This window comes from Streptomyces hyderabadensis (assembly GCF_020404845.1).
GTDB lineage: Bacteria > Actinomycetota > Actinomycetes > Streptomycetales > Streptomycetaceae > Streptomyces > Streptomyces hyderabadensis.
In genome coordinates this window covers 1-56,938 of record NZ_JAIOJZ010000048.1, presented here as the reverse complement: position 1 = coordinate 56,938, position 56,938 = coordinate 1, and the positions used below count along the sequence as shown (strand labels likewise).

51 protein-coding genes (1 of these 51 cut by a window edge) are annotated in these 56,938 nt (G+C 73.4%); 13 read left to right on the top strand and 38 right to left on the bottom strand.

The window, feature by feature from the left end; translation table 11 throughout:
- Positions 1–97, bottom strand: partial view of a MarR family winged helix-turn-helix transcriptional regulator gene (locus K7854_RS29225; protein WP_226029554.1) — the 5' end (the start) only. 350 nt of this gene lie to the left of the window's left edge; only the first 97 of its 447 coding nucleotides appear in the window; its start codon is at positions 95–97; its stop codon lies beyond the left edge, outside the window.
- Between the two features lie 101 nt (positions 98–198).
- Between K7854_RS29225 and K7854_RS29220 the strand changes: the two genes are divergently transcribed.
- Entirely contained in the window at positions 199–573 is a 375-nt protein-coding gene (locus K7854_RS29220; RefSeq protein ID WP_226029553.1) for a cupin domain-containing protein, read from the top strand.
- Between the two features lie 12 nt (positions 574–585).
- On the opposite strand, the gene K7854_RS29215 is transcribed toward K7854_RS29220, so the two are convergent.
- On the bottom strand, positions 586–1,554 hold the full coding sequence (locus K7854_RS29215) for a DNA polymerase Y family protein (RefSeq protein ID WP_226029552.1): 969 nt from the start codon (positions 1,552–1,554) through the stop codon (positions 586–588).
- Entirely contained in the window at positions 1,551–5,090 is a 3,540-nt protein-coding gene (locus K7854_RS29210; protein ID WP_226029551.1) for a DNA polymerase III subunit alpha, read from the bottom strand. The genes K7854_RS29215 and K7854_RS29210 overlap by 4 nt, the downstream gene beginning before the upstream one ends.
- A gap of 172 nt (positions 5,091–5,262) precedes the next feature.
- Between K7854_RS29210 and K7854_RS29205 the strand changes: the two genes are divergently transcribed.
- Entirely contained in the window at positions 5,263–6,351 is a 1,089-nt protein-coding gene (locus K7854_RS29205; protein WP_226029550.1) for a DUF3533 domain-containing protein, read from the top strand.
- 125 nt (positions 6,352–6,476) lie between these two features.
- On the opposite strand, the gene K7854_RS29200 is transcribed toward K7854_RS29205, so the two are convergent.
- The 3 genes from K7854_RS29200 to K7854_RS29190 all read right to left on the bottom strand — a co-directional run bounded on the left by K7854_RS29200 (position 6,477) and on the right by K7854_RS29190 (position 10,303).
- Positions 6,477–7,559, bottom strand: coding sequence for a S1 family peptidase (locus K7854_RS29200; protein ID WP_226029549.1), 1,083 nt, complete (start codon positions 7,557–7,559; stop codon positions 6,477–6,479).
- Between the two features lie 315 nt (positions 7,560–7,874).
- Complete coding sequence (locus tag K7854_RS29195) at positions 7,875–8,777, bottom strand: S1 family peptidase (protein ID WP_226029548.1); 903 nt, start codon at positions 8,775–8,777, stop codon at positions 7,875–7,877.
- A gap of 326 nt (positions 8,778–9,103) precedes the next feature.
- On the bottom strand, positions 9,104–10,303 hold the full coding sequence (locus tag K7854_RS29190) for a DUF5685 family protein (protein WP_226029547.1): 1,200 nt from the start codon (positions 10,301–10,303) through the stop codon (positions 9,104–9,106).
- Between the two features lie 289 nt (positions 10,304–10,592).
- On the opposite strand from K7854_RS29190, the gene K7854_RS29185 reads away from it, so the two are divergent.
- Positions 10,593–11,030: a cell division protein SepF gene (locus tag K7854_RS29185; RefSeq protein ID WP_061445547.1), complete on the top strand. Its 438-nt coding sequence runs from the start codon at positions 10,593–10,595 to the stop codon at positions 11,028–11,030.
- 40 nt (positions 11,031–11,070) lie between these two features.
- Here the strand turns inward: K7854_RS29185 and K7854_RS29180 are convergent, their stop codons facing one another.
- A complete protein-coding gene (locus K7854_RS29180) occupies positions 11,071–12,264 on the bottom strand; it encodes an acyl-CoA dehydrogenase family protein (RefSeq protein ID WP_226029546.1) in 1,194 nt (397 codons plus the stop codon).
- 270 nt (positions 12,265–12,534) lie between these two features.
- Positions 12,535–14,139: an MFS transporter gene (locus K7854_RS29175; protein ID WP_226029545.1), complete on the bottom strand. Its 1,605-nt coding sequence runs from the start codon at positions 14,137–14,139 to the stop codon at positions 12,535–12,537.
- Positions 14,140–14,397: 258 nt separating this feature from the next.
- Between K7854_RS29175 and K7854_RS29170 the strand changes: the two genes are divergently transcribed.
- Together K7854_RS29170 and K7854_RS29165 are read left to right on the top strand one after the other, a co-directional pair.
- Positions 14,398–15,579, top strand: a complete 1,182-nt coding sequence (locus K7854_RS29170; RefSeq protein WP_226029544.1) for a mannosyltransferase family protein — start codon at positions 14,398–14,400, stop codon at positions 15,577–15,579.
- A 239-nt stretch (positions 15,580–15,818) separates the two neighbouring features.
- Positions 15,819–16,835, top strand: a complete 1,017-nt coding sequence (locus K7854_RS29165) for a phosphatase PAP2 family protein (RefSeq protein ID WP_226029543.1) — start codon at positions 15,819–15,821, stop codon at positions 16,833–16,835.
- Positions 16,836–16,865: 30 nt separating this feature from the next.
- Here the strand turns inward: K7854_RS29165 and K7854_RS29160 are convergent, their stop codons facing one another.
- Together K7854_RS29160 and K7854_RS29155 are read right to left on the bottom strand one after the other, a co-directional pair.
- Positions 16,866–17,081 (bottom strand): I78 family peptidase inhibitor, encoded by a 216-nt coding sequence (locus K7854_RS29160; RefSeq protein WP_003977071.1) that lies wholly within the window; start codon positions 17,079–17,081, stop codon positions 16,866–16,868.
- Between the two features lie 333 nt (positions 17,082–17,414).
- Positions 17,415–18,257, bottom strand: coding sequence for a hypothetical protein (locus K7854_RS29155; protein ID WP_226029542.1), 843 nt, complete (start codon positions 18,255–18,257; stop codon positions 17,415–17,417).
- A 411-nt stretch (positions 18,258–18,668) separates the two neighbouring features.
- Here K7854_RS29155 and K7854_RS29150 point away from each other — a divergent pair, with 411 nt between their 5' ends.
- Positions 18,669–19,466 (top strand): DUF8842 C-terminal domain-containing protein, encoded by a 798-nt coding sequence (locus K7854_RS29150; RefSeq protein ID WP_226029541.1) that lies wholly within the window; start codon positions 18,669–18,671, stop codon positions 19,464–19,466.
- Between the two features lie 73 nt (positions 19,467–19,539).
- Positions 19,540–19,833 (top strand): hypothetical protein, encoded by a 294-nt coding sequence (locus K7854_RS29145; RefSeq protein ID WP_030868139.1) that lies wholly within the window; start codon positions 19,540–19,542, stop codon positions 19,831–19,833.
- Positions 19,834–19,902: 69 nt separating this feature from the next.
- Here K7854_RS29145 and der read toward each other — a convergent pair whose 3' ends face one another.
- The 5 genes from der to aroH form a co-directional block, all read right to left on the bottom strand.
- Complete coding sequence (gene der / locus K7854_RS29140; RefSeq protein ID WP_226029540.1) at positions 19,903–21,381, bottom strand: ribosome biogenesis GTPase Der; 1,479 nt, start codon at positions 21,379–21,381, stop codon at positions 19,903–19,905.
- Positions 21,382–21,455: 74 nt separating this feature from the next.
- Positions 21,456–22,118: a lysophospholipid acyltransferase family protein gene (locus tag K7854_RS29135; RefSeq protein WP_226029539.1), complete on the bottom strand. Its 663-nt coding sequence runs from the start codon at positions 22,116–22,118 to the stop codon at positions 21,456–21,458.
- Positions 22,115–22,810, bottom strand: a complete 696-nt coding sequence (cmk, locus tag K7854_RS29130; protein ID WP_226029538.1) for a (d)CMP kinase — start codon at positions 22,808–22,810, stop codon at positions 22,115–22,117. The genes K7854_RS29135 and cmk overlap by 4 nt, the downstream gene beginning before the upstream one ends.
- 131 nt (positions 22,811–22,941) lie before the next feature.
- Positions 22,942–24,027, bottom strand: a complete 1,086-nt coding sequence (locus K7854_RS29125) for a prephenate dehydrogenase (RefSeq protein WP_226029537.1) — start codon at positions 24,025–24,027, stop codon at positions 22,942–22,944.
- Positions 24,024–24,386: a chorismate mutase gene (gene aroH, locus K7854_RS29120; protein WP_226029536.1), complete on the bottom strand. Its 363-nt coding sequence runs from the start codon at positions 24,384–24,386 to the stop codon at positions 24,024–24,026. The genes K7854_RS29125 and aroH overlap by 4 nt, the downstream gene beginning before the upstream one ends.
- Positions 24,387–24,550: 164 nt before the next feature.
- Here aroH and K7854_RS29115 point away from each other — a divergent pair, with 164 nt between their 5' ends.
- Together K7854_RS29115 and K7854_RS29110 are read left to right on the top strand one after the other, a co-directional pair.
- Positions 24,551–24,946: a Rieske (2Fe-2S) protein gene (locus tag K7854_RS29115; RefSeq protein WP_226029535.1), complete on the top strand. Its 396-nt coding sequence runs from the start codon at positions 24,551–24,553 to the stop codon at positions 24,944–24,946.
- 22 nt (positions 24,947–24,968) lie between these two features.
- Positions 24,969–25,727, top strand: a complete 759-nt coding sequence (locus K7854_RS29110; protein WP_226029534.1) for a nucleotidyltransferase domain-containing protein — start codon at positions 24,969–24,971, stop codon at positions 25,725–25,727.
- Here the strand turns inward: K7854_RS29110 and K7854_RS29105 are convergent.
- From K7854_RS29105 to pyrG, 12 genes are all read right to left on the bottom strand, one after another.
- Entirely contained in the window at positions 25,653–26,405 is a 753-nt protein-coding gene (locus tag K7854_RS29105; RefSeq protein WP_226029533.1) for a nucleotidyltransferase domain-containing protein, read from the bottom strand. The genes K7854_RS29110 and K7854_RS29105 overlap by 75 nt on opposite strands.
- A 4-nt stretch (positions 26,406–26,409) precedes the next feature.
- On the bottom strand, positions 26,410–27,432 hold the full coding sequence (locus K7854_RS29100; RefSeq protein WP_226029532.1) for an ADP-ribosylglycohydrolase family protein: 1,023 nt from the start codon (positions 27,430–27,432) through the stop codon (positions 26,410–26,412).
- Positions 27,429–28,148, bottom strand: coding sequence for an NUDIX hydrolase (locus K7854_RS37725; RefSeq protein WP_226029531.1), 720 nt, complete (start codon positions 28,146–28,148; stop codon positions 27,429–27,431). The genes K7854_RS29100 and K7854_RS37725 overlap by 4 nt, the downstream gene beginning before the upstream one ends.
- 87 nt (positions 28,149–28,235) lie before the next feature.
- Positions 28,236–29,351: a pseudouridine synthase gene (locus K7854_RS29090; RefSeq protein WP_226029530.1), complete on the bottom strand. Its 1,116-nt coding sequence runs from the start codon at positions 29,349–29,351 to the stop codon at positions 28,236–28,238.
- Complete coding sequence (gene scpB / locus K7854_RS29085) at positions 29,351–29,923, bottom strand: SMC-Scp complex subunit ScpB (RefSeq protein ID WP_264087881.1); 573 nt, start codon at positions 29,921–29,923, stop codon at positions 29,351–29,353. The genes K7854_RS29090 and scpB overlap by 1 nt, the downstream gene beginning before the upstream one ends.
- An 80-nt stretch (positions 29,924–30,003) precedes the next feature.
- Positions 30,004–31,179 (bottom strand): segregation and condensation protein A, encoded by a 1,176-nt coding sequence (locus K7854_RS29080; protein ID WP_308112575.1) that lies wholly within the window; start codon positions 31,177–31,179, stop codon positions 30,004–30,006.
- Positions 31,180–31,485: 306 nt separating this feature from the next.
- Entirely contained in the window at positions 31,486–32,007 is a 522-nt protein-coding gene (locus tag K7854_RS29075) for a hypothetical protein (RefSeq protein ID WP_226029527.1), read from the bottom strand.
- 41 nt (positions 32,008–32,048) lie between these two features.
- Positions 32,049–33,179: a ParA family protein gene (locus K7854_RS29070; protein WP_078606569.1), complete on the bottom strand. Its 1,131-nt coding sequence runs from the start codon at positions 33,177–33,179 to the stop codon at positions 32,049–32,051.
- Between the two features lie 387 nt (positions 33,180–33,566).
- Positions 33,567–34,682 (bottom strand): alanine dehydrogenase, encoded by a 1,116-nt coding sequence (gene ald / locus K7854_RS29065; protein WP_226029565.1) that lies wholly within the window; start codon positions 34,680–34,682, stop codon positions 33,567–33,569.
- 142 nt (positions 34,683–34,824) lie between these two features.
- Entirely contained in the window at positions 34,825–36,852 is a 2,028-nt protein-coding gene (locus K7854_RS29060; RefSeq protein ID WP_226029526.1) for a tetratricopeptide repeat protein, read from the bottom strand.
- A 161-nt stretch (positions 36,853–37,013) separates the two neighbouring features.
- Positions 37,014–37,649 (bottom strand): NUDIX domain-containing protein, encoded by a 636-nt coding sequence (locus tag K7854_RS29055; protein WP_226029525.1) that lies wholly within the window; start codon positions 37,647–37,649, stop codon positions 37,014–37,016.
- A gap of 86 nt (positions 37,650–37,735) precedes the next feature.
- Positions 37,736–39,385 (bottom strand): CTP synthase, encoded by a 1,650-nt coding sequence (gene pyrG, locus K7854_RS29050; RefSeq protein ID WP_226029524.1) that lies wholly within the window; start codon positions 39,383–39,385, stop codon positions 37,736–37,738.
- Between the two features lie 584 nt (positions 39,386–39,969).
- On the opposite strand from pyrG, the gene K7854_RS29045 reads away from it, so the two are divergent.
- A complete protein-coding gene (locus K7854_RS29045; RefSeq protein ID WP_226029564.1) occupies positions 39,970–41,772 on the top strand; it encodes a glycoside hydrolase family 15 protein in 1,803 nt (600 codons plus the stop codon).
- Between the two features lie 99 nt (positions 41,773–41,871).
- Here the strand turns inward: K7854_RS29045 and K7854_RS29040 are convergent, their stop codons facing one another.
- Positions 41,872–42,825, bottom strand: a complete 954-nt coding sequence (locus K7854_RS29040) for an LLM class F420-dependent oxidoreductase (protein ID WP_226029523.1) — start codon at positions 42,823–42,825, stop codon at positions 41,872–41,874.
- A gap of 89 nt (positions 42,826–42,914) precedes the next feature.
- Between K7854_RS29040 and K7854_RS29035 the strand changes: the two genes are divergently transcribed.
- Positions 42,915–44,561 (top strand): PucR family transcriptional regulator, encoded by a 1,647-nt coding sequence (locus K7854_RS29035; protein ID WP_226029522.1) that lies wholly within the window; start codon positions 42,915–42,917, stop codon positions 44,559–44,561.
- 38 nt (positions 44,562–44,599) lie between these two features.
- On the opposite strand, the gene K7854_RS29030 is transcribed toward K7854_RS29035, so the two are convergent.
- The 5 genes from K7854_RS29030 to K7854_RS29010 all read right to left on the bottom strand — a co-directional run bounded on the left by K7854_RS29030 (position 44,600) and on the right by K7854_RS29010 (position 49,941).
- Positions 44,600–45,748, bottom strand: coding sequence for a glycosyltransferase family 4 protein (locus K7854_RS29030; protein ID WP_226029521.1), 1,149 nt, complete (start codon positions 45,746–45,748; stop codon positions 44,600–44,602).
- Between the two features lie 279 nt (positions 45,749–46,027).
- Positions 46,028–47,746, bottom strand: coding sequence for a DNA repair protein RecN (gene recN, locus K7854_RS29025; protein WP_226029563.1), 1,719 nt, complete (start codon positions 47,744–47,746; stop codon positions 46,028–46,030).
- Positions 47,747–47,913: 167 nt separating this feature from the next.
- A complete protein-coding gene (locus tag K7854_RS29020) occupies positions 47,914–48,819 on the bottom strand; it encodes an NAD kinase (RefSeq protein ID WP_127895512.1) in 906 nt (301 codons plus the stop codon).
- Positions 48,816–49,631, bottom strand: coding sequence for a hemolysin (locus tag K7854_RS29015; protein WP_226029520.1), 816 nt, complete (start codon positions 49,629–49,631; stop codon positions 48,816–48,818). Before K7854_RS29015 ends, K7854_RS29020 begins: the two co-directional genes overlap by 4 nt.
- 7 nt (positions 49,632–49,638) lie before the next feature.
- Positions 49,639–49,941 carry a hypothetical protein gene (locus K7854_RS29010; RefSeq protein ID WP_226029519.1) on the bottom strand — a complete coding sequence of 101 codons (303 nt, stop codon included), beginning with the start codon at positions 49,939–49,941 and terminating at the stop codon, positions 49,639–49,641.
- A gap of 42 nt (positions 49,942–49,983) precedes the next feature.
- Here K7854_RS29010 and K7854_RS29005 point away from each other — a divergent pair, with 42 nt between their 5' ends.
- A complete protein-coding gene (locus K7854_RS29005; protein ID WP_226029518.1) occupies positions 49,984–50,331 on the top strand; it encodes an SCP2 sterol-binding domain-containing protein in 348 nt (115 codons plus the stop codon).
- Here the strand turns inward: K7854_RS29005 and K7854_RS29000 are convergent.
- The 4 genes from K7854_RS29000 to K7854_RS28985 all read right to left on the bottom strand — a co-directional run bounded on the left by K7854_RS29000 (position 50,315) and on the right by K7854_RS28985 (position 54,489).
- Positions 50,315–51,196 carry an ABC transporter ATP-binding protein gene (locus tag K7854_RS29000; protein ID WP_226029517.1) on the bottom strand — a complete coding sequence of 294 codons (882 nt, stop codon included), beginning with the start codon at positions 51,194–51,196 and terminating at the stop codon, positions 50,315–50,317. The two genes, K7854_RS29005 and K7854_RS29000, sit on opposite strands and share 17 nt — an antisense overlap.
- Complete coding sequence (locus K7854_RS28995; protein ID WP_226029562.1) at positions 51,193–52,230, bottom strand: FecCD family ABC transporter permease; 1,038 nt, start codon at positions 52,228–52,230, stop codon at positions 51,193–51,195. Before K7854_RS28995 ends, K7854_RS29000 begins: the two co-directional genes overlap by 4 nt.
- A gap of 68 nt (positions 52,231–52,298) precedes the next feature.
- The gene (locus K7854_RS28990) at positions 52,299–53,345 is read right to left on the bottom strand and encodes a FecCD family ABC transporter permease (RefSeq protein ID WP_226029516.1); all 1,047 of its coding nucleotides are present in this window, start codon (positions 53,343–53,345) and stop codon (positions 52,299–52,301) included.
- Positions 53,346–53,457: 112 nt separating this feature from the next.
- Complete coding sequence (locus K7854_RS28985; RefSeq protein WP_226029515.1) at positions 53,458–54,489, bottom strand: HAD hydrolase-like protein; 1,032 nt, start codon at positions 54,487–54,489, stop codon at positions 53,458–53,460.
- Between the two features lie 72 nt (positions 54,490–54,561).
- Here K7854_RS28985 and K7854_RS28980 point away from each other — a divergent pair, with 72 nt between their 5' ends.
- Complete coding sequence (locus K7854_RS28980; protein ID WP_226029514.1) at positions 54,562–55,854, top strand: DUF1015 domain-containing protein; 1,293 nt, start codon at positions 54,562–54,564, stop codon at positions 55,852–55,854.
- A 75-nt stretch (positions 55,855–55,929) separates the two neighbouring features.
- Here K7854_RS28980 and K7854_RS28975 read toward each other — a convergent pair whose 3' ends face one another.
- Positions 55,930–56,670, bottom strand: coding sequence for a tetratricopeptide repeat protein (locus K7854_RS28975; RefSeq protein WP_226029561.1), 741 nt, complete (start codon positions 56,668–56,670; stop codon positions 55,930–55,932).
- Between the last annotated feature and the right edge of the window lie 268 nt (positions 56,671–56,938).

Here is a 56,938-nt window from a genome sequence, read left to right as displayed (position 1 = left end):
AGCCGCGGGCGACGACACCCTCGTGGATGCGTTGCGTGAGCCCGCCGGCCGCGGCGAGCAGGGCGGCGGTGAGGGCCATGGCGTCGGAGTTCTGCACGGGGGCATTGAAGCACCCTTGACACATTGGTCAAGCAGCTTGACCATAAGGGGCGCAGAGGTAGTCAAGCTACTTGACCATAAGTCCCAGAGGAGCCCGTCATGCCCGTCGTCCGCTCGTCCGAAGGCACCACCCACGAGATCCACGGCACCCGCTTCGTCTCGTACGCGAGCCCCCGCACCGGCGGCAAGGAGCTGTGCGCCTGGCGGGGCGAGATCCCGGCGGGGACGAAGGCGCCCGCGCACACGGTCAGCCGGGAGGAGATCTTCCACCTGCTCACCGGCGAGCTGCTGATCACCCTCGACGGCCGCACCGAGCGCGTCACCGCGGGGGACACGGTGATCATCAACGCCGGCGCCGTCTTCGCCGTCGAGAACCCCGCCGGCCGGACCGCGACCTCCTGGGTCACCACCTCCGTCGGCCTGACGGCGGAGCTGGCCGACGGCACCCGGATCACTCCCCCGTGGGCCAACTGACCCGCGGGGGCCTCACGCCGCCAACGACCCCGGCATCACCGCCTTCGGCCCGAACTTCGCCCGCGCGCGGTCCGCGACCTCCTCGATCCGGCGGACCTTCTCGTCCACGGGGTCGAAGGTGAGCTGGTGGGAGGCCTGTTCGGCGGGGGCCAGGCCCTCGGCGCGCAGGGCGATCGAGCGGACCCGGGCGCGCTGGAGGCCGAGCGCCTCGTACAGGTCGTAGGCGGTCCGGGTCAGGGCCGCCGAGTGCGCGGTCGGCTCCTTCAGGGTGCGGCTGCGGGTGGTGGCCGACCGGTCGGCGTAGCGCACGGTGAGGGTCAGGGTGCGGCAGACCTTGTGCACGGCGCGCAGCCGGGCGCCCAGTTCCCCGGCGGCCGAGAGCAGGGCGCGGCGGTGGCGGCCGGGGTCGAGTTCGTCGCGGTCGAAGGAGCGGTCGGCGGCCAGCGAGCGGGAGACTCCGTTGGGCACGACCCGGCCGCGGTCGACGCCGTTCGCCTTCTCGTGCAGCTCCCGGCCGGACCTCGCGCCGACCAGGCGCTGGAGCGTGGACAGCGGCGCGGCGGCGACCCGGCCGAGGGTGTCGAGGCCGTACTCGCACAGGGTGCGGGCGGTCGCGGTGCCGACGCCGGGCAGCGCGGCGACGGGCTTGCCCGCGAGGAAGTCCCGCTCCTCGCCGCCGGGGACCGCGCGGGTCAGTCCGGGCCGGGCGTCGCGCAGCGCCATGCGGGCCAGCATCGGGCCGGGCCCGGCGCCGATCACGCAGTCCACGCCGTACAGCGCGAGGGCGCGGACCCGGATCACCGAGGCCAGTTCCACGGCGTCGCGCCCGAAGTACCGCTCGGCGCCGCGCAGGTCGGCCAGCGCGCCGTCCGGCGGCAGCGCCTCGACGACCGGCGTGAACTCCTCCAGGAGCCCGAGCAGTTCGGGCAGGGCCGCCTCGTACATCGGCGGCAGCTGGAAACGTACGCAGAGAATCGTCATCCCGCACTCCCCGGACTCTGGTGCCACAACTTCCTTCCGACCGCGGGCCCTTCGCCCGCGGGGCGCAGATCGGCCCAGGGGTGCATCTCGTACCCGGTGGACATGCGGATCCTCCGCTGCTCCACCGGGTCCTGGGCCGCGGAGCCGGCCGGCGCGGGCTGCCCGTCCGAACCGGCGAGGCGGCGGCGCGCCGGGCCGCCCTCGGGATCGTCGCCCCCCTGGCCTCCGCCCGTTCCGGCCAGCCGGGCGGCGACGCCCTCCAGCCCTTCCTCCCGGCGCACTTCCAGCAGGTCGGCGAGGTTCCACGCCGCCGAGCCGACCACGCTGAGGCTGCGCGGGCCGCGCCGCTGCACCACCCCGCGCACCAGCAGCAGCCAGGAGTGGAAGACGGTGTGCGCGCAGGCGTCGTGGGAGTCGTCGAAGAAGGCGAGGTCGACCAGTCCGGAGCCGTCGTCCAGGGTGGAGAAGATGACCCGGCGCCCGGAGCGGATCGGCGGGGTCTGGGTGGCCGCCTTGGCGCCCGCGACCAGCACCGTCTCCCCGTGCCGTGCCTCGCGCAGCCGCTTGGCCGACACCACGCCCAGCTCGCGCAGGAAGGTGCGGTGGTCGTCCATCAGGTTGCGCGAGGCGTCCATGGAGAGCACGCCCAGTTCGGCGCTGAGCCTCTCCGCCGAGGTGAGGTCGGGCAGTCCGGCGGAGGCGGTCTTGCGGCCGCCGGCGAGCGGGAGCTGGTCGCCGCGTCCGCCCCGGGCGCCGCGGTGCAGTTCGGTCAGGTGCAGTTGCAGGTCGCGGCGGTTGGCGCCGAACGCGTCCAGCGCGCCGACCTGGGCGAGCCGTCCGGCCAGCGGCCTGCTGGGACGGGCCCGTTCCCAGAAGTCGAGCAGGGAGGCGTAGGGCTGCCCTGCGGCGGTCCGCTCCGCCTCGGCCTCGCTGATGCCGTGCACGTCGGAGAGGGCGAGACGCAGGCCCCACACCTTCTTCCGGCGGGACGACGAATCAGACACCAGTTCGATCCGGTGTGCGACCCCCGACTTGTTCACGTCCAAGGGCAGGATCGGCACCCCGCGCCGCCGCGCGTCCGCCAGCAGCAGCCGCTTGGGGTACATGCCGGGGTCGTGGGTGAGCAGGCCGGCGTAGAAGGCGGCCGGGTGGTGGGCCTTCAGCCACGCCGACTGGTAGGTCGGCACGGCGAAGGCGACGGCGTGCGCCTTGCAGAAGCCGTAGCTGCCGAAGGCCTCGACGATCTCCCAGGTCCGCTGGATCGTTTCCGCGTCATAGCCGTTCGCCGTCGCGTGCTGGGCGAACCACACCTTGATCCGCCCCTGCGACTCCGGGTCGGACAGACCGCGTCGCACCCGGTCCGCCTCGCCGCGCCCGCAGCCGGTCATGATGTCGACGATGTCGATGATCTGCTCGTGGAAGACGACCACCCCGTACGTCCCCGCCAGCGGCTCCGCCAGGTCCTCGTGCGGGTAGCGCACCGGCGCCCGTCCGTGCCGGGCCTCGATGAACGGCCGCACCATGTCGGCGGCGACCGGACCCGGCCGGAAGAGCGAGATGTCGACCACGAGGTCGTGGAAGGTCGACGGCTGGAGCCGCCCCACCAGGTCCCGCTGGCCCGGCGACTCGATCTGGAAGCAGCCCAGCGTCTCGGCGGACCGGATCATCCGGTACGTCGCCGGGTCGCCCTCCGGCACGGCGTCCAGGTCGACCTCGGTGCCGGTCGCCCGCTTCACCTCGGCGACCGCGTGCGCCATCGCCGACTGCATCCGCACCCCGAGCACGTCCAGCTTGAGCAGCCCCAGGTCCTCCACGTCGTCCTTGTCGAACTGAGCCATCGGGAAGCCCTCGCCGCTGGTCGGCATGACCGGCGTACGGGAGAGCAGGGAGGCGTCGGAGAGCAGGACGCCGCAGGGGTGCATGGCGACGCCGCGCGGGAGGGCGTCGAGGCCCTCGACCAGCTCCCAGAGCTTGCCGTACCGCTCCTGCTCCCCCGCCAGCTCCTTCAGCTCGGGCAGCTCCTCCAGCGCCGCACGGGCGTCGCGGGCGCGGATGTGCGGGAAGGACTTGGCGACCCGGTCGATCTCGGCCGGGTCCATGGACAGGGCGGCGCCCACGTCGCGGATGGCATGGCGCACCCGGTACGTCTCCGGCATGGCGACGGTGGCGACCCGCTCGGTGCCGAAGCGGCCGATGATCGCGCGGTAGACCTCCAGGCGGCGCGCGGACTCCACGTCGATGTCGATGTCGGGCAGCACCACCCGCTCCTTGGACAGGAACCGCTCCATCAGCAGCCCGTGCTCGACCGGGTCGGCGTGCGCGATGCCGAGCAGGTGGTTGACGAGCGAGCCCGCGCCGGAGCCGCGCGCGGCGACCCGGATGCCCATGTGCCGTACGTCGTCCACGACCTGGGCGACGGTGAGGAAGTACGAGGCGAAGCCGTGGTGGGCGATGATGTCCAGCTCGTGGTGCATTCGCTCCCAGTACTCCCGGTGGTCCCGGCGCCGGTCGTAGCCGCGCCGCACCATGCCCGCCGCCGCCCGGGAGGCGAGCGCCCGCTGGGCGGTGCGGCGGCCGGCGCCCACGAGGTGCGGTTCGGGGAAGTGGACGGCGCCCATGCCGAGGTCGTCCTCGGGGTCGACCAGGCACTCGGCGGCCGTGGCCCGGGTCTGCTCCAGCAGGCGGTGGGCGGTCTCGCGCCTGAAGCCCGCGGACTCGACGATCCGCTCGGCGGCGCGCCCCATGGCACCGGCGTCCTTGAGCCAGGCCTCGCCGGAGTCCAGTTCCCCGGTGGCGTCGATGGGGACCAGGCGGCGGGCGGCGTCCAGGACGTCGGCGACCTGGCCCTGGCCGGGATCGGCGTAGCGGACGGCGTTGGAGAGCACCGGCCGCACGCCCTGCTCGGCGGCGAAGCCGACGGTGCGGGAGGCCAGCCGCAGGGAGCCGGGGCCGGTGCCCTCGCGGCCGTGCCAGACGGCCTCCAGGCGCAGGGCGTCGCCGTAGACCTCCCGCCAGGGGGCGAGGAGCCGCGCCGCGCGGTCGGGACGCCCGGCGGCGAGGGCGCGGCCGACGTCGGAGTCGGGGCCGAGCAGGACGGTCAGGCCGTCGGCGTGGTTGTCGGGCCAGGGCAGCAGCGGGGTGCCCTCCGCCGTGTGGGCGGCGGAGACCAGGCGGCACAGGTCGGCCCAGCCGCGGGCGCCGTCGCGGGCGAGGAAGGTCACCCGCGGGGCCGACTCGTCGACGAAGGCGCCGCCGCGCACGGGCACGCGGCGCCGGTCCCGGCGTACGGAGGTCTCCGTGCGGTCGGTTTCGGGCTCGGGGGCCGCCACCGCCAGCTCCGCGCCGAACAGGGGGCGGACGCCCGCCCTCGCGCAGGCCTTGGCGAAGCGGACGGTGCCCGCGAGGGTGTCGCGGTCGGTGAGGGCGAGGGCGTCCATGCCCCGCTCGACGGCACGCTCGGCCAGCCGCTCCGGGTGGGAGGCGCCGTAGCGGGCGGAGAACCCGGAGACGGTGTGCAGATGCGTGAAACCCGGCATCACGCACCTCCCGACTCATGAACCGACGCATGACCACGTATGCCCGAACGCCATTATCGAACGCCTGTTCCCAGCTACTCACCCACCATACCCCCAACCTCGAATGCGTGTACGACATCCGTTCGGCCCCGCCCCACCTGCGCAAACGCCCCCCGACCAGGACTGTGGGGACATGTCACACACACCGGGCCCCGGCACGCGAAGCGGCTCCTTCCTCGGTGAGGTGAAGGACGCCGTCACCCCGCGGGCCACCCTGCTGGTGCTCGGCGTGATCGCGCTCCAGCTGCTGTTCATCGCCTCCTACGTGGGGGCGCTGCACGACCCGAGGCCGAAGGACGTGCCCTTCGGGGTGGTCGCCCCCGGGGCGGCGGCCGAGCGGACGGTCGACCGGCTGGAACGGCTGCCCGGCTCCCCGCTGGACCCGCGCACGGTGACCGACGAGGCGGCCGCCCGGCGGCAGATCATGAACCGGGAGATCGACGGCGCCCTGGTCGTGAACCCCGAGGGCGGGCGGGACACCCTGCTGGTCGCCTCCGGCGGCGGCACCGTCCTCGCCACCACCCTGGAGGGCATCGTCGGCAAGGCGGAGCAGGCCGAGCGGCGCACGGTGCGGGTGGTCGACACGGCCCCGGCCTCGCCCCACGACTTCGACGGGCTGTCGTCCTTCTACCTGGTCGTGGGCTGGTGCGTCGGCGGCTATCTGTGCGCCTCGATCCTGGCGATCAGCACCGGTGCCCGGCCGGCCAACCCGCGCCGGGCGGCGATCCGGCTGATCGTGATGGCCCTGGTCGCGATCGTCGGCGGGCTCGGCGGCGCGGTGATCATCGGGCCGATCCTGGGCGCGCTGCCCGGCAGCGTGGTGGATCTGTGGGGACTCGGCGCGCTGATCACCTTCGCGGTGGGCGCCGCCACGCTCGCCCTCCAGGGCGTCTTCGGGATCGTCGGCATCGGTCTGGCGATCCTGCTGGTGGTGATCGCGGGCAACCCGAGCGCGGGCGGCGCCTTCCCGCTGCCGATGCTGCCGCCGTTCTGGAAGGCGATCGGCCCGTGGCTGCCGCCCGGCGCGGGCACCTGGACGGCCCGCTCGATCGCCTACTTCAGGGGCAACGACGTGACCGTCTCCCTGCTGGTGCTGTGGGCGTGGGCGGTCGCGGGCACGGTGATCACGATGCTGGCGGCCGTGCTGCCGCGCCCGGGGCGGCAGGAGGAGCTGCCGCCCACGCCGGCCACACCGCCCACGCCGCCCACTTCGGCCGGCTGACCGCCGTACGCGCACGGGCCCCCGGGCGGACTCCCGGAAGCCCACGCGGACACGCGGACACGCGGACACGCGGAAGTCCCGCCCCTCGCGCGCGGGACGGGACTTCACAGGGGTGCGGGTGCCGCTCAGCCGATCTGCGTACCGGTGGCCGACAGGGCCTCCGTCACCGGCTGGAAGAAGGTCTCGCCGCCCGAGGTGCAGTCGCCGCTGCCGCCGGAGGTGAGGCCGATGGCCTGGTCGCCCGAGAAGAGCGAGCCGCCGCTGTCGCCCGGCTCGGCGCAGACGTCGGTCTGGATCAGGCCGTTGACGATGTCGCCGTTGCCGTAGTTCACGGTGGCGTCCAGGCCGGTCACCGTCCCGTCGTGCACCTGGGTGGTGGAGCCGCTGCGGGTCACCTGCATGCCGACGGTGGCCTCGGCGGCGCCCGAGATGGCCTGCGAGGAACCGTTGTAGAGGTTCACCTCGCTCGGGTGGTCCACGTCGGCGGTGTACTTGACCAGGCCGTAGTCGTTGTCCGGGAAGCTGGACGCCGCGTTCTCGCCGATGACGTTCCCGGAGGAGTCCGACCAGGTCGAGATGGACTCGGTGCAGTGGCCCGCGGTGATGAAGTACGGCTCGCCGCCCTTGGTCACGTTGAAGCCGAGCGAGCAGCGCCCGCCGCCTCCGGTGATGGCGTCGCCGCCCGCGACGAAGGGCTTGTACTCGCCCTTGGTCCGCTTCAGCTCGGCCTTGGCGCCCAGCCCGTCGACCACCTTGGTCAGCTTGGCCAGTTCGGCCTCGGAGACCGTGCGGTCGGCGGTGACGACGACCTTGTTGGTGGTCGGGTCGGTCGCCCAGGACGTGCCCGGGATGGTCGCGTCCTCGGTGAGGGTGGTGCGCGCGCTCTTCAGGTCGGCGAGCGAGTTCTCGACGACTCTCGCCTTGGCGCCGGCCTCCTCGACGGTCTGCGCGGCGTTCTCGTCGAGCACGTTGACGATCAGGTTCTTGGCCTGCGCGTCGTAGTACGTGCCCGCCGCGTCGGTGCCGAGGTCACCGATCAGCGTGGAAGCGAGCTTTCCGGCCGCCGTGACCGACAGGGTCTCGGGCGCCGCGGCCGTGGGGGCCTCGCTGGCGTTCGCGGTCTGGAAGGTGACCCCGGCCGCGACCAGTGCGGTGATGCCCGCACCTACCACGGCGACCCGCCGCCTGGGTATGCGTCGGTGCTTCAACTCACGTCCTCCTGTGGGGGGTCGGTCCACGAGGTTGTGGGGACCCCGTGAACCGGAAGGCTGGTTGACGATCGTTAACTCTTCCGATTCCACAGGCCGCACACAAGGTCGCCATCAGGACGTGCGCACGACAACTCCAGTGTGGTCACAGGGCCTTCACCATTCATGTCGCCTTCCGCAGGATTCGCGCGACGGCCGCACCGGCGGACACCACCGCGAACACCGCAGGCACCGCGCACCCCCGCGGCCACCGCTGGCACGCGAGAGCCCCCGCACACCGTCGCCGCGGTGTGCGGGGGCTCGGGACAGACCGACTCAGTAGACGCTGACGCCGTAGGCGCTCAGGGCCTCCGTCACCGGCTGGAAGAACGTCGTACCGCCGGAGGAGCAGTTGCCGCTGCCGCCGGAGGTCAGACCGTACGCGGTGCCGTTGCTGCCGTAGAGCGAACCGCCGGAGTCGCCGGGCTCGGCGCAGACCGTGGTCTGGATCAGGCCCGAGACGATGTCGCCGCCGCCGTAGTTGACGGTGGCGTTCAGGGCGGTGACCCGGCCGCTGTGGGTGCCGGTGGTGGAGCCGTCACGGATGACGGTGGTGCCCACGCTCGGGGTGGCGGCGCGGGTGATGTCCACGCCGTTGGCGGTGCCGGGCCGGGAGACGGAGCCCGTGTACTGCACGATGCCGTAGTCGTTGCCCGGGAAGCTGGAGCCCGCCGTCTGTCCGATGACGGTGCCTCCGGAGCTGGCGCGCCAGGCCCCGGCGCCGTCGGTGCAGTGACCGGCGGTCAGGAAGTACTCGGTGCCGTTGCTGGCCCGGACGTTGAAGCCGAGTGAGCAGCGCCAGCTGCTCGCGTAGATGGCGTCGCCGCCCTGGATGAGCTTGTTGAACGTGCCGGGGGTGCGCTTGATCGTGAACGCGCCGGCCTTGTCGCCGGCCTGCTCCTTGATCTTCGCTATCTCGGCCTGGGAGACGGTGCTGTCGACGGTGAGCAGCACCCGGCCGGACTTGCTGTCGACGGCCCAGGCGGTGCCCGGGACGTCGGCCTTGAGCACCGCGCTGCCGGCGCTGCTCAGCTCGGCGGCGCTGAAGGTGGCCGGGGTGGATGCCGCGTTCGCGCTGGGGATCGCGACGGCGGCCGCGGCCACGAGGCCGGTGGATACGGCGATCAGCCGAGTCCGTCTCGTGATGCCGCTGCGGGGGGTGGTGCGCTTGATCCTCACTTTTCGTTCCTCCACAGGGGAAGTCGGGGGCCCCTCTTGTGGGGTCGGGGGCCCGTGAGGCGCAGCCAGGGGCGGACCTCCGGGTTCCGGATACGTCGTGCTCCTGACAAGCGCTGAGGTTGGAGTATTCGGCCGAACGACCGGTCGGCGCAAGAGTGCCTTTCGGCCGTCAAGCTTTGAACGACTTTTACCCGACTCTCCGTCACCGACCGTTGACCTTCGGTGCAGTTCACCCCGCCTCGCCTCGGCGGGGATGTCCGGAAGTCGCCCCTCCGGATGACCGGTCCGGCGGGGGCTGACGGGGACTGACGGGGACTGACGGGACTTCAGCAGCTGCAGCCGCAGTCGCAGCCGTCGCAGCCGCAGTCGCACCCGTCGTCGCCGCAGCAGTTGCTGCAGCAGTCACAGCAGTCGCAGCAGTTGCCGCAGTCGCAGTTGGAGCAGAGCCCTTCCCTGCGCTGCCGGCTCCAGGGGTCCTCGAAGGTGCCGCAGCACATCTGGCACGTGCAGGCCAGCCCGAGCCACACGGCGCAGCCCGCGAGCAGCCCGCGCCGGTCGCGGCGGGGCGGCTCCGGGGGCATCGGACCACCGGGGCCGCCGGGTGCACCGGGGGCGCCCGGGGTGCTGCCGGGAGGGGCGTACGGATGGCTGCCGTGGGCGCACGAGACGGTGCCGAACGCGCGGTCCACGGAATTGCCCAGCTCGTGCACGAGCAGCCGGTGCACCAGCCGCCCGTCGGTGAACTCGGCCTCCCGCAGGGCCAGCCGCACCCCGTGCACGGCGTCGTCGGCGAGCCGCCGGGCCTCGGTGAGCGGCGTCCCGGTGGCGGTGAGCGGGTTCCAGGCGCCGGACGCGGCGTCGGCCTCCCGGTCCTCCACGGCGTCCAGGAGGTGGGCGAGCCTGCCGAAGAGCCGTCCGGCCTCGGCGAGCGGCGCGGCGTTGTGCGGCCGCCCGGCGAGGTGCGCGGTGTGCGCGAAGGCGGCGGCGGTCGCGGTCTCGGTCGGCTCGGTCACGGTGAGCAGCGGCGTCCCGGGCCCGGCGAGCGCCTCGATGCCGCCCTGCCGGTCCACGGCGTCGACCAGTACGGCGGTGTCGAAGCCGACGGCACTGCCGCCGCGCGCCCCGGCCGCGTCCCAGCCGGTGGCGATCCGGCGGGCGGCGAGTGCCACCGGGCGGCGGGCCAGCAGGCCGTCGCCGTCGGCGACGTGGTCGCGGACCTTGGCCGAGGCCAGCACCAGGGAGACGGCCGCCGCGAGCCGGGCCCCCTCGCCGTGCGCGACGGACGCGGTGCGCATCCCGCGCAGCGGGCAGGGCCCGGCGGTGCGCCGCCCGGCACCCGCGCCGCCCCGCTCGGCCTGAGCCTCCGTCAAAACCGATATGAGAAGCCCGTCATAGTTCGTCACTATTCGAGCGAACTGCCCGTGGTCCTTGCGCAGTGCGAGGCACAACCCGCACAAATGAGCCATCCACTGGCTCGTGAGGCTCTCTCCGAGCCGGTGCCGGCACGGTCTGACGATTCCGAACACGACGCTCCCCCGTGGTTGGTACGACGCTGAGCTGCGGCATCGTACCGACCGCCGCCATCACCCGTACGCACCCTCTCTCACCCGTGTGCCGTGAAGAATCATATTTCACTCACAGTCAGCAGCCGTTTGGGAAACGACCCTTGGGACACAAGGACTCTCGACGTATCCGCTGTGCACCAGTACCGTCACAAACCCCCCGCGCGGCGTCTATCCACTTGGCGCGACGTCCGCATCATGGATGACCATAGGGATGCGGAAGCACGAAAGACCGCTGTGAGAGGAGGCGTCCATGGGATCGGTACGCAAGGCGAGTGCGTGGCTCGGCCTCGTCGACGACAACGATGACGAGCGTTACTACGACGACGACTACTCCGAGGGAAACGAGACCGGCGACGCCTGGGTCACGGACCCGCGGGTCAAGGTGGCCTCGGACGTGGCCGAGGAGAAGGGCCGCCGCATCGCGACGGTCACCCCGGACAGCTTCCGGGACGCACGGGCCATCGGTGAGCTGTTCCGGGACGGGGTGCCGGTCATCGTGAACCTGACGGCCATGGAGGGCACCGACGCCAAGCGCGTGGTCGACTTCGCGGCCGGGCTCATCTTCGGCCTGCGCGGTTCGATCGAGCGGGTGTCCACCCGGGTGTTCCTGCTGAGCCCGGCCGACACCCAGGTCATCAGCGGCGAGCCCGCCGCGCACCGTTCCGACGGTTTCTTCAACCAGAGCTGAGGCGGGGCCGCGCACCACGGCCCCGCCCCACCCCGGCCTTTCACCGGAAGGCGTCGAGTCCGGTGAGTGCCTTGCCCAGCACCAGCTGGTGCATCTCGACGGTGCCCTCGTAGGTGAGCACCGATTCCAGGTTCGTCGCGTGCCGCATCACGGGGTATTCGAGGGAGATCCCGTTGGCACCGAGGATCGTCCGTGCCGTCCGGCAGATGTCGATGGCCTCGCGCACGTTGTTGAGCTTGCCGAAGCTGACCTGCTCGGGACGCAGGCGGCCGGCGTCCATGCGCCGCCCGAGGTGGTGGGCGAGCAGGATCCCCTTGTGCAGTTCGACCGCCATGTCGGCGAGCTTGGCCTGGGTCAGCTGGAAGCCGCCGATGGGCCGCCCGAACTGCTCCCGCGACCTCGCGTACTCCAGGGCCGCCTCGAAGGAGCTGCGCGCCGCCCCCATCGAGCCCCAGACGATTCCGTAACGGGCGTGCGAGAGACAGCTCAGCGGCCCGCGCAGCCCGGTCACCTCCGGCAGTACGGCGTCAGCGGGCAGCCGTACGTCGTCCATGACCAGCTCGCTGGTGACGCTGGCCCGCAGGGACCACTTGTGCTTGATCTCGGGCGCGGAGAAACCGGGGCTGTCCGTCGGCACGACGAAGCCGCGGATGCCCTCCTCGGTCTGCGCCCAGACGACCGCGACACCGGCCACCGAACCGTTGGTGATCCACATCTTGCGCCCGCCCAGCACCCAGTCCCCGCCGGCGTCCCGCTTGGCACGGGTGCGCATGGCGGCCGGGTCGGACCCGTGGTCGGGCTCGGTGAGCCCGAAGCACCCGATGACCTCACCGGCGGCCATGCGCGGCAGCCACTGCTGCTTCTGCTCCTCGCTCCCGAAGCGGTGAATGGCATACATGGCGAGGGAGCCCTGCACGGAGACCAGGGAGCGGATGCCGGAGTCGGCCGCCTCCAGCTCCAGACAGGCCAGCCCGTACTGGACGGCGCTCGCCCCGGCGCAGCCGTACCCCTCCAGGGACATCCCGAGCGCGCCGATGGAGCCGAGCTCGCGCGCCAGCTCCCTGATCCCGGGCAGCTCGCCCTTCTCGTACCACTCCGCGACGTGCGGCAGCACGCGGTCCGCGGCCCAGCCGCGCACGGTGTCCCGGACCGCCAGGTCCTCCGGTTCGAGCAGGTCGTCGAGGCCGAGGGGGTCGGCGGGGTCGAACGCGGGCAACTTGGGGGACGCGGCCATGGGACACCCTCCGGGCTGTTAAAAACTAGCGCCGCTAGTCACGGCTCTCGCTGCCGACGTTACGATGCGGCGCCCCGCACGTCCACCATGCTCCGGCCGGGCGATCCCCTCCGGCCCACGAGCCGCAGCCGCCGACGGCGGACAGCCCCCCACGGGAAACGTCCACCCTCGGCCGGCGGCGAACGGGTGGTGCGTGGGTGGGAGACCATTCGAAGACGGCCCGCAGCGGCCGACGCTCCTCAGCCACCCACGCCCGGCCGCCGCCCCGGCTCACACCGAGACGCGCGACTGGGACTCCACGGCCCCCCGAGGCGCCGGCACCGGCACCTCCTCGCACTGCATCACCCGCGGCAACCGCAGCGCCATCACCGCCCCCAGCAGCAGCAACCCCGCACTCACCACCAACGTCACGTGCAGCCCGTGCACGAACGCGTCCCCGGCGGCCCGCCGCAGCGCCACCCCCGCGGGCCCGCCGAGCCGCGCGGCGACCTCGTACGCCTCCCCCAGCGAATGCCCCGCCGCCACCGACGCCGACGCGGGCACCCCGGGCACCCCGCCCGTCAGCCCGGGCGCGTACGCCGCGTTCATCACGCTGCCCAGCAGGGCGATCCCGATCCCGGCGCCCAGCTGGTACGAGGTCTCGCCGATCGCCGCCGCCCCGCCCGACTGGTCCTGCGGCGCCTCGCTCAGCATCGACTCGTACGCCCCGAACAGCGTCGTCTCCAGACCGAAGCCGAGCAGCACGAACCCGGTCAGCAGCAGCGCGCAGTTGTCGGCCCGCCCCATCGCCGTCAGCAGTACCACCGCGAACGCCGTCAGGCAGAACCCCGCGCACACCATCCGCCGCGGCCCGAAGCGCCGCAGCATGCGCGCACCCGCAAGACCCGCCGCCATCGCCGCGAAGGTGAGCGGCAGCAGCCGCAGCCCGGTCTCCAGCGGGGAAAGACCGAGCACCAGTTGCAGGTACTGCGCCGCGATCAGCTCAAGACCCACCAGCGCCAGCATCGCGAGCACGATGCACCCCACCGACGTGCTGAACGCCGGCCGCCGGAACATCGCGAGGTCCACCAGCGGATACGTACGCCGTCGCTGCCGCCGTACGAACCCCGCCAGCAGCGCCGCGCCCAGCACCAGCGGCAGCACGGTGAGCGGGCTCACCACCGGCTCCCCGCCGCCGAGCCGCTTCACGCCCAGGACGACCCCGAACAGGCCGCCCGCCGCCATCAGCGCGCCGACCACGTCCCAGGGTCCGCGGCCGTCGCCCTTCGACTCGGGCAGCAGCAGCCGCCCCACCGGCAGGCTGACCAGCATCAGCGGGATGTTGACGAGGAAGACCGAGCCCCACCAGAAGTGTTCCAGCAGGAAGCCGCCGAGCAGCGGTCCGACCGCCGCGCCGACCGCGGCCACGGCGCTCCAGATGCCGATGGCCAGCGCCCGTTCCCGCCGGTCGGGGAAGACCTGCCGCAGGATCGACAGCGTCGCCGGCATGATCATGGCGCCGCCGACGCCGAGCAGCGCGCGGGCCGCGATCAGCACCTGGGCGCTGTCCGCGAGCGCCGCCAGCGCGGAGGCGATGCCGAAGAGGGCGTAGCCGAGCAGCAGGATCCGTCTGCGGCCCACCCGGTCGCCCAGCGTGCCGAAGAGGATCAGCAGCGAGGCGCAGACGAGCGGATAGACGTCGACGATCCAGAGCAGTTCGATGGCGCCGGGCCTGAGGTCCTCGGTGACGGCGGGGACCGCCACGTGCAGCACGGTCGCGTCGACGGCGACGAGCAGCAGGCTGACGCAGAGGACGACCAGGACCACCCAGCGGTTGGCACCGGCCCCGGCCGCCCGACGGCGCGGCGCGACGGCAGCCGTGGTCGTCCCGGACATGTACGTACCTCCAAGATGTTCCCTCGCGTCCGGCGGGCCGCGGGGTGGGGACTCCCCGGCGGCTCGGCCGGAGAGGAGCGGGGGCTCCGGGCCGTGCAGCGGAACGCGAGTGACTCGCCAGCGTACGCGAGACCCGCCACCGCACACGTGGCGGGCCTCACACATCCCGCGTCACTCGTGTGGCGTGCGCCACTGCCGCCACCGTCCCGGCCGCCCCGGCGGAACGGCGGCCCTCCCGACCGGCAGATAATCGAGCCCGTGACCGATCTTGAAACGCGCACCGCGGGCCGCACCGGCGCCCCGGGTCCGTCCGGCGCCCTGCGCCGGGCCGCCCCGGCGCTGCTCGGCTACGCGGCCGTGCGCGCCCTGGGCCTGCTCGCCCTGGCCCTGTGGAGCGCGGCGCGCGACAAGAGCGCGTACCCGCTGCTGACCGCCCGCTGGGACTCCCTCTGGTACACCAGGGTCGCCGAGCTGGGATACGGCTACGAGGTGCAGCTGCCGAACGGCGACGTGCACTCCAACCTCGCCTTCTTCCCGCTGCTGCCCTGGCTGGAGCGGCTGGGCGCCGCCGTCTCCCCGCTGTCGTACGCGGACGCGGGTTTCGTCGTGAGCCTGCTGGCCTCGCTCGCCGCGGCCTGGGGGATCTTCGCGGTGGCGGACCACGTGTACGGCGCCCGGGCGGGCGTGTGCGCGGCGCTGCTGTGGGCCGTGCTGCCGGTCGGGATCGTGCAGTCGATGGCGTACAGCGAGTCCCTGTTCACGGCGCTGGCCGCCTGGTCGCTGTACGCGGTGCTGACCGGGCGCTGGGTGACGGCCGGGACCCTGGCGGCGCTGGCCGGGCTGACCCGGCCGGTCGGGCTCGCGGTGACGGCGGCGGTGTGGGTGGCCGTGCTCACGGCGTTCGTGCGCAGCAGGAGCGGCGGTGACCCGGACGGCGCGCCCGGCGCGCGGCACCTGCTCGGCATGCTGCTCGCGCCCCTGGGCGCCGCCGGTTACGTCCTGTGGGTCGGCCACCGCACCGGCAAGGGCCCGCTCGGCTATCTCGACGTGCAGGCCGGCTGGCGCAACGGCTTCGACGGGGGTGCGGCCTTCGCCCGCTTCGTCGCCGGGAAGTTCACGTCGTTCCCGGGTGCCCTGGCGGGCGTCGGACTGGTGATCGGGGTCGCGCTGCTGGTCTGGCTGTACGTGGTGTGCGTACGGCAGCGCCAGCCGCCGCCGCTGCTGGTGTACGCGGGGCTCGTCACCGTGCTCGCCCTGTGCGCGTCGAGCTACTTCGGCTCCAAGCCCCGGCTGCTGCTGCCCGCGTTCCCGCTGCTGTTCCCCCTGGCCCTGGGCCTGGCCCGGCTGCGCACCGCCCGGGCGACGCTGCTGGTGTGCGCCGTCGCGGCCGCGTCGGCGGTCTACGGGGCGTTCTGGCTCAACGGCTCCGGCCCGCCCTGACCCGCGGGGGGCCGCCCGGTGACCGCCGGGACAATTCCGGACCAGCATTCGGTGAACGAATTCATAAGCACGATAAAACCGCCGACCGGGCAGATCAAAAGAATTGAAGTCCGCAGCCGGACGGGATTGCGGATTAGCCGGAAACAATGCGTCGCCTGAGAGGAATCCCACATCACATCGTCATCACAAAGCCGTTGATTCGGCCGGGATCACTCCTCACTCGCTGTAACGTCGATTGGGTGCGTACCGAACGGAAGCCCACCCGTCTGGACCGGGTGTTCGCGAGACTGGACCGGGAGCCGGAACGACCGGAGCTCCTGGACGCGCCGGAGATGTCCCGGCACAGGTTCGCGCTGTTCGCCGGGACCCTCGCGTTCTACATCGCGATCGTGTGGGCCGTGGTGATCACCTCGTGGCTGGTCCGCCTCGACTGGCAGGTCATGTTCTTCAGGCCCTACCAGCAGTGGCCGGAGATCCACGCGTTCGTCGACTACTACGTGGTGCTCGGCCAGCGCGGTCCCACCGCCGTGATGGTCGCGGCCTGGCTCGGCTGGCGCTCCTGGCGGCAGCACACCCTGCGCCCGCTGCTGGCGCTCGGCGTCTCCCTGCTCCTGCTGAACGTCACGGTCGGCGCCGCCAAGTACGGCATGGGGCGCCTCGGACCGCACTACGCGACCACGATCGGCGCCAACGAGATGTGGCTCGGCGGCGATATATTTCCGAGCGGTCACACCGCGAACGCCGTCGTGACCTGGGGCATCCTCGCCTACCTGGCCTCGACGCACCGGGCCCGGCGCTGGCTGTCCGCGCTGTCCGCGGTCACCTCGCTCGGGGTCGGCATGTCCACCGTCTACCTCGGTACGCACTGGCTCAGCGACGTGCTCCTCGGCTGGGCGGCGGGGCTGCTGATCCTGCTGGCACTCCCCTGGTTCGAACCGCTGATCACCCGCGCGGAGGCCTGGATCCTGGGGCTGCGCGACCGCTGGTCCGCGCGGCGCGGCCGCGAGCGGGCGGGGAAGCGCCCGGCTGGCCGGCCCGTACCCGTCACCCCGGCAGGCTCCGGCCGGCCGGGCGCACCGGCCCGCGAGCCGGTCTCCGCGCCGCGCACCGCCCGGGCGGTGTACCTGGCTCCGGGGCCGCACACGGCCCGCTCGGACCGTACGCCGGTGACCCCGGCCGGCAGCCGCCGGCCGCCGCACGCCGACCGCCACCCGCGCAACACGGCCTCGGCCGCACGCCCCCTGTCGGGCGGCTGAGCGCGCCCTGGGGGGCCTCCCGGACCCGTCCTAGCCCTTCCAGGCCCGGGACACGCGGCCGTCCTTCACCTCGAAGTTGAGGCGGCCCACGCGGTACTCCATGGTGATGACCGTGCCGGGCGCCAGGGACCGCACCGTCGACCAGCCCCGCTCCCGCGCCAGCCGCTCGGCCGCGTCGGAATCGAGGCCGACGTAGGTGTCCGGACTGTCCTGGGGCTCGGCCGGGGGTGTCGGAATCGGTGCCATGCCGCCACGCTATGCCCTGCCGCGGGAGCGGGGAAGCCCGAGCCGGTAACACGGGTCACAGATGCACCTGGGGTCACATTTCTGTCACAGGATCATGAGGCGCGTTTTGCTGGAACCCGTTCACACGGACGGACGGATTCGGGTGCGTTCCGCGGACGGCCGAGGTGAATTTCCGCGTGTCGCGGTACTCCGTCGAATAAGCGGACGGAAAAGGCGTTCGGGGCGACCGGGCGAGGCCCCGCATTCCACGCCCGAACACTCCCGAACGGACGTGCGCGTACCCCTGGGGAAGGGCCCCGGATCACTTACACGAATCGAACATCGGACATACGGTCAGGCCGCCAGCGGGACGACGGCGAGCGACAGGTCGTTGTCCCGGGTGTAGTACGGCCCGGCCTCCACGGGGCCGTGGGCCGTCCGCACACGCGCGCGGGGGAAGGTGAGGACCGGGTTCTTCTCGGCGACGTCGTCCAGCAGCCGCGCCAGGCGCACCGCAGGACCGGCGTCACCGGCGGGCCGCAGCCACAGGTCCCACAGCCCCGGAGCCAGGCCGTCGTAGGGCACGGTGAAGGCGAACTCCGTCCGCTCGGCGGCGACGTCCACCCGGCGCACCCCGGCGCCGTCCTCGCCGCCCGCTCCGCCGCCGGGCCGGGCGCGCAGCTCGGCGTCCGCCCCGGGCGCCAGCTGGGTGCCGTACACGCGTCCGCGTACGGTCAGGCCGCCGCCGGTCAGGCGCAGGTCCACCGCCTCCGCGTGCGGGGCGCGCAGCCAGCTGCGGACGGTGAGGTTGCCCTGCCGGGTGGCGTACGGGATGCGGACGGCGACGTGGCCGAGCAGTCCGCTGGGGGTGCGCTCGGCCAGGGAGCGCAGGTCGGTGACGCCGGGCACCAGGCGCCGCGGCCGGCCGTCGGACAGGCGGGCGTAGGCGTCCCAGCGGCCCTCGGGCAGGGAGACGCTGCTGGGCAGCGCGGCGCGCAGCCGGCCCTCCGCCGCCGGGGCCAGCGGCAGGCTGACCGTGTCCGCGGCGGCGTCGACGGCGTCGGTGGCGCGGCGGCGCAGGACGAGCAGGGCCGCCCCGGTGTCCCCGCGCGCGGCGACGTCGAAGGTCAGACCGCCCGCGGAGTCGCCGATGCAGTCGGCGCGCAGCGGGGCGGCCGGTGGGGCCGGCGGCGTCATTGCGGTGCGGTTCCTCCGATGGGCGTCTCGTCGTCCGGTTAGACCCGGAACCCCGCCTTCTGGTTGTCCGTGTCCGATTGCGATGTGGTCACGACGGGGACGGGCGCCCGATGACATCCATTTCCAGTCACGCAGTTCATTCGCTGATTTCATGATTTGTCGACTCGCGGCTGACCCGGCCCGACCCTGCTCCGGCGCCCCAACCTCGTTCGCCCGCAGCTCACTTGGGCGTACGGCGACGCCCGCGCCCGGCGGACGATCGGGTGCGTCGCATGGTTCGATTCCGTTGGCCATGGGGCGTGACTCCCGCCACTGATCCCCCGTTGTCCTTGCATGAGCCGGGGACCCGCCCGGACCACGGCCCGGGAGCCACCCGGTCCGGCCACGCACCGCATCCCGAGGGAGCCACCCGTGCCGCGCATGCTCGACGTCAGCGACGACGTACGCGCCGAGATCGGCGACGAAGAAGCCGACCGCCTCCTGGCCGGGGAGTCCGCCCCGGGCAGCTACGACTGCACGTCCTGCCGCACCCCGGGCGACTGTGAGCAGGAGCGCACCAGCACCGTCCTGTTCATCGGGGACGAGACCGCCGTGCTCGCCTTCGCCCACGCGGGCTGCCTGCCCTCGCAGGTGGTCAAGGTCACCGAGGAGCAGCTCCAGGGCGCGGTGCGGTCCATCAGCGCCGACCAGGCCCGTTCCGAGCCCGCGCCCGCCGCCCCTCAGAAGGCCGCCCCCGAGCAGGCCGTGCTCGGGGTGACCAGCGGGCTGATCCTGATCGCCGGGGAGCTGCACCCGGCCCTGGTGGTGGAGCCGACCGCCCCCATCGCCCGGCCCGGCACGGCCGGCGCCGGCGACGACTTCCTGCCGCTGCTGATCGAGCAGGGCTTCATGCCGGTCACCGAGCTGGCGTCCACGCCTGCCGTGCTGCACGGCTGGTCGGTCCTGCTGGCGATGGGCCAGCTGCACGCGGTGCTCCAGCCGGGGACGAACGGCGGACGGCCGGTGGCCTGGTGGCAGGCGCACCAGCCGCTCCAGGTCACCGAGGGCTGGCGCACGGCGGCCAACAAGCACCAGCAGGTGCTGATGTTCGCGGCGCCCGTCGGCTCGATCGGCCGCCAGCCGCGCGAGGACCTGCTGCGGGACGCGCTGGACAAGGCGGCGGCCAACGGCCAGCTGGTCGCGGCGGCGCTGCCGCTGGCGGGAACCTGAGCCCGTTCACGCGGCTGCCGGACGGCAGCCGCCCGGCCCGCATCCCTTCCCGCGCGGGGTCGTTTGGACATACGTGTACGCATACGACGCCTTCCACCGCCACGGCGGCCCCTCGGCCACGCCGATCTACGACGCGCTCTACGCCGAGTACGTCAGGTCCTTCCGATCGCTCCCGGGCGATCGCAGCGGTGAGGAGGAGCTGGGATTCACGGCCTTCAGGAGCATCCCGCGCGGCAGAGGCGGCTACAGCGCCTACAGCGCGGGGGCCCAGAGCGCCCGGGTCGGCCAGCAGTCGGTGTGGCAGCGCGTCGGCGGCACGCACCACGTCCCGGCGGCGCTGCCGCCGGCCCCGCGGTCCGGCAGCTGACCGCCGGACGACCGACGTGTGAGGGGCGCCCCCCGGCCGGGGGGCGCCCCCTCACACATGGCCCGGGTGCTACTTCTTCTTCGCGCCGCGCTTCTCGCGCACCCGCACGGAGATGTGGATCGGCGTCCCCTCGAAGCCGAACTCCTCGCGCAGCCGCCGCTCGACGAAGCGCCGGTAGCCCGCCTCGATGAAGCCGGAGGCGAAGAGCACGAACCGCGGCGGCTTGGTGCCCGCCTGGGTGCCGAACAGGATCCGCGGCTGCTTGCCGCCCCGCACCGGGTGCGGGTGGGCGGCGACCAGCTCGCCGAGGAAGGCGTTCAGCCGGCCCGTCGGGACCCGGGTCTCCCAGCCCGCCAGGGCCGTCTCGATGGCCGGGACCAGCTTCTCCATGTGCCGGCCGGTCTGCGCCGAGACGTTGACCCGCGGCGCCCACGCCACCTGGCCCAGCTCGGTCTCGATCTCCCGCTCCAGGTAGTAGCGGCGCTCCTCGTCGAGGGTGTCCCACTTGTTGTAGGCGACGACGATCGCGCGGCCCGCCTCGACGGCCATGGTGACGATCCGCTGGTCCTGGACCGAGATGGACTCGGAGGCGTCGATGAGGACGACGGCCACCTCCGCCTTCTCGACGGCGGCGGCGGTGCGCAGCGAGGCGTAGTAGTCGGCGCCCTGCTGGAGGTGGACGCGCTTGCGGATGCCCGCCGTGTCGACGAACTTCCAGGTGACGCCGCCCAGTTCGATCAGTTCGTCGACCGGGTCGCGGGTGGTGCCGGCCAGTTCGTTGACGACGACCCGCTCCTCGCCCGCGACCTTGTTCAGCAGCGAGGACTTGCCGACGTTGGGCCGCCCGATCAGGGCGATGCGGCGCGGGCCGCCGAGCGCGGTGCCGAAGGTCTGGGCCGGGGCCTCGGGCAGCGCCTCCAGGACCTTGTCCAGCATGTCGCCGGTGCCGCGGCCGTGCAGCGCGGAGACCGGGTGCGGCTCGCCGAGGCCCAGCGACCACAGGTAGGCGGCGTCCGCCTCGCCGCTCGGGCCGTCGACCTTGTTGGCGCACAGCACGACGGGCTTGCCGGCCTTGCGCAGCAGCCGGACGACCGCCTCGTCGGTGTCGGTCGCGCCGACCTTGGCGTCCACCACGAAGACGACCGCGTCGGCGGCCTCGATCGCGTACTCGGCCTGCGCGGCCACGGAGGCGTCGATGCCGAGGACGTCCTGCTCCCAGCCGCCGGTGTCGACGACCTTGAAGCGGCGGCCCGCCCACTCGGCCTCGTAGGTGACACGGTCGCGGGTGACGCCGGGCTTGTCCTCGACGACGGCCTCGCGGCGGCCGATGATGCGGTTCACGAGGGTCGACTTGCCGACGTTGGGGCGGCCGACGACGGCGAGGACGGGCAGCGGGCCGTGCCCGGCCTCCTCGATCGCGCCCTCGACCTCCTCGATGTCGAAGCCCTCTTCGGCGGCCAGCTCCATGAACTGCGCGTACTCGGCGTCGCCGAGCGCCCCGTGGTCGTGCTCCTCGCCCGAGCCCTCGGGGTGGATGTGGTCGTTCATGAAGTCCGTACCTCGTTCATCGTGGTGATCGGTGGAACACCCCTGTACCGGGTGATCCACTACTCAAGTGTCACTCAGCGCCCGGTGAGGCGCCTGGCGTTTTCCAGGTGCGCGGTGAGCTGCTTCTGGATGCGCTCAGTGGCCTCGTCCAGCGCCTTGCGGGTGCGCCGCCCGCTGCCGTCGCCCGCCTCGAAGGGGTCGCCGAAGACGACGTCCACGCGGGAGCGCAGCGGGGGCAGCGCCTTTATCAACCGTCCGGGACGGTCCGTGCTTCCCAGTACGGCGACCGGGACGATCGGGGCGCCGCTGCGCACCGCGAAGTAGGCCAGCCCGGCGCGCAGCGAGGCGAAGTCGCCGTCACCCCTGGTGCCCTCCGGGAAGATGCCGAGCACGCCGCCTTCGGCCAGCACACCGAGCGCCTGCCCTATCGCCGTGCGGTCGGTGGAGTGGCGGTCCACCTTCAGCTGGCCGATGCCGGTCAGGAACCGCCCGAGCGGGCCGACGAACGCCTCCTTCTTGATCAGGAAGTGCGTCGGCCGGGGCGCCACGCCCATGACCATCGGGCCGTCGATGTTGTGCGAGTGGTTGACGGCGTAGATCACCGGGCCGGTGGCGGGCACCCGCCAGGCGCCGAGCACGCGCGGCTTCCACAGCCCGTACATCAGGCCGACGCCGATGCGCCGGCCGACCTCGGCGCCCTTCTCCGAGGGGAGGGGCGCTGCGGAGGACGCGGTCACTTCGCCGCCCGCTTCTCCTCGACGAGGGTGACGACGCACTCGACGACCTGCGGCAGGGTGAGGGCGGTGGTGTCCACCTCGACCGCGTCGCCGGCCTTGGCCAGCGGGGCGGTCTTGCGGCTGGAGTCGGCCGCGTCCCGCTTGATCAGGGCCTCGCGGGTGGCGTTGACGTCGGCGCCCTTCAGCTCGCCGCTGCGGCGGGCGGCGCGGGCCTCCGCGGAGGCGGTGAGGAAGATCTTCAGGTCGGCGTCGGGCAGCACGACGGTGCCGATGTCGCGGCCCTCGACGACGATGCCGAGCGGCGCGGCGGCCGCGATGGAGCGCTGCAGCTCGGTGATCCGGGCGCGGATCTCCGGGACCGCGCTGACCGCGCTGACCTTGGAGGTGACCTCCTGGGTGCGGATCGGGCCGGCCACGTCCACGCCGTCGACCGTGATGGTCGGGCCGGCCGGGTCGGTGCCGGAGACGATCTCGGGCTTGCCGGCCGCGGCGGCGACGGCGTGCGGGTCGTCGGTGTCGATGCCGTTGGTCACCATCCACCAGGTGATCGCCCGGTACTGGGCGCCGGTGTCCAGGTAGCTGAGGCCGAGCTGGGCGGCGACGGCCTTCGACGTGCTCGACTTGCCCGTGCCGGAGGGGCCGTCGATGGCGACAATCACGGCCGGGGCGGTCGGGGCGGCGCCGTTTTCCACGAGGGGACACCTTCCTGGTGCGGTGCGGTGGGTGGTGTGCGGGACGCGAACGCGTCCCGCACAAGGTTACCGGGCCCGCGGGACCCCTCTGACAGCCGTACGAACCCGGGAACGGCCCGGTGGGCCCGCGCTCACTGCCGGATCGCCCAGCCCCGCTCCTTGAGGGCGGCCGTGAGGACGGCGGCGGCCTTCGGCTCCACCATGAGCTGCACCAGGCCCGCCTGCTGCCCGGTCGCGTGCTCGATCCGTACGTCCTCGATGTTGACCCCGGCCCGTCCCGCGTCCGCGAAGATGCGGGCCAGCTGGCCGGGCTGGTCGTCGATGAGGACGGCCACCGTCTCGTAGGCGCGCGGGGCCGAGCCGTGCTTGCCGGGGACGCGGACCTGCCCGGCGTTGCCGCGCCGCAGCACCTCGGCGATGCCGGTGCCGCCCTCGCGCCGTTTGTCCGCGTCGGAGGACTGCAGCGCGCGCAGGGCCCGCACCGTCTCCTCCAGGTCGGCGGCGACGTCGGTGAGCAGGTCGGCGACCGGCCCCGGGTTGGCGGAGAGGATGTCGATCCACATCCGGGGGTCGGAGGCGGCGATCCGGGTCACGTCGCGGATGCCCTGCCCGCACAGCCGTACGGCGGCCTCCTCGGCGTGCTCCAGGCGCGCGGCGACCATGCTGGAGACCAGGTGGGGCATGTGCGAGACGAGGGCGACGGCACGGTCGTGGGCGTCCGCGTCCATCACCACGGGCACCGCGCGGCAGTGCGAGACCAGCTCCAGGGCGAGGTTCAGCACCTCGGTGTCGGTGTCCCGGGTCGGGGTCAGCACCCAGGGGCGGCCCTCGAAGAGGTCGGCGGTGGCGGCCAGCGGGCCGGACTTCTCCCGGCCGGACATGGGGTGGGTGCCGAGGTAGGCCGACAGGTCGAGCCCGCGCGCCTCGAGCTCCCGGCGGGGGCCGCCCTTGACGCTGGCCACGTCGAGGTAGCCGCGGGCGGCGCCGCGGGCCATGGCGTCGGCGAGCACGTCGGCCACCAGGGCCGGCGGGGCGGCGACGATCGCGAGGTCGACCGGTCCGTCGGGGGCCTCGTCGGTGCCGGCGCCGAGCGCGGCGGCGGTGCGGGCCTGCTCGGGGTCGTGGTCGGCGAGGTGGACGGTGACGCCCCGCGCGGTGAGGGCGAGGGCGGCGGAGGTGCCGATGAGGCCGGTACCGATGACGAGAGCGGTTCTCACTGGGCGATGTCCTTGCGCAGGGCCGCGGCGGCGCCGAGGTAGACGTGGGCGATCTCGGCGCGGGGCCGGTCGGACTCGATGTGGGCCAGGACACGCACGACGCGCGGCATCGCGCCCTCGACGTCCAGCTCCTGGGCGCAGATCAGCGGCACGTCGGTGATGCCGAGCCCGCGGGCCGCGGCGGCCGGGAAGTCGCTGTGCAGATCGGGGGTGGCGGTGAACCACAGGCTGATCAGGTCGTCGGTGGTCAGGCCGTTGCGCTCCATGAGGGCGGTCAGCAGGGCCGCGACCTGCTCGTCCATGTGCCCCGCCTCGTCCCGTTCCAGTTGGACGGCGCCCCGGACCGCTCGTACCGCCACGGCGTTGCTCCTTGCTGATGTAGCCGACGTTGCCGATGTTGCTGACGCGTGTATCGGTTCTTGGTCCGTCCAGCCTAGTCAGCCCGCCGCGTACCGGCCCGGGACGCCCGTCTCCTGAGACGCTGGCGGCGGCCCGAACCTCCCCCCTCCCCCGGAGCTGCGACATGACCGAGACCCCGACCCGCCGTACGGTCCTCCGCTGCGCCGGCGCGGGCGCCGCGGCGCTCTGCGCGGGCTGCGGCGGCGGAGGCGACGACTCCGCCGCCTCACCGGGGCAGGAACTGGCGCGGACGGGTGACATCCCGATCGCCGGCGGCAAGGTCCTGGCCGACGAGAAGATCGTGGTGACCCAGCCGAAGAAGGGCGAGTTCAAGGCCTTCTCGGCGGTCTGCACCCACCAGGGCTGCATCGTGTCGGACGTGCGGGACGGCACCATCGACTGCGCCTGCCACGGCAGCAGGTTCGCCGTCGCCGACGGCTCGGTGGTGCGGGGGCCGGCCACGGAGCCGCTGCCCGGTAAGCGGATCACGGTGGAGGGAAATTCGGTCCGCCTGGCGTGAGCCGCCCGCGTACGCTCCGGCCATGCGCCCCGAGACCGTCGCCCCCGGGATCCTGGTCCGCGACCACACCGTCTACGCCTGTGTCATGGGCTCGCGCGCCTTCGGTCTGGCGACGGCGGACAGCGACACGGACCGCCGGGGCGTCTTCCTCGCGCCGACCGCGCTGTACTGGCGCTTCGAGAAGCCGCCGACGCATGTGGAGGGCCCCGGGGAGGAGCAGTTCAGCTGGGAGCTGGAGCGCTTCTGCGAGCTGGCCCTGCGGGCGAACCCGAACATCCTGGAGTGCCTGCACTCCCCGCTGGTGGAGCGGGTGGACGACACCGGCCGCGAACTCCTCGCCCTCCGCGAGGCGTTCCTCTCCCGCCGGGCCTACGAGACCTTCACCCGCTACGCGCACGGCCAGCGCCACAAGCTGGACGCCGACGTACGCACCCACGGCGCCCCGCGCTGGAAGCACGCGATGCACCTGCTGCGGCTCCTGACCAGCGCCCGCGACCTGCTGCGCACCGGCGTCCTGACGATCGACGTCGGCGACGAGCGGGAGCCGCTGCTCGCCGTGAAGCGCGGCGAGGTGCCCTGGCCGGAGGTGGAGGCGCGGATGAACCGCCTGGCGCGGGAGGGCGAGGAGGCGGCCCGGCACAGCCCGCTCCCCGAGGAGCCGGACCGGCGCCGCGTGGAGGACTTCCTGGTCCGCACCCGCCGCGCCTCAGCGCTCCAGCCGGGTCCGTACGACGAAGTCGTGCAGGGCGTCGTACCCGGTCGGGGCGTCGGGGAGGGCTGAGGCGGCCTGGGCCTCGTCCAGGACGGCGTGCAGCCGCTCCACGTCGGCCGCCACGAGCGCGTGGTCGACGCCGGCGTCCCCGTGCTCGCGCTCGGCCTTGGCCGCGATCAGCTCGGGCAGGTAGGCGGGGGCGGCGTCCACCGCTGCGGTGAGGGTGGGCAGGTGGGGCTGCACCTCTGCGGCGCGCATCAGGTGGATGCCGGTGAGCAGCACCCGGAAGGTGTACAGGAGCGGCTTCAGCTCGCCGGTCTTCTCGAACAGCCGCCACTGGGTCCCCGCGAACCCCCGGTAGTGGTGGGCGTGGTGGCTGGTGAGCACCTCCGGCGCCAGGGCTGCCAGCTCCCGGTGCGCCTCGGTGGTGTGCACCACCAGCGGGGAGAGCAGCTGCTCCAGCACATAGCCGTTGCGGCGCAGCATCAGCCGCACGAACTTGCGCAGGTCGTGCGTGACCAGGTCCATCTCGACGCCGTCCCGGTCCCACATCCGCGACCGGGTCTCCTCCGGCTCGCGCAGCCCGACCAGGTCGGCGGCGGGCAGCAGGTGCACGCCGCGCAGGTCCACGTCGGAGTCGCGGGAGGGGAAGCCGTAGAGGTGGGCGCCGGAGACGGTGGCGAACAGCACCGGGAAGGGCTGTTCGGCCACCACCGGGGCCAGGTCGATGTCGAGGGCGTCGATCATGCGCTCAAGCGTCCCAGAGCGCTCCCAGGGTGAGCAGGTCGCCCCGGTACTCGATGCGGTCCGCCCAGTCGGCGGGCCAGGCGTCGGCCCCCAGGTGCGCGCCCGCGAAGGCGCCCGCGAGGCAGGCGATCGAGTCGGAGTCACCGGAGGTGCAGGCGCCGCGGCGCAGGGCGGTGAGCGGCTCGTCGACGAAGAGCAGGAAGCAGAGCAGCCCGGCCGCCATGGCCTCCTCGGCGATCCAGCCCTCGCCGACGGCCAGGCAGGGGTCGGTCTCGGGCGAGACGGTGCGCACCGCCTCCTGGAGCCGGTCGAGTATCGCCAGGCACTCGTCCCAGCCGCGCGCGATGAAGTGCTCGGGCGTCGGGTCCTGGGCGCGGGTCCACAGGTCGCCGAGCCAGCGCTCGTGGTACCGGGTGCGGTTGTCGTAGGCGTACGAGCGCAGCCGCCCGACCAGGCCGGTCGGCTCGGCGCCCTCGGCGAGCAGCCGTACGGCGTGCGCGGTGAGGTCCGAGGCGGCGAGCGCGGTGGGGTGTCCGTGGGTGAGCGCGGACTGCAACTGGGCGGCGCCCGCGCGCTGTTCGTCGCTCAGGCCCGGGACAAGCCCGACCGGTGCGACGCGCATGTCGGCGCCGCAGCCCTTGGAGTGGATCTGGCTGGCGTCCTGCCAGGGGCGGTCGGTCCGCTCCAGGAGGTCGCAGGCCCGGAGGCAGGTGTTGCCCGGGGCCCGGTTGTTGTCGGGCGAGCGGTTCCAGGCGATGAACTCCTGCCGTACCGGCTCGGTCATTCCCTCGGGCGACAGGACTCCCCGGTCCATGGCGGTCCGCAGCCCCTTGCCCAGCGCCAGCGTCATCTGGGTGTCGTCGGTGACGATCGCGGGCCGGGGCAGCGCCATCTCCCGCCAGGGGCCGCACTTGGCGAGGATGGACGGGACGTCGTTGAACTCGGTGGGGAAGCCCAGCGCGTCGCCGAGGGCGAGGCCGGTGAGCGCTCCGGTGGCGGCGCGCTTGGTGCCGGTGGTCGGGGTCATGCGGGGCGTCCTTCCCGAGGGGTGCGGAGCAGGGGCGGGTGCAGGGTGGTGGCCGGACCGGCCCGGTAGACGGCGGCGGGCTTGCCGCGGCCGCCGGTGAGGCGGGCGGCGCCGGGGACCGCCTCGACGAAACCCGGGGTGGCGAGGACCTTGCGGCGGAAGTTGGGCCGGTCCAGGGCCGTGCCCCACACCGTCTCGTAGACCTGCTGCAGCTCGCCGAGGGTGAACTCGGCCGGGCAGAAGGCGGTGGCCAGGCAGGTGTACTCCAGCTTGGCGCCGACGCGGGTGCGGGCGTCGGCCAGGATCCGGTCGTGGTCGAAGGCGAGGCCCCGGGCCTCGTCGTACGGTGTCCAGCGGGCCTCGGCCGCGTCACCGCCGCCGTGCGGCTCGGGAGGGTCCGGCAGCAGCGCGGCGAAGGCCACGGACACGACCCGCATGCGGGGGTCGCGGCCGGGTTCGCTGTAGGTCCGCAGCTGCTCCAGGTGCAGCCCGGTCACGTCCGCGAGGCCGGTCTCCTCGGCCAGCTCGCGCCTGGCCGCCTCCTCCGCCGACTCCTCGGGGAGCAGGAAGCCGCCGGGGAGCGCCCAGCGGCCGGCGTACGGCTCCTGGCCCCGCTCGACGAGCAGCACGTGCAGCGCGCCCGCGCGGAGCGTGAGGACGGCGAGGTCGACGGTGACGGCGAAGGGTTCAAAAGCGCGCTTGTCGTAACCGCGCACGAGCACCCACCCCCTTTATGGTCACTGCGACTATAAAGGGGGTGGGTGCTCGGAACAAGCCCGGGAGACCGGGGAGACCGGGCAGACCTAGAGGTCGACCTCCGACATCAGCATCCCGACCTCCGTGTTGGACAGCCGGCGCAGCCAGCCCGACTTCTGGTCGCCCAGCGTGATCGGGCCGAAGGCGGTGCGCACCAGCTTGTCGACGGGGAAGCCCGCCTCCGCCAGCATCCGGCGCACGATGTGCTTGCGGCCCTCGTGCAGGGTGACCTCGACCAGGTAGTTCTTGCCGGTCTGCTCGACGACCCGGAAGTGGTCCGCGCGCGCGTACCCGTCCTCCAGCTGGATGCCGTCCTTGAGGCGCTTGCCGAGGTCGCGCGGGATCGGGCCCACGATGTGCGCGAGGTAGGTCTTCTTCACGCCGTACCGCGGGTGGGTCAGGCGGTGCGCCAGCTCGCCGTGGTTGGTGAGCAGGATGACGCCCTCGGTCTCGGTGTCGAGCCGGCCGACGTGGAAGAGACGGGTCTCACGGTTGGTGACGTAGTCCCCGAGGCACTGGCGGCCCTCCGGGTCCTCCATGGTGGAGACGACACCGGCGGGCTTGTTCAGCGAGAAGAACTGGTACGACTGCGTGGCGACGGTCAGGCCGTCGACCTTGACCTCGTCCTTCTCCGGGTCGACGCGGCGGCCCTGCTCCAGCACGATCTCGCCGTTGATCTCGACCCTGGCCTGCTCGATCAGCTCCTCGCAGGCCCGCCGGGAGCCGTAGCCCGCGCGCGCGAGGACCTTCTGCAGCCGCTCGCCCTCCTGCTCGGCGCCCGGGAAGGTCTTGGGCAGCTTGACGTCCTTCTTGCCCGCGTACCGCTCGCGGTTGCGCTCCTCGGCCCGCGTCTCGTACTCCCGGGACGTGGCCGGGGCGCTGCGGCCGCGCTGCTGGGGCCGCTTCGGGCCGCCCTTGGCGCCGCCGCGGGCCGAGCTGCCGCGCCCGGACTTGGGGCCGTCCTTGGTGGCGCCGGGGCCCACGTCGTAGCGCCGCTCCTCCGGACGCGGCTTCCTCGGACGGCCGCCCTGCTTGTCGTCGCGGTTGTTCCCGGCGCCGCGGTAGTTCCCGCGGCCGCCGCCACTCCCGCCGCGGCCGCCGCTGTTGCCACCACGGCTCCCGCCGTTGTTTCCGCTGCTGTTCCTGCCGCTGCTGCTTCGCATCAAAATTCCGTCTTGTCGTCTGCGTCCCCGGACGGATCCGGGGCGTCCGGGTCGAACGACGGGACCCCTTCCAGCGTGTCGGCCTCGATCGCCTCCGCCTCCGGGAGGAAGGGCGCGAGCTCCGGGAGCTCGTCCAGACCGCGCAGGCCCATCCGCTCCAGGAAGTAGTTCGTCGTCACGTACAGGATCGCACCTGTTTCGGCTTCCGTGCCCGCCTCCTCGACCAGACCCCGCTGCAGGAGGGTGCGCATCACGCCGTCGCAGTTCACGCCGCGCACCGCGGAGACCCGGCTGCGGCTGACCGGCTGGCGGTAGGCGACCACGGCGAGGGTCTCGAGCGCGGCCTGGGTGAGGCGGGCGTGCTGGCCGTCCAGGACGAAGCCCTCGACGGCCGCGGCGTACTCGGGCCGGCTGTAGAAGCGCCAGCCGCCCGCGACCAGGCGCAGCTCGAAGCCGCGGCCCTGGACGGCGTACTCGTCGGCCAGCTCGCGCAGGGCGTCCGCGATCCGCCGCCGGGGCCGCTGCAGTATCTTCGCCAGCTGTTCCTCGGTCGCGGGCTCGTCGACGACCATGAGGACGGCTTCGAGCGCGGGCTTGAGGTCGAGGGCGGCGACGCCCTCCGGGCCGCCCGGAGCCTCGGTGCTTGCTTCACTCACGCCTTCTGCTCCTCCTTCGGCGCCTCGGGCGGCCGGTCGAACTCGTCGGTCACCACCGGCTGGGTCTGACCGTCACCGCCGGTCCAGCGCACCAGCAGGTCACCGAGGGCGGTCTCCTGGTCCAGCTCGACGGCTTTCTCCCGGTACAGCTCCAGCAGGGCCAGGAAGCGGGCGACGACGGTCAGGGTGTCCTCGGTGTCCTGGACCAGCACGCGGAAGCTGGCCTCGCCCAGCTCTCTCAGGCGGGCGACGACGATCCCGGCCTGCTCCTGCACGCTGACCAGCGGCGCGTGGATGTGCTCGACGTACACCTGCGGCTTGGGCTTGGGCTGCATCGCCTTCACGGCGAGCTTGGCGAAGCCCTCGGGGCCGATGCTGATGACGACCTCGGGCAGCAGCTCGGCGTGGTGGGGCTCCAGGCCGACGGTACGGGGGTAGCGGCGGGCCTCCGCCTCCAGCCGCTCGTTGAAGATCTCCGCGATCTGCTTGTACGCGCGGTACTGGAGCAGGCGGGCGAAGAGCAGGTCGCGGGCTTCGAGCAGGGCCAGGTCCGCCTCGTCCTCGACCTCGGCGGCGGGCAGCAGCCGGGCCGCCTTCAGGTCGAGCAGGGTGGCCGCGACCACCAGGAACTCGGTGGTCTGGTCGAGGTCCCAGTCCGGCCCCATCGCCCGGATGTGGGCCATGAACTCGTCGGTCACCTTCGACAGCGCGACCTCGGTGACGTCCATCTTGTGCTTGGAGATCAGCTGGAGGAGCAGGTCGAACGGCCCCTCGAAGTTGGCGAGCCGCACCTTGAAAACACCGCCACCGCCCGCCTCGCCACCAACGTCGGCCGCACCGGCCGGCGCGTCCGCCGTCCCGTCCCCCGCCGCTTCGCCGGGCTCGCGCCGCCCGGGACGCCCGGCCTCCGTGGAGGAAGCGGGGGTGCCGGGCAGTCCGGAGCCTCCCTCGCCGCGCGTTCCGGAGGCCTCCTCACCGCCGCCGTCCCGGGGGGAGTCCCCCGGCCCGGCGGCCTCGGAGGCACCTGCGCGCGTGGGTGCCCCGGTCGCGTCGGCCGGAGCGGTGGTCCCGGTCGCCGCGCTCGGCCGCTGGACCGGCTCGGGACCCTCGCGGTCCGCTTCCCCGGGAGCCAGTTCCGGTGCCTCGGCGTCCGTGCCGGTCGGGTCCGTCACCGAGCGCACTCCGGGATCCGGCGCATCCGGTCCCGCCCCGGACGGTGCCCCAGGCATCCCCGGCGTCGTTCGGTATCGCCCCCGACCGCCGACGCCCGCGGCCGGTGTCCCGGACGGCGCGGGGGCCGGTCCGGCCCAGAGGTCCTGCTCGGCGGCCTCCGCACCCAAGGTGCCGGTACCGGGAGGCGTCCCCTCGGAAGGCGGCGGAGCCGCCGGCCCCCTGCCCAGCGCGCGCCGGCGGCCGGGGCGTGGGCCGCGGTCGGGGCGGGGGGCGTCGTTCGAGGTCATGGCCCCCGCAGGCTACCGCTACCGCCCGCGCAGCCGTCGTACGAGGATGCTGGCGTCCCCGCGGGTCTCCAGGTCGGCCAGGACCACGGCGACCGCCTCGCGGACGATGCGGCCGCGGTCCACGGCCAGGCCGTGCTCGCCCCGGAGCACCAGGCGGGCGTGCTCCAGGTCCATCAGCTCCTCGGCGGAGACGTACACGGTGATCTTCTCGTCGTGGCGCTCACGCCCACTGGGGCGCCGCGCTGCGGCCCGGCCGCGCTTGCGGGGCCGGTCGGCGCCGGCGGCGGCAGAACCTTCCTGCGCGCCCGTGCCGGACCCGGAGGCCCGGGCGGAGCGCTCCGTGCCCCGGGTGTGCGACTCGCCGGCGGCGCCGGGCTCCGCGTCCGCCGCGGCGTGCTCGGCGCCCTCGCCGTCCCCGCCCTGCGCGGGGACCGACTGCGGTGCGTCCTCGGCCGCGGTCGGGTCGCTCTCCCCCGCCGGGGCCGGCACCCGGGCCTCGCCGCCCGCCGGTCGCCGCGGGGTGGACGCCTGGAGCGCCATTCCCCCTGTCGTACGGAAGAGTTCGTCGGCCCCCGGCAGACTCACTCGGCGTGACACCGGGCGAGCACCTCCCTGGCGAGCTGGCGGTAGGCGGCGGCACCGACGGAGTTGGACGCGTACGTGGTGATCGGCTCACCGGCGACCGTGGTCTCCGGGAAGCGGACCGTGCGTCCGATGACCGTGTGGTAGACGTGGTCGTCGAACGCCTCGACGACCCGCGCGAGCACCTCACGGCTGTGCACCGTGCGCGAGTCGTACATCGTGGCGAGGATGCCGTCCAGCTCCAGGTCGGGGTTGAGCCGCTCCTGGACCTTCTCGATCGTCTCGGTCAGCAGCGCCACACCGCGCAGCGCGAAGAACTCGCACTCCAGCGGCACGATCACCTTGTGCGCGGCGGTCAGCGCGTTGACCGTGAGCAGGCCGAGCGAGGGCTGGCAGTCGATCACGATGTAGTCGTAGTCGTCCATCAGCGGCTTGAGCGCCCGCTGGAGGGTGGACTCGCGCGCGACCTCGCTCACCAGCTGCACCTCGGCCGCCGACAGGTCGATGTTGCTGGGCAGCAGGTCCATGTTGGGGACCGCGGTCTTCAGCAGCACCTCGTCGGCCGCCATGCCCCGCTCCATGAGCAGGTTGTAGACGGTGAGGTCCAGCTCCATCGGGTTGACGCCGAGTCCGACCGACAGCGCGCCCTGCGGGTCGAAGTCGACGAGCAGCACCCGGCGCCCGTACTCGGCGAGCGCGGCACCCAGGTTGATGGTCGACGTGGTCTTGCCCACGCCGCCCTTCTGGTTGCACATCGCGATGATCTTGGCGGGGCCGTGCTCGGTCAGCGGTCCCGGGATCGGGAAGTACGGCAGCGGGCGTCCGGTCGGACCGATGCGCTCACGGCGCTGTCGGGCCGCGTCGGGCGCGAGCGTGGCGGCGTACTCGGGATCCGGCTCGTACTCCGCGTCCGGGTCGTAGAAGTGCCCCTCGGGCAGTTCGTCGTAGTCGGCGAAGTGGTTGCGGGGCGCGCCACTTCCGTCGCCGGCCATGGCGTTCACGTGTTGGCCATCCATACTCATGTGTGCTGTCCGAGTCGCCTGCGGACTGTGGTGGTCGGCTGCGGAGGTGCGTACGGCTACGGAGCCGACCGCCTCAAGACGCCCGGGACCGTGCGTCCGTGCCGGCATTCCTGGTTGACCACCCCCGGGAGTAAATGTCGACTCATTCACAAGTCGTCTTACCTCCTTGGTGACCAGGGAACTTCTAGACAGGTCAGCGTGGCACCATGCCGACGTTCGGCGACTCTATGGCGTGTCGGCCGTCCGCAGCAACACAATCCGCCGGACCCGGCCCGATGTGTCGGCAATGAAACATCCCTCTGTCAAGGGCGTACGGCCGTCGCACAGCAGGTTTCACCGGTGCGCGAATCGGTTGAAGCGTTACGTTCGAGGCGAGTTGACCGAGAATCGCAAAGTGACCATACACACACTCGGCCGGACCTTGTCGGGCAAGGTCCGGCCGGGTGTGCGGGGTTGACGACGACTGTTGACGTATCGCCTTTGCCGTTTGCTGACTTAGGCGAGCAGAGTCGCCGGGTCGACATACTCCAGGCCGTGCGCCTCGGCGACCTCGCGGTAGACCACCTTGCCGTCATGGGTGTTGAGGCCCTTGGCCAGCGCGGGGTCGCGGCGCAGCGCCTCGACCCAGCCGCGGTCGGCCAGCTCGACGATGTAGGGCAGCGTGGCGTTGGTGAGCGCGTTGGTGGAGGTGTTGGGCACCGCGCCCGGCATGTTGGCGACGCAGTAGAAGACCGAGTTGTGCACCTTGAAGGTCGGCTCGGCGTGCGTGGTCGGGTGCGAGTCCTCGAAGCAGCCGCCCTGGTCGATCGCGATGTCGACAAGGACACTGCCCGGCTTCATGCGGGAGACCAGCTCGTTGGTGACCAGCTTCGGGGCCTTGGCGCCCGGGATGAGCACCGCGCCGATGACCAGGTCGGCGTCGAGGACGGCCTTCTCCAGCTCGAAGGAGTTGGACATGACGGCCTTGACCTTGGTGCCGAAGATCTTGTCGGCCTCGCGCAGCTTGTTGATGTCCCGGTCGAGCAGGGTCACGTCGAAGCCCATGCCGACGGCGATCTGCGTGGCGTTCCAGCCGGAGACGCCGCCGCCGATGACGACGGCCTTGGCGGGGGTCACGCCGGGCACGCCGCCGGGCAGCACGCCGCGCCCGCCGTTGGGGGCCATCAGGTGGTAGGCGCCGACCTGCGGGGCGATCCGGCCCGCGACCTCGGACATCGGGGCCAGCAGCGGCAACGCGCGGTTGGGCAGCTCGACCGTCTCGTAGGCGATGGCGGTGGTGCCGGACTCGACGAGCGCGTCCGTGCACTCCTTGGAGGCGGCCAGGTGCAGGTAGGTGAAGAGGGTCTGGTCCTTGCGCAGGCGGTGGTACTCCTCCGCGATCGGCTCCTTGACCTTCAGGAGCAGGTCCGCGGTGGCCCAGACCTCGTCGGCGGTGTCGAGTATCCGCGCACCGGCCGCGACGTACTCCTCGTCGGGGATGGAGGAGCCGACGCCGGCGTCGTGCTCGACGACGACCTGATGACCGTGGCGCACCAGCTCGTGCACGCCGGCGGGGGTGATGGCCACCCGGAACTCGTTGTTCTTGACCTCGCGGGGGATGCCGACCTTCACGTGGATCACGGTCCTTGGCTCAGAGGATGGGCTATTACAAGGCATACCCGCTCATGCGCGGGCACACCGGGTCAGACCGCAGGAGAACGTGCGGCAGAGCCAGTTTAATGAAGGTGTTCCCTCTGTCTAGCCTTTCAAAGCATTAATCTTCCGACGATGCGCTGCGGATTTCGCAGGCGTCCGCGGGATCTTCCCTCAACATCCGCTCGGCCGCGCTCCGCTCCAGCCCGGCCGCCGTGGGGTCGCCGAGCCGGTCGAGCGTGTCGGCGAGCCGCAGGTGCAGGGCGGCCTGGAGCCGGTCGTCCTCGGCCCGGCGGGCCCAGTCGACGGCCTCCCGGCAGGTGCGCAGCGACTCCTCGGGCCGCCCGGCGTACTCCTGGACCCGCGCCAGCTCGGCCAGCGCCCGCGCGTGCGCGGCCACGTCGCCGGCCTTGCGGTACCCGGCGGCGGCCGCGCGCCAGGACCGCACCGCCTCGCCGTAGCGACCGGCGTAGGTGTGGGCGGTGGCGAGCCGGCCGTAGACCCGGGCGGCGTCGGCGCGCTCGTCACGGGCGAGGCGCTGGGCGAGGGCCCGGCCGAACCAGTCGGCGGCGCGGTCGTAGTCGCCCAGCTCCAGGTGGGCGCCGCCGACGGATTCCATCGCGCGTCCGGTCGCGTACGGGTCGTTCGCCTCGCGCCCGGCGTCCAGTGCCGCCCGGTAGCGCACCAGGGCCTCGGCGGTGCGGCCGGTGCGGGCGTCCAGGTCGGCCAGGTTCAGCAGGGCCGCCGCCCGCTCCCGGGGCAGCTCGCGGCGCTCGGCCACGTCGAGGACGAGCCGGTGGATGCCGTACAGGTCGGGTGCCGCGGCCCGGGTGCCGAAGTGGGCCACCATGGCCCGCACCAGCTGGGACATGAGTCTGCGGGCGAGGGTGTCCAGCTCGCCGTCGGCGACCGCGAGGCGGGCCGCGGCCAGCAGGGCGGGGCGCCGGGCGCGCAGCCAGTCGGCGGCGGCCCTCGGGTGCGGGAAGCGCAGGTCGCGCGGCGTGGCGAGGAGCTTCTCGCGGGACTGCGGGCTGTCGGTCTCGGTGACCGCCCGGCAGGACTGGAGCAGCCGCACCGTGCGCTCCAGCATGCGGGCGCGGGCCAGCTGCAGCTCGGCGGGCCGGTCGTGCTTGCGGGCCAGGGCGCTCAGCCGGGCGTGCAGGCACCCGGGGACCGCGTACTCGGGCAGCGGCGAGTCGACGGCGCGCAGCAGTCCGTGGGCGACGAAGTCGTCCAGGGTGGTGCGGGCGCCGCTCACCGAGCAGCCGGCGAGCGCGGAGGCGGTGTGCGGGTCCACCAGGCCCGCCGGGGCGAGGGAGAGCAGCCGCAGCATCCGGGCGGCGGTGCTGGGCAGGGAGGCGTACACGAGGCCGAAGACGCGGCCGAGCGGGCCCTCCTCGTGGCTCTCCGCGTGCACGTGCTTGGCGAGGTCGGCGACGGCCGCCTGGGGGCGGGCCGCGAGCCAGCCGCCGGCCAGGGTCAGCGCGGCGGGCTGGGCCTGGCACAGCTCGACCAGCCGTTCGGCCGCCCGGGGGTCGACGGTGATGCGGACCGAGCCGGTGTGGCGGGACAGCAGCTCCACGGCCGACTTGGTGTCCAGGCCGCCCAGCGTGCACGGGCGGACGTCCGCGATGCCGGTCAGCGGGCCCTCGGCCACGGCGACGGCCAAGCAGTGAGGGGTGTCCGGCAGCAGCGCGTCGACCTGCTCGGCGTCGGCGACGGAGTCGAGCAGGAGCAGCACCCTGCGGTCGGCGAGCGCGGTGCGCAGCGCCTCGGTGAGGTCGTCCTCGTCGGCGCCGGGCGGGGCGGTGCGGTCCAGTTCGGTGAGCAGATCCCGGGCGAGGCGCTCGACGGGGACGCGGGTGCCGTCCGGCTCGCTCAGCCGGGCCCGCAGCACGCCGTCGGGGTAGTCGTCCGCGACCCGCGCGGCCAGCTCCTCCGCGAGCGCGGTGCGCCCCGAGCCGGGCCGGCCCGCGATGAGCAGCACGCGCGCCCGGGGTGCCTTGCGGCCGGAGAGGGTGTCGAGGCCGGCGCGCTCGATGTCCGCGCGCAGCTCCTTCAGCTCCCGGGTGCGGCCCAGGAATCCACTGTCCGCAGCAGGGTCCCGGGACAGTCGTACGCCGTCCGTGTCCACCGCCTGATCCGTCACGGGCCACACTCCCGATCCCACCGCACGCCGGTGCCCGCCGGAAGCCCGGTTCGGGCGTTTGAGAGCCTAGTTCACGCTCTGCGACGTTCCCGGTGGAGCGTGGCGGGCACATCCCCCGATCGGATCAGCCGATGGTCACACCAATGCGCCTGAAGGCGTCCTCAGGCCTCGAAGGGCCGCGCCGGCCACGGCGCCTGGGCCGGACGGAGCGCGTCGAGTCCGTCGCCCTGCTCGGCGGCGACCAGCGAGAGGACGCCCACGACCAGGCAGTTGTTGTGCAGCTCGCCCGCGAGCACCCCCCGGACCAGGTCGGCGACGGGCACCCGCGCCAGCTCCATGTCGGCCTCCTCGTCCTCGACCTCGAAGCGCTCGCCGGCGGCCTCGGACAGGTCCCGGGCGAGGAAGATCCGCACGGCCTCGTCGCAGCCTCCCGGCGTGGTGTAGACGTCGGTCAGCACCCGCCAGTCCTCGGCCTTGACGTGCGCCTCCTCGTACAGCTCGCGCTGGGCGGCGTGCAGCGGGTTCTCGCCGGGGACGTCGAGCAGCCCGGCCGGGATCTCCCACAGCTTCTCGCGGACGGGGTGCCGGTACTGCCGGATGACCAGCACCCGGCCCTCCCCGTCCAGGGCGAGGACGGCGACCGAGCCGGGGTGGACCTGGTAGTCGCGGGACACCACGGAGCCGTCGGGCATGACCACGTCGTCCGTGCGGACCGAGGTCTTCTTGCCCCGGAAGGGGGTCTGGCTGCCCCGGATCTCCCACTCCTCGGGAGTGTCCTTGATCGTGCTGCCCGTCATTGCCTGACCTGCCCTTCCAGACGTACGCGAAAGCCGGGGCCCGCGCCGTTGAATGCGCGCGCCCCGGCCACCGTACAACTGGTGTGTTACTTCGACGTCTTCCGCTCGACCGCGGCCTTGACCAGCCCGGCGAACAGCGGGTGCGGACGGGTCGGGCGCGAGCGCAGCTCCGGGTGGGCCTGCGTGGCGACCAGGTAGGGGTGCACGTCGCGCGGGTACTCGACGTACTCGACGAGCTTGCCGTCCGGGGAGGTGCCCGAGAAGACGATGCCCGCCTTCTTCTCCAGCTCCGCGCGGTAGGCGTTGTTCACCTCGTAGCGGTGGCGGTGCCGCTCCTCGACGTACTCCTTGCCGTCGTAGACCTCGCGGACGATGGAGCCCTCGGCCAGCTTGGCCGGGTACATGCCGAGCCGCATGGTGCCGCCCATGTCGCCCTCGCCGGCCACGATGTCCAGCTGCTCGGCCATGGTGGAGATGACCGGGTGGGCGGTGGCCGGGTCGAACTCGGTGGAGTTGGCGTCCGAGATGCCGGCCAGGTTGCGCGCGGCCTCCACGACGATGCACTGCAGGCCCAGGCAGAGGCCGAGCAGCGGGATCCGGTTCTCGCGGGCGTACTTGATCGCGCCGACCTTGCCGAGCACCCCGCGGTCGCCGAAGCCGCCGGGGATGCAGATCGCGTCGACGTCGCCGAGCTGGGCCTTGGCGCCGGCCGGGGTCTTGCAGTCGTCGGAGGTGACCCACTTGATCTTCACGCGGGCCTTGTTGGCGAAGCCGCCCGCGCGCAGCGCCTCGGTGACCGAGAGGTAGGCGTCGGGCAGGTCGATGTACTTGCCGACGAGCGCCATGGTGATCTCGTGCTCGGGCTTGTGCACCCGGTCGAGCAGGTCGTCCCAGGTCGTCCAGTCCACGTCGCGGAACGGCAGGTCCAGCTTGCGGACGACGTAGGCGTCCAGGCCCTCGGTGTGCACGACCTTGGGGATGTCGTAGATGGAGCGGGCGTCGGGGCAGGCCACCACGGCCGCCTCGTCGACGTCGCACATCAGGGAGATCTTGCGCTTGATCGCGGTCGGGACCTCGCGGTCGCAGCGCAGCACGATCGCGTCCGGCTGGATGCCGATGTTGCGCAGGGCGGCGACGCTGTGCTGGGTCGGCTTGGTCTTCAGCTCACCCGAAGGGCCGATGTAGGGCAGGAGCGAGATGTGGACGACGAACACGTTGTCGCGGCCGACCTCGTGCCGGACCTGGCGGACGGTCTCCAGGAACGGCAGCGACTCGATGTCGCCGACCGTGCCGCCGACCTCGGTGATCACGACGTCGACCTCGTCCGTCGCCATGCGCCGGATGCGGTGCTTGATCTCGTTGGTGATGTGCGGGATGACCTGGACGGTGTCGCCCAGGTACTCGCCGCGCCGCTCCTTGGCGATCACCGTGGAGTACACCTGGCCGGTGGTCACGTTGGCCGAGCCGTCGAGGTCGCGGTCGAGGAAGCGCTCGTAGTGGCCGATGTCCAGGTCGGTCTCGGCGCCGTCGTTGGTGACGAACACCTCACCGTGCTGGAAGGGGTTCATCGTGCCGGGGTCGACGTTCAGGTACGGGTCGAGCTTCTGCATCACGACGCGCAGGCCCCGGGCCTTGAGCAGCATGCCGAGGCTGGAGGCGGTGAGCCCCTTGCCGAGCGAGGAGGCGACACCCCCGGTGACGAAGATGTGCTTGGTCGTCGAGGATTTGGGCGGCATGGCCAAGAGGGGGCTCCCGTGGTCGCGGTCTGGGGTGCGGTGCGTTCGTCCTCCGCCCCGGTCGTCCCGGGTGTCGTCGGCGGCGCCGTCGCTGCGGTTCCGGGGTTCTTCTCCCACCGGTCCACGGGCTACCAGCGTATCAGCGCCTCGGGGCGATGGCTTCCGGCCACCCTCCGCGCACGTCCGGACACGCAGACGGGACCGTCACCGTTTCCTCACCCGGTGGTCACCCGTTCGGCGGACCCGGGTTGCCCGGAGCGGCACACAGATCATCTACGTGCGTCGTATCCTGCTCGGACGTTCGCTGCCGAGCCCGCCCGGCGACACGGCACCACCCCTCGCCCGTCAGCACCGGAACAACGAGAGCTCGTCAGTTCGTTGAGAAACAATTGTCCTTCGAGGCACTCCGTTTGGCCGCACGGCCGGTCGGCTGCTTTGCTTCATGGCTCAACGAGGCATGGCGCGCAGGACAGACGCCTCGACACACAATCCCTGACACACACCCCTGACCCCACCCTTGACCGCTGACCGCACTAGCGACCGCCCCCATGCGGGGTGACGTGGCCGTTCGACTGGAGTTGCACGTGGCCGGGCGCATCGAAGACTACGCACTCATCGGAGACATGCAGACCGCTGCCCTGGTCTGCCGGGACGGCACAGTCGACTGGCTGTGCCTGCCCCGCTTCGACTCGCATGCCATCTTCGCCGGCCTGCTGGGTACCGGGGAGCACGGTTTCTGGCGGCTCGGCCCCGCCTACGCTCCCGGCGCCGAACCGCCCACCTCGGCCCGGCGGACCTACCGCGGCGACTCGCTGATCCTGGAGTCCGAGTGGGACACCCCGCGCGGCACCGTCCGGGTGATCGATTTCATGCCGCCGCGCGACGGCGCCCCGCAGCTGATCCGGATCGTGGAGGGCGTCTCCGGCCGGGTGCCGATGCGCTCGGAGCTGCGGATGCGGTTCAGCTACGGCCGGGTGGTCCCCTGGGTGCACAAGCAGGAGGGGCGCACGGTGGCCGTCGCGGGCCCGGACTCCGTGTGGTTCGACACGGAGGCGGAGACCTACGGCAAGGCGCTGACCACGTACGCGGACTTCACGGTGGCGCCGGGTGACCGGGTGGCGTTCACGATCTCCTGGGAGCCCTCGCACAAGGAGGCGCCGGCGCTGCCGGAGCCCGAGCAGTCGCTGGTGGCCACCGAGGACTTCTGGCGCGACTGGGTCGGGCACTGTACGTACCACGGCCCCTACCGGGAGGCCGTGGTCCGCTCCCTGATCACGCTGAAGGCGCTGACGTACGCCCCCACCGGCGGCATCGTCGCCGCGCCCACCACCTCCCTGCCGGAGGACATCGGCGGCGTGCGCAACTGGGACTACCGCTACACCTGGCTGCGCGACGCCGCGATCACCCTGTCCTCGCTGCTGCGCACCGGCTACCGCGAGGAGGCCCGGGCCTGGCGCGAGTGGCTGCTGCGCGCGGTCGCCGGCGACCCCGAGAACCTGCAGATCATGTACGGCATCGCCGGCGAGCGGGAGCTGGGCGAGGCGGAGCTGGACTGGCTGCCGGGCTACGAGAACTCGACGCCGGTCCGGGTCGGCAACGGCGCGGCGCACCAGCTCCAGCTAGACGTCTACGGCGAGGTGACCGAGGCCCTGCACCTGGGCCACATGACCGGCCTGGCCCGCAACGACTACGCCTCGGTGCTCCAGCTGAAGCTGATCCGCTACCTGGAGGACCACTGGCACGAGCCGGACGAGGGCATCTGGGAGGTGCGCGGCCCGCGCCGCCACTTCGTGCACTCCAAGGTGATGGCCTGGGTCGCGGTCGACCGCACCATCAAGCTGATCGAGTCCGGCGACGCGGACGGCCCGCTGGAGCGCTGGAAGCAACTGCGCGACGACATCCACCGGGACGTGTGCGAGAAGGGCTACGACAAGGAACGCAACACCTTCACGCAGTCCTACGGCTCCCAGGAGCTGGACGCCTCCCTGCTGCTGATCCCGCAGATGGGCTTCCTGCCGCCGGACGACAAGCGGGTCATCGGCACCATCGAGGCGATCCAGCGCGAGCTGTCCACCTCGGACGGCTTCATCCTGCGCTACCCGACGGACGGCAAGGACGAGGGCGTCGACGGTCTGCCCGGTGACGAGGGCGCCTTCCTCGCCTGTTCCTTCTGGATGGCCGACGACCTGGCGATGATCGGCCGCGTCGACGAGGCCCGGAAGCTCTTCGAGAAGCTGCTCTCGCTGCGCAACGACCTCGGCCTCCTCGCCGAGGAGTGGGACCCCCGCCTGCAGCGCCAGGTCGGCAACTTCCCGCAGGCCTTCAGCCACGTGCCGCTGATCGACACGGCCCTGAGGCTGACGGCGAGCGGCGCGTACGGCGGCTGACAGGACACCGGCCCCGCCGCCGGGAGTCCGTGCCGTCGCGGGGAGTCCGGTGCCCGCACCGGGAGCCCGTGCCGGCGGCTGCCCGTGCTCGTGGTCCGCTCAGGGCGCCAGTGCGGTCAGGGTCCGTTCGCCGCCCGGGTCGCCGGCCGTCGCCGGGACCAGGGCGATCTCGTCCAGGCCCGCCTGCGCGTAGGCGTCCATCCGGGCCCGTACGGCGGCGACGTCGCCGATCAGTCCGACGGTGGCCGCGGCCTCTTCCGGCAGCGCACGCAGGAGGGTGTCCGCGTCGGCTCCCGTGCGCGCCAGCGCGACCGCGTCGCCGAAGCCGGACTCCTCGAACACCTCGCGGTAGCCGGGCACCGTGAGGTAGCCCACGACGCTGCGCTTGACCTGGGCGAGCGAGGCGGGGTCCGGGTCGACGGCGGCGGGCACCCACGCGGCCAGCGCCGGCGGGGTGCGCCCGGCCGCACCGGCCGCGGCGAGCAGCTTGGCGCGCAGGGCGCGGACCTGCCCGGGCGAGACCACGTCGAGGAGCATGCGGTCGGCGTACCGGGCGGCGACGGAGATCGCGCGGTCGCCGAAGGCCGCCACCGTGAGCGGACCGCCCGGCGGCCGGTGGCGGCGCGGGAAGGCGCTGCCGGGCACGACGGGCTCGCCCGGCGCCCCGCGGAGGAGGTCCCGGACCGCCGCGGCGGTCGCCTCCAGCACGGCCGCCGGACGCTCCCGGGCCCGGCCGTGCACGCCCTCGACGACCCGTTTGCTGGACGTGCCCAGCGCCACGCCGACCGGGCGTCCGGTGACCGCGGCCACCGAGGCGGCACCCCGCGCGATGCCGTGCGGGTCGCGCACCGACACGGCGACCGGCCCGGCGGTGAGCGCGATCCGCCGCGTGCCCGCCCCGGCGGCCGCGGCCAGGACGAAGGCGTCCCAGGTCGGCCCCTCCCCCAGCCACACCTCGGGGTATCCCAGCCGGTCGGCCTGTTGCGCCACCCGCAGGGGCTCGTCGAGGGGGCTGGCGTCCTCACGTGCGGCGGCCACGACGGTGATGTCCATGCCCGGTGCCCTACCCAGCGGGCGCCCGCCGACCCGGCGGAGGCCGGGCGGATGTCCCGGAGGGGGCCGCGCCGGGTAGCGTCCGGCTCATGGACAGCGGCACGAACAGCGGATTCGACACGCAGGGCGCCGGGATCACCGTCCGCCGGGCCCTGGAGCTGCCCGGCCTGCGCAGCGGACTGCCGGAGATCCTCGCGGGCGCCGACCGCATGCAGCGCACGGTGCGCTGGGTGCACGCGGGTGAGGTGCCCAACATCGCCTCGCTCCTCAAGGGCGGCGAACTGCTGCTGACCACCGGGTACGGCCTCGGCACCCGTCCCGCCGAGCAGCGGGCGTTCGTGCGCACGCTGGCCGAGCGCGGCATCGCGGCGCTCGTCGTGGAGCTGGGCCCGCGCTTCACCCGGCTCCCGGCGGCCCTGGTCGACACGGCCCGCACGGCCGGGCTGCCGCTGGTGCAGCTGCACCGCGAGGTGCCGTTCGTGACGGTCACCGAGGAGATCCACACCGAGATCGTCAACGGCCACTACGCGCTGCTCCAGCGGGCCGAGGAGGTGCACCGCCGCTGCACCGAGGCCCTGCTGGGCGGCGGCGGTGTCCCCCAGGTCCTCGCCATCCTGGCCGACTTCGCCGGCAACCCGGTCTTCCTGGAGACCACCGACGGCCGCCTGCTGTACGCCGCCGGCTCCGGTCCCGAGGGCGCCGACCCCCTCCAGGTCTGGGAGGGGCTGCGGGGCCCGCACAAGGACGCGCCGCCCCCGGCGGGCTCGGTCCTCGTGGACGTGCCCGGCGGCGGCCCCGGCACCGGGTCGGTCCGGGCCCGCCTCGTCCTGCTGCCGGTACGGTCCGCGCCGGCGCCGGTGCACCGGATGGCGGCGGAGCGGGCGGCGGGCATCCTCGCCGTGGTGCTGATGCAGGCACGGCAGGAGGAGGAGCTGGCGGCGCGCGGGCGGGGCGACTTCCTCACCGACCTGGCCGAGGGCCGGATCAGCGCGGAGGACGCCCCGGCGCAGGCCCGGGTCCTGGGCTTCAAACCGGGTTCGGGACCACTGCTGCCGGTGGTGATGCGGCTCGGCGACGCCCTGTCCCCCGCGGGCGGCGGCTGGGCGGTGCTGGCGCGCGCGGTCGCCGAGGAGCTGGCCTCGGTGGGGGTGCCGGTCCTGCTGGGCGTGCGGCCGGTGGAGGGCCGGGTCCCGCTGCTGCTGGGGCTGCGCTCGGAGACGGAACGGACGGCGGTCGCCGACCGGGTCGCCGCGGCGCTGCGGGCGGGCGTGGAACGGGCCGGGATGCAGCGCCCGGGAGCGCAGCCGCCGGTCGTGGTCGTCGGGGTGTCCGGCGGCTGGGCGGCGGCCTCGGCCGGCCTCAGGCACGCGGCCGAGACGGCGGCCGCGGCGCAGGGCCTCACCGACCGGCCCTGGTACGACGCGCGGCGCCTGGACATCGACCTGCTGCTGTGGCGGCTGCGGGACCACCCGGACCTCGCGGCGTTCGTGGACCGGGCGATCGGCCCGCTGCGCGACCACGACGACCGCTCGAAACCGCCCCTGCTGCCCACCCTCCAGACGTATCTGGCCCACGCCGGCCGCAAGGCGGAGACGGCGCGCGAACTCCACCTCAACCGGCAGACCCTCTACAACAGGCTGGCCAGGATCGGGGAGTTGCTGGGCACGGACCTCGACGACCCGCAGACCGTACTGGCGTTGAGCCTCGCCCTGCGGGCCCGCCGGCACGTGCCGTAGCGGACGCTCCCGGGCGGGCGGGGCCCGGAGGCGGATGCCTAGAGCAACGGCGTGGGCTGCGTCAACTCGTCGTAGATGCTCAGCACCTGGGCGACGGTCTCGTCCTCGGTCGGCCAGGTGGCCGCCTGCCGTGCGCCCCGCTCCCGCAGCTCCTCCCGCCGCGCCGGGTCGGCGAGCAGGCGGACCACGGCCTCGGCGAGGGCCCGCGCGTCCCCCGGCTCCACCAGTTCGGCGGCGTCGCCGACCAGCTCGGGGATGCCGCCGACGGCACCGGCGACGAGCGGCACGCGTGCGTGCAGTGCCTCCTGGGCGAGGACCGATCGCCCCGGCTCCCGGCGGCTCGGCAGCAGCGCCAGGTCGGCCGCCGCCAGCAGGTCGGGCACGTCGTCGCGACTGCCGGCGAGCACCACCGGCAGTGCCTCGCCCTCGATCCGCCCCTGCAACTCCCCGCGCAGCGGCCCCTCCCCGGCGACCACGACCAGCGGCGCGGGGTCGAGGCGGCGCCAGACGCGCGCGGCGTCGAGCAGTACGTCGTACCCCCGGTGCGGCTCCAGGGAGCCGACGGCGACCAGCAACGGGCGGTCGATGGCGCCCAGTTCGGCCCGAACCTTGGGCCGCAGCCGGTCGGGGTCCTCGTCCCCGGCCTGCCGTGCGGGCCGGGCGGGGAGCGCGACGGGGCCGAGGCGGGCGTCCCGCGCACCCGTCCGCCGCGCCCCGTCGACCAGCTCCGAGGTGGCGCCGAGCACGACGGCGGCGGCCTTCATCACCCGCCGCTCCAGCACGCGCAGCAGTTGGCCGCGGGCCCCTTCGGCGTGCACCCGGTCGTGCCAGGTGACGACGAGCGGGGTGCGCACGCGCCGCCCGCCGAGCGCCAGGGCGGCCCGGAAGGAGGCGTGCAGTCCGTGCGCGTGCACCAGGTCGGCCTGCGCGCACACCGTCCGCAGCGCGGCCACCGAGACGGGGTCGCTGCTGCGCGGCACGTGCACGTGGTCGGCCCCGGCGCCGGTGAAGTCGTAGGTGCGCTCCGCATCGAAGGGGGCGCACACCGTCACCTTCACGCCCCTCGCGACGAGCCCCGCGGCCAGTGAGCGCACGTGCGCGCTGCTGCCGGCGTTGCCGCCGCCCAGCACCTGCACGGTGCGCAGCGGCGCCTGGCCGTGCGGTGGGTGGCTGCTCACGGGGGTCACCTGGCCGCGGCTCCTGGTTTCGGCGGGGGACGGTCACGAAGAACGTACAGAAGGATGGTGCGGACGGGGCGCGCCGGGCGGATTCCGGTGCGCCGCTCCGTCAAGGATGCCAGGCCGCACGGGTGTTCCGGGAACGACGACCGCCACGACCGGACGCCCGACGGGACAACGACACGGAACCACCTCACCCGTACGAGTGAAGGTCACGCCGTCGCCCCCGGCTCTTCCGCGGCGTACGGCCGAAAACTGGCGACGCGCGCCCGCCCGAACGCCGGAGTCCTACCGGTCGGCCCGGGCCGTCTCCAGCAGTTCCTCCGCGTGGGCGCGGGCCGTCTCCGAGTCCTCCTGGCCGGCGAGCATCCGGGAGAGTTCCCGGACGCGTTCCTCGCCCTCCAGGACCTTCACCCCGGAGCGGGTGACCGAGCCGTCGTTCGTCTTCTCCACCAGCAGCTGCCGGTCGGCGAACGCGGCCACCTGAGGCAGATGCGTGACGACCACGACCTGCGCGCTCTTCGCCAGCCGCGCCAGCCGCCGCCCGATCTCGACCGCCGCCTTGCCGCCGACCCCGGCGTCGACCTCGTCGAAGAGGTACGTCGGCACGGGATCGGTGCCCGCGAAGACGACCTCCACGGCCAGCATCACGCGGGACAGCTCACCGCCGGACGCGCCCTTGGCGATCGGCCGCGGCGGCGCGCCGGGGTGCGGGGCGAGCAGCAGCTCCACCTCGTCGGCGCCCGACGGCCCGTAGGCGACCGTCCGCCCGCCGACCTCGACGCCCTCCGGGTCCTCGGTCTGCCGGATCGCGAAGGACACGCGCGCGTGGGGCATGGCGAGCGACGCCAGCTCGGCGGTCACCGCGGCGGCGAACCGCTCGGCGGCCTCGGTCCGCGCGTCGGTCAGCGCCTGGGCGAGCCCGCCCAGTTCCGCCCGGAGCGCGTCCCGCTCGGCGGTCAGCTCACCGATCCGCTCGTCGTCCCCGTCCAGCTCCGTCAGCCGCGCCGCACTCTGCTCGGCCCAGCTCAGCACGGCGGCGATGTCCTCGCCGTACTTCCGCGTCAGCGCGGTCAGCGCGGCCCGCCGCTCCTCGACCGCCGCGAGGCGCAGCGGGTCGGCGTCCAGGTCGTCGGCGTACCCGGCGAGTTCCCCGGCCACGTCGCGCAGCAGGATGCCCACCTCGCCGATCCGCTCGGCGAGCGCGGCCAGCGCCGGGTCGTGGGACCGTACGGCGTCCAGGGCCCGCTGCGCGCCCGCGACGAGCGTGGCGCCGTCCACGCCCTCGGGGTCCTCCGGGTTGCCCGCCAGGGCGGCGTGGGCGGCCGTGGCGGCCGACGCCAGCGCCTCGGCGTGTCCCAGCCGCTCCGCCTCCTCCGCCAGCTCCACGTCCTCACCGGCGCGCGGCTCGACGGCCGCGATCTCGTCGAGGCCGTAACGCAGGAGATCGGCCTCCTGGGCGCGCTCACGCGCGCGCGTGGTGATCTCCTCCAGCTCACGGGTGACGGCCCGCAGCCGCCGGTAGGCCTCCGCGTACTTGGCGAGCGGCCCGGCGACCGCGTCGCCCGCGTACCGGTCCAGTGCCTGCCGCTGCCGGTTCAGCTTCAGCAGCCCCTGCTGGTCGGTCTGCCCGTGCACGGCCACCAGCTCGTCGGCCAGCTCGGCGAGCATCCCGACCGGCACCGACCGCCCGCCCAGATGCGCGCGCGAGCGCCCCTCGGCGGACACGGTACGGCTGATCAGCAGCGCCCCGTCGTCCAGCTCGGCCCCGGCCTCCTCGGCCCGGACGGCGGCCGCGGCGTCGCCGGGCACGGCGATGCGCCCCTCGACGACCGCGTTCTTCGCCCCGATCCGCACGAGCGCCGCGTCCGCGCGTCCGCCCAGCAGCAGGCCCAGGCTGGTGACCACCATGGTCTTGCCGGCACCCGTCTCACCGGTGACAGCGGTGAACCCGGGCGACAGCTCGACCACGGCGTCGTCGATGACCCCGAGCGACCGTATCCGCATCTCCTCAAGCACGGACACGACCTTACGAGGTCCGAGCCCGGGAGTGCGACCGGCCCGCCCTTGTCACCCAGGGGAGTGGACGCGCCCCTTCAGGGGCGCGGGGAACTGCGCGACCAGCCACGGACCACCCGCAGCCGGGCCACAACAGAACCACCCCTTCGAGACCGCTAATGCGGCGCCCCGCGCCACCCGGACACCGGCAACGCGAACTTCGCCACCAACCGGTCCGTGAACGACGCATGGTGCAACCGAGCCAACCGCACCGGCACCGCCCCCCGCCGCACCTCCACCCGCGCCCCCGGCGGCAGCTCCACCGTCCGCCGCCCGTCGCACCACAGCACCCCCGGAGGGACGTGCGGCAGCACCTCCACCGCGAGCACCGAGTCCGGCGAGGTCACCAGCGGCTTCGCGAACAGCGCGTGCGCGCTGATCGGCACCATCAGCAGCGCCTCCACCTCGGGCCACACCACGGGGCCCCCGGCCGAGAAGGCGTACGCCGTCGACCCGGTCGGCGTCGACAGCACGATCCCGTCGCAGCCGAACCCGGTGACCGGCCGGCCGTCGATCTCCAGCACGACCTCCAGCAGCTTCTCCGCGCCGGCCTTCTGCACGGCCGCCTCGTTGAGCGCCCAGTCGGTGTGCACGATGTCGCCGTTGCGGTGCACGACGACGTCGACGGTCATCCGCTCCTCGACCTCGTAGGCCCGGCTCACCACCCGGTCGACCACCTTGTCCAGGTCGTCGCGCTCGGCCTCCGCGAGGAAGCCGACCCGCCCGAGGTTGACGCCGAGCATCGGCACCCCGGAGGCGCGGGCGAACTCGGCGCCGCGCAGCAGCGTGCCGTCACCGCCCAGCACGATCAGCAGCTCGCACCCGTCCAGGCACTGCGGAGTGGCCTCGCCGACCAGCTCCACCTCGCCCGGCAGCGGCAGGTCGCGGGCCTCGGCCTCCAGGACCCGCACTCCGAGCCCGGCGTTCAGCAGCCCCTTGACCACCAGCTCGGCGCTGCGGACGGCCGCGGGCCGCCCGGTGTGGGCGAGCAGGAAAACAGTACGCGCTCGGTTCTGTGTCAACGCGGCCCCTCCGCCACTGCACGGTCAACGTCGGCCGGGTCCAGTTCTCCGGCCCCGGCCCGCAGCCACAGAAAGTACTCGACGTTCCCGGAGGGACCCGGCAGCGGACTGGCGGTGACCCCCTTCACCCCGAGCCCCAGCTCCCAGGCCCGGTGTGCGACGCCGCGCACGGCCTCGGCCCGCAACTGCGCGCTGCGTACCACTCCCCCGCTGCCGAGCCGTTCCTTCCCGACCTCGAACTGCGGCTTCACCATCATCACCAGGTCGGCGTCCGGCCGGGTGCACCGCACCAGCGCGGGCAGTACCAGCCCGAGCGGGATGAAGGACAGATCCCCCACGACAAGGTCCACCAGCTCCCCATCGATCGCTTCCGGCGTCAACTCGCGTACGTTCGTACGGTCCTTGACGGTGACGCGTTCATCCTGCTGGAGACTCCAGGCGAGTTGTCCGTATCCGACGTCCACCGCGACGACGTGCGCGGCACCCGCCCGCAGCAGTACGTCGGTGAAGCCGCCGGTGGAGGCACCGGCGTCCAGGGCCCGCCGGCCCTCGACGACCAGGCCCCGCGGCACGAACGCCGACAGCGCCCCGGCGAGCTTGTGGCCGCCGCGGGAGACGTAGTCGGGGTCGCTGTCGTCGGCGGTCACCACGATCGCCGCCGCGGTCTCGACCTGCGTGGCGGATTTGGTCGCGACGGTCTTGCCGACGGTGACCCGCCCGGCGGCGATCAGCTGGCTCGCGTGCTCGCGCGAGCGCGCCAGCTTGCGGCGCACCAGCTCCGCGTCGAGACGGCGGCGTGCGACTCCTGCCACGTTCGGTTCAGCTCCTGCGGTCGTACGGTGATGGCGGCGGGGGCGCCGGAGGTCCCGGGCGGGCGTCGAGCGCGGTCAGCGCGTCGCGCAGCCCCCGGTGTACATCCTCGTACACCTCGACATGTCCGTCCGTGGTCAGGTGGTCGGCGTCAGCCAGCCGGGACAGCCGGGCGTCCACCTCGGCGTTCCCGGTGGGGGTGCGCGGTACATCAAGGGGGGCGGGGGCGGCGGGGTCGCGCTCCGGTGCGTGCGCCTCGGCCGCCTCCCCGTCGGTCTCCCGTGCCTCCGGCTCCGGTACTGCGTCGCTCATGCCCCGACGCTACCGCGTGGCGCTGGGGTACGGTCGGTCCCGATGGCGACGACTGAGGAGTGCCGTGCCGCACTCGACAAGCTCTCTGACAACATGCGCGGTGCCGAGGGGGACGTGCGGTCGGCCACGGAGCTGGACCGCTCGGTGAGCTGCCACATCACCGACCTGGACGTCACCTTCGCCGGTCGCATGGCGGACGGCCGCATCGAGGTGCGCGAGACCCTCGCGGGGCCACCGCGCGAGAAGGCCGAGATCAGGCTGGCGATGACCGGCGACGACCTGGTGGCCCTGGTCGCGGGCGAACTGAACTTCGCCAGGGCCTGGGGCTCGGGCCGGGTGAAGCTGGAGGCTGGCCTGCGCGATCTGTTCCGGCTCAGGAAGCTCCTGTAACGGCCGCGTCCACCGGCTTGGTACGCCCCTTGCGGGCGGCCGGCACCACCAGCGGCGTACCCGTCTCCGGGTCGTCGATGACCTGGCAGCGCAGCCCGAAGACCCGCTCGACCAGGTCGGCGGTGACGATGTCCTTCGGCGCGCCCTCGGCGATGACCTGCCCGTCGCGCAGGGCGATGAGGTGGGTGGCGTAGCGGGCGGCGTGGTTGAGGTCGTGCAGCACGGCCACGAGGGTGCGGCCCTGCTCCTCGTGGAGTTCCGCGCACAGGTCGAGGACGTCGATCTGGTGCTGGATGTCCAGGTACGTCGTCGGCTCGTCGAGGAGCAGCAGCGGGGTCTGCTGGGCGAGCGCCATGGCGATCCACACGCGCTGGCGCTGTCCGCCGGAGAGTTCGTCGACGTAGCGGTCGGCCAGCTCGGCGATGCCCGTCTGGGCCATCGACTCCTGCACGACCCGCTCGTCCTCGGTCGACCACTGGCGCAGGATGCCCTGGTGCGGGTAGCGGCCGCGGCCGACGAGGTCGCCGACCGTGATGCCGTCCGGCGCGATGGAGGACTGCGGGAGCAGGCCGAGGGTCCTGGCGACCTGCTTGGCGGGCATCGACTGGATGACCGATCCGTCGAGCAGCACCCGGCCCTGGCTCGGCTTGAGCATCCGCGACAGGGCGCGCAGCAGGGTGGACTTGCCGCACGCGTTCGGGCCGACGATCACGGTGAAGGAGTTGTCGGGTATCTCCACCGACAGCTTCTCCGCGATGACCCGCTGGTCGTAGGCGAGGGTGACGTTCTCGGCGGTCAGGCGGTTCACGTTGCTGTTGCTCCTTTGGTTGTCCGACCCGCTGCGGTGGCCGGTGCGGGCGCTCATATCCGGCCCGCCTTGCGCTCGGTGACCAGCAGCCACAGCAGGTAGACGCCGCCGAGGACGCCGGTGACGACGCCCACGGGCAGCTGGTCGGCGCCGAAGACCCGCTGCGAGATCCAGTCGGCGCTGACCAGGAGGGCGGCGCCCATGCACAGGGACGGCAGCAGGTTGGGCCCGGGCGAGCGGGTCAGGCGCCGGGCGAGCTGCGGCGCGGTGAGCGCCACGAAGCTGACCGGTCCGGCGGCGGCGGTGGCCGCGGCGGTGAGCAGCACGGCGGCCACCATCAGCAGGGCCCGCACCCGTTCGACGCGCACCCCGAGGGCGTACGAGACGTCGTCGCCCATCTCCATCATCCGCAGTGCCCGTCCGTTGGTGAGCACAAGCGGCACGAGCACGGCGCACAGCGCGAGCAGGGGCCAGACCTGGTCCCAGTCGCGGCCGTTGAGCGAGCCGGTCATCCAGACGACGGCGCGGGAGGCGTCGACGATGTCGGCGCGGGTGAGCAGGTAGCCGTTGACCGCCGTGACGATCGCGGACACGCCGATGCCGACCAGGACCAGCCGGTATCCGTGCACACCCCGCTTCCAGGCGAGCAGGTAGATGGCGAGACCGGTGACCAGGCCGCCGACGAGCGCGCCGACCGTGACCTGCGCCGAGCTGCCGGAGAACAGGACGATCATGACGAGCGCCCCGGCCGTCGCCCCCTGCCCGAGGCCCAGTACGTCCGGGCTGCCGAGCGGGTTGCGGGAGATGGCCTGGAAGAGCGCCCCGCCGACCCCGAGCGCGGCGCCGACCAGCAGTCCGACCAGGACCCGCGGCAGCCGCAGCTCGTTGACGATGAACTCCTGCCCGGCGTTGCCCTGGCCCACCAGGGTCTTCAGCACGTCGGCGGCCGGTATGTCGAAGTCGCCGGTGCCGATCAGCAGCACGCTCGCGGCGAGCGCGAGGAGCAGCAGCAGGACGACGACGACCACGGCACGGACGTCGAGGCGCAACGACAGCCCGCCCGGGCTGCGCACGGCTCGGTTGCTCTTCAGAATCCTCACGGCCTTCCCGGTCTCGCCGGTCTTCGCGGTCTCGCCGGTCTTCGCGGTCTTCCCGGACTTCACAGCTGGGCCGTCCTCCGCCGTCGTACGAGAAAGATGAAGACCGGCCCGCCGAGAACGGCGGTGACGATGCCGACCTGGAGTTCCGAGGGCCGCGCGACGATCCGGCCGAGGACGTCCGCGCCCAGCAGCAGCACCGGGGACAGGATCGCCGCGTAGGGCAGGATCCACCGCATGTCGGGGCCGGTGAAGGAACGGACGATGTGCGGGATCATCAGACCGACGAAGACGATCGGCCCGCAGGCCGCGGTCGCGGCCCCGCACAGGACGGTCGCGGCCAGCATGGACAGCGCCCGGGTGCGGTTCAGGTTGGCGCCGAGGGCCTTGGCGGTGTCGTCTCCCATCTCCATCGCGTTCAGCGGCCGGGCGAGCGCGAGGGCGAGGACCGTGCCCACCACGAAGAAGGGCAGCACCTCCCTGATGGTCCCGGACGTCGCCGAGGCGAGCGAACCCACCGTCCAGAAGCGCATCCTGCCCAGCGCCGCGTCGTCCATGATCATCACGGCCTGGAGGTAGCCGAAGAGCGCCGCGCTGATCGCGGTACCGGCCAGCACCAGCCGCACCGGCGTGGCCCCCCGGCTGCCGCCCAGGAACCAGACCAGCGCGCCGACACCGGCCGCACCCGCGAAGGCGAACCAGACGTACCCCGTCAGCGAGGTGACGCCGAAGAAGGTGATGCCCGTGACGACGGCCGCCGAGGCGCCCGCGTTGATGCCGAGCAGTCCGGGATCGGCCAGCGGATTGCGGGTCAGTGCCTGCAGTACGGCTCCCGCGAGGCCGAGGGCGGCGCCGGCCAGCAGGCCGAGGACGGTGCGCGACAGCCGTTCGCCGACCACGACGTCGCCGTAGGTGCCCGAGTCGTGGAAGAGACCGTGCCACACCTGCGCCAGGGACAGGTCCTTCGCGCCGACGGCGATACTCGCCAGCACGATCAGCACCAGGACCGCCACGGAGACGGGCAGCCCCGCGGCACGCAGGACACGGCGCTTGGCGGGCGGCGCGGGAGCGGTCTCCGCGCGCTGTTCGGGAGGACTGTCGACCAACACGCAGTTAGGTTAGCCTACCCTGCCATTTGCTCACGATTCCCGAGCCTTCCCGAGGCGGCCCCCGGCCCGGCACACACCGGCCCGCGACCGGGGGCCTTCCCGGAATCCCGCCTCACAATCCCAGCCGCGCCAGCGCCTTCCCCGAGTCCAGCCCGCAGCCCCGCTCCCCGCCCGCCGTCCAGGCCGCCGCGCACAGCGCCCGCAGCCCGTCCAGCGCCGTGCCCTCGCCGTCCAGGTCCAGCCGCTCCCCGCCGGCCGTCGCGGTCCAGCCCCCGCAGCGGAAGCCGCCCTCCGCGTCACCGGTGACCTCGGGCTGCCCGGTGAGGAGCCCGCGCAGATCGGCGTCGACGTACGTCGGCCGGTGCCGCGGCGGCGCCGCCAGCAACTGCGCCCCGTCGGTCACGCCGGTCAGGACGAGCAGCGAGTCGACCTCCCCGTTGAACGCCCCCTCGATGTCCGTGTCCAGCCGGTCACCCACCACCAGCGGGCGCCGGGCGCCGGTCCGCAGGATCGTCTCCCGGTGCATGGGCGGCAACGGCTTCCCCGCGACCTGCGGCTCGGCACCGGTCGCGATCCGCACCACCTCCACCGCCGCGCCGTTGCCCGGGGCGATCCCCCGGGCGCCCGGGATGGTCAGGTCGGTGTTGGAGGCGTACCAGGGGACGCCTCGCGCGATCGCGTAGCAGGCCTCCGCGAACCGGCCCCACGGCAGCTCCGGGCCGCCGAACCCCTGCACCACGGCCGCCGGATCGTCCTCGGCCGACTCCACGGGCACCAGACCCCGCTCACGCAGCGCCACGCGCAGCCCTTCACCGCCGATCACCAGCACCCGCGCCCCCGGGGCCAGCTGCTCGGCGATCAGCCGGGCCACCGCCTGCGCGGAGGTGATGACGTCCTCGGCCCCCGTCGGTATGCCCAGCTCGGTCAGGTGCGCGGCCACCGTGTCCGGTGTCCGGAGCGCGTTGTTGGTCACGTACGCCAGCCGCATGCCGCCGTCGCGGGCCGCGGCGAGGGAGTCGACGGCGTGAGCGATCGCGTTCCCCCCGGCGTACACCACGCCGTCCAGGTCGAGCAGCGCCGTGTCGTAGGCCTCACTCAGGCCCCGCCCACTGCCCTCGGGCCTCGTCCTGACGCTCCGGCTCATTCCGCATCGCTCCTCGTTCGTCGCCTTTCCCCCGATCATCCCCCATGCCACTGACACACGTACGATGCCGGGATGAACTCTGCAGGTCACCCGGAAGCAACGGCGCGCCGGGGCCTGGAACTCACCCCGTTCCGAGGCCTCCGCTACGACCCCGACCGGGTCGGCAGCCTGGCCGCCGTGACCTCTCCCCCCTACGACGTCGTGGTCCGCCCCGACGGCCTGCTCCACCTCGAGTCCGCCGACCCCCACAACATCGTCCGGCTGATCCTGCCGCAGGCCGCCACGCCCGAGGCGCGCAACGAGCAGGCCGCCCGCACCCTGCGGCGCTGGACGACGGAGGGCGTCCTGACCCCCGACCCCCTGCCGGGCCTGTACGTCTACGAACAGCGCGACCGTGAAGGCATGCTGCAGCGCGGCATCATCGGCGCCGTGCGCGTGTCCGACCCCGCCGAGCAGGTGGTCCTGCCGCACGAGGACGTCATGCCCCACGTGGTCGCCGACCGCGCGGCCCTCATGCGGGCCACCCGGGCCAACCTCGAACCGCTGCTGCTGACCTACCGCGGCGACGGCGCGGCGCCCGCCACCACCGCCCTCGTGGAACACACCGCCGAACAGCCGCCGCTCCTGTCCACGACGACGGAGGACGGCTACTGCCACCGCCTGTGGTCGGTCACCGACCCGGACACCCTGGCCCGCGTCCGGGCCGAACTCTCCCGGCACCAGGCCCTCATCGCCGACGGCCACCACCGCTGGGCCACCTACCGCACCCTCCGCGCCGAACACCCTTCGCCCAGCCCGTGGGACCACGGCCTGGTCCTCCTGGTCGACACGGCCCGCTACCCGCTCCGCGTCCGCGCCATCCACCGGCTGCTGCACGGCGTCCCGGTGCACGACGCCCTCGCCGCCCTGGACGGCCACTTCCGTGTCCGCCGCCTCGACACGCCCCGGGACGGCTCGCTGGAAACCCTGGCCAAGGCCGCCGACGCGGGCAACGCCTTCCTCCTCGCCGGCGACGGCGCCTTCCACCTCGTCGACCTGCCGGACCCCGGCCTGCTGGCCCGCACGGTCCCCACCGACCGCCCCGAGGCCTGGCGCACCCTGGACGCCACCGTCCTGCACGCCACGCTCCTCGCCCACGTCTGGCACGTCCCCGACGACTCGGCGGCCCACATCTCCTACATCCACGACACGGCGGCCACCGTCGAGAAGGCCGAACGCGACGGCGGTACGGCGGTGCTGATGCACCCGGTCCGCGAGGAGGTCGTCCGCGAACTGGCCCGGCAGGGCGTCACGATGCCCCGCAAGTCGACGTCCTTCGGCCCGAAACCGGCCTCGGGCCTGGTGCTGCGCACCCTCGACGCCTGACCGGACCGGCCACACGCCGAAAGGGGCGGGCCCGTGAACCGGGTCCCGCCCCCTTCGACACGCCGTCAGGCGCCGTCAGTCCTTCTCGCCGTCCTCGGCGGAACGGCTGCTCTCCCCGGCGCCCTCCGGCTCACTCTCGTCCAGGGCGTCCATGAACTCGACGCCGTCCAGCTCGGCGAGCCGGTCCGAGGCGTCCGTGCTGCCGTCCCGGTCCGACTCCACGGCCTTCGCGAACCACTCCCGCGCCTCCCGCTCCCGGCCGGCCGCCAGCAGCGCGTCGGCGTAGGCGTACCGCAGCCGCGCGGTCCACGGCTGCACGGAGTTGGAGGCCAGCTCGGGGCTCTGCAGCGTCACGATGGCCGCGTCCAGCTGCCCCATGTCCCGCCGGGCACCGGCCGCCACGAGGCGCATCTCGACCTGACCGGCCTTGTCGAGCTTGTGCACCTCGGGGGCACCGGCCATGTCCAGCGCCTTCTCCGGCCGGCCGAGCCCACGCTCGCAGTCGGCCATGACCGGCCACAGCTCCACCGACCCGGTCATCCGCCGCGCGGCCCGGAACTCGGCCAGCGCCTCGCCGTACTTCTGGTTGGCGTACGCGGCGAACCCGGCCGCCTCCCGCACGGCGGCGACCCGGGACGCCAGACGCAGGGCCACCCTGGAGTAGCCGTACGCGGCCTCCGGGTCCTCGTCCAGCAGCCGCGCCACCATCACCAGGTTCCGGGCGACGTCCTCCGCGAGCGTCTTGGGCAGACTCTGCAGCTCCTGCCGCACGTCCTTGTCGATCTCGTCGCCCGTGACCTCCTCGGGGATCGGCAGCCGCTTGATCGGCTCGCGGTCCCGGTCACGGTCCCGCTCCTCACGGAACCGGCCACCGCCGCCACCGTGCCGGTCGTCCCGTCCCCGGTAGCCGCCGGGCCGCCCGCCGCGGTCGTCACGACGGGGCCCACGGCCACCGCGGTCGTCACGCCCGCGGAACCCACCGCGCTCGCCACGGTTGTCGTCCCGCCGGAAACCACCGCGGTCGTCGCGGCGATCGTCGCGGCGGTCATCACGCCGGTCGTCCCGGCGGAACGAAGAAGGATCC

Bases quoted from the DNA above. Each gene is read 5' to 3' on its own strand.
- K7854_RS29210 (WP_226029551.1), bottom strand. From the start codon at position 5,090: ATGCCGGGTTTCACGCATCTGCACACCGTCTCCGGGTTCTCCGCCCGC.
- pyrG (WP_226029524.1), bottom strand. From the start codon at position 39,385: ATGCCGCCCAAATCCTCGACGACCAAGCACATCTTCGTCACCGGGGGT.
- K7854_RS28980 (WP_226029514.1), top strand. From the start codon at position 54,562: ATGAACTCTGCAGGTCACCCGGAAGCAACGGCGCGCCGGGGCCTGGAA.
- K7854_RS29215 (WP_226029552.1), bottom strand. From the start codon at position 1,554: ATGACGATTCTCTGCGTACGTTTCCAGCTGCCGCCGATGTACGAGGCG.
- K7854_RS29000 (WP_226029517.1), bottom strand. From the start codon at position 51,196: ATGAGCGCCCGCACCGGCCACCGCAGCGGGTCGGACAACCAAAGGAGC.
- der (WP_226029540.1), bottom strand. From the start codon at position 21,381: ATGAACGACCACATCCACCCCGAGGGCTCGGGCGAGGAGCACGACCAC.
- K7854_RS29070 (WP_078606569.1), bottom strand. From the start codon at position 33,179: ATGCCGGCACGGACGCACGGTCCCGGGCGTCTTGAGGCGGTCGGCTCC.
- recN (WP_226029563.1), bottom strand. From the start codon at position 47,746: ATGCGGATACGGTCGCTCGGGGTCATCGACGACGCCGTGGTCGAGCTG.
- scpB (WP_264087881.1), bottom strand. From the start codon at position 29,923: ATGGTCGTCGACGAGCCCGCGACCGAGGAACAGCTGGCGAAGATACTG.
- K7854_RS29075 (WP_226029527.1), bottom strand. From the start codon at position 32,007: ATGGCGCTCCAGGCGTCCACCCCGCGGCGACCGGCGGGCGGCGAGGCC.
- K7854_RS29055 (WP_226029525.1), bottom strand. From the start codon at position 37,649: ATGACGGGCAGCACGATCAAGGACACTCCCGAGGAGTGGGAGATCCGG.
- K7854_RS28985 (WP_226029515.1), bottom strand. From the start codon at position 54,489: ATGAGCCGGAGCGTCAGGACGAGGCCCGAGGGCAGTGGGCGGGGCCTG.
- K7854_RS29155 (WP_226029542.1), bottom strand. From the start codon at position 18,257: ATGACGCCGCCGGCCCCACCGGCCGCCCCGCTGCGCGCCGACTGCATC.
- K7854_RS29090 (WP_226029530.1), bottom strand. From the start codon at position 29,351: ATGCGAAGCAGCAGCGGCAGGAACAGCAGCGGAAACAACGGCGGGAGC.
- K7854_RS29105 (WP_226029533.1), bottom strand. From the start codon at position 26,405: ATGATCGACGCCCTCGACATCGACCTGGCCCCGGTGGTGGCCGAACAG.
- K7854_RS29205 (WP_226029550.1), top strand. From the start codon at position 5,263: ATGTCACACACACCGGGCCCCGGCACGCGAAGCGGCTCCTTCCTCGGT.
- K7854_RS29160 (WP_003977071.1), bottom strand. From the start codon at position 17,081: ATGGCACCGATTCCGACACCCCCGGCCGAGCCCCAGGACAGTCCGGAC.
- K7854_RS29180 (WP_226029546.1), bottom strand. From the start codon at position 12,264: ATGGCCGCGTCCCCCAAGTTGCCCGCGTTCGACCCCGCCGACCCCCTC.
- K7854_RS29115 (WP_226029535.1), top strand. From the start codon at position 24,551: ATGACCGAGACCCCGACCCGCCGTACGGTCCTCCGCTGCGCCGGCGCG.
- K7854_RS29040 (WP_226029523.1), bottom strand. From the start codon at position 42,825: ATGGACATCACCGTCGTGGCCGCCGCACGTGAGGACGCCAGCCCCCTC.
- K7854_RS29035 (WP_226029522.1), top strand. From the start codon at position 42,915: ATGGACAGCGGCACGAACAGCGGATTCGACACGCAGGGCGCCGGGATC.
- K7854_RS29175 (WP_226029545.1), bottom strand. From the start codon at position 14,139: ATGTCCGGGACGACCACGGCTGCCGTCGCGCCGCGCCGTCGGGCGGCC.
- K7854_RS29110 (WP_226029534.1), top strand. From the start codon at position 24,969: ATGCGCCCCGAGACCGTCGCCCCCGGGATCCTGGTCCGCGACCACACC.
- K7854_RS29010 (WP_226029519.1), bottom strand. From the start codon at position 49,941: ATGAGCGACGCAGTACCGGAGCCGGAGGCACGGGAGACCGACGGGGAG.
- K7854_RS29185 (WP_061445547.1), top strand. From the start codon at position 10,593: ATGGGATCGGTACGCAAGGCGAGTGCGTGGCTCGGCCTCGTCGACGAC.
- K7854_RS29005 (WP_226029518.1), top strand. From the start codon at position 49,984: ATGGCGACGACTGAGGAGTGCCGTGCCGCACTCGACAAGCTCTCTGAC.
- K7854_RS29220 (WP_226029553.1), top strand. From the start codon at position 199: ATGCCCGTCGTCCGCTCGTCCGAAGGCACCACCCACGAGATCCACGGC.
- K7854_RS29100 (WP_226029532.1), bottom strand. From the start codon at position 27,432: ATGACCCCGACCACCGGCACCAAGCGCGCCGCCACCGGAGCGCTCACC.